The organism is Vibrio sp. TBV020 (genome assembly GCF_046056895.1).
Taxonomy (GTDB): Bacteria; Pseudomonadota; Gammaproteobacteria; order Enterobacterales; family Vibrionaceae; genus Vibrio.
In genome coordinates this window covers 519,043-575,763 of the sequence record NZ_JBEEAQ010000001.1, presented here as the reverse complement: position 1 = coordinate 575,763, position 56,721 = coordinate 519,043, and the positions used below count along the sequence as shown (strand labels likewise).

Below are 56,721 nucleotides of genomic sequence, written 5' to 3'. Positions count from 1 at the left end.
CGAGATTTGAAATATTGGTTTGTATGTGACAGATTGAGTCATAAGAAAACTAAAATTGACTTGATCTGTAAATGAAGAAAGTAAGATTCATGCGGGCTATTGGAATTTACAATATCCACCAAAATGCTCGGAAGAAATATCGACTGGGAGAAGGTGAGTTAGGCATTCCAGAAGAGGTATTTCAGAATCCGATGACATTGATACCTATCTCTGAGGTTAACCATTGGTATCAGAGGTTAGAGCAGTGCACACAGAATCCAGATATTGTTTTAGACTCTATGATTGGCCAAGACATATCAAGGATAGGAGCGCTCAGTCATTGGTTGTTATCGGGCTTCGATTTTGCGTCTACAATCCGTCGTTTGAACTATGGACTAAATAGCCTTCAGAATGGTGCGTTTTTATCGGCAGCAATCAGTGGCCCCATTATTAAATGGAGCTACAAAAACCCCCGATTTAGCGCCGAATGTAAAGTTCACGACAGCGTTCGTATGGCGGTCATCTTAGTCAAAGTTATGCGACTTTACTTGGGTCAAGATTTTGCTCCAATGCGAATTCGACTCTCTGGCACAAGAAAGAATGTAGAGAAATATCGCGCGTTCTTTGGCTGCGATATTGATTGGAGCCATTCATGTACTGAGATTTGGTTTCACTCAGAACTCCGATTAGCGACAAAACAGCAAGGAAGCATCAAGAAAGGCCGTTTGGCGATGAATTTCTCTGATTTGGATGAGCTATTGAATATGCCCGATCCAGAGGATGAAGTGAAAGTCATTTATGAGGTTTTAAACTATAGCCGCTTTTACGGGCTACCAACGTTGGAGCACGTTAGCAGTTTGTTGGGAATGTCGACACAACAGTTGCAACGAGCCCTTAGAAAGCTAGGCATGAACTTCTCCACCGTATGCGGTTACGTGATGAGTAATATCGCCGTCTCAATGCTCAGTTCGGGTGTTGGCGTTGATGAAGTTGCGCGTCGTTTAGGCTATCAAAATACGGCGAGCTTCAACCGAATGTTCAAAAAGAATAGAGGCTTAACGCCCAACCAATACATGCAACATTTTAGTTTGGATGAGCATTAGCCAGTGTCTGCAAAGCGTTTAGTTGTGATGGTGCCAACGTTGAGGGTATGCGGCGCTGTAATCTGGAGTTGAAGAGTGGGTTGAATCCTCCTCAGCAACTAGCGGACCAACGACAGTACGAAAAGGTAAATAACCTGCAAAAACTGTTTGCTGCATATCACCTAAGTCATCATTCACCGGGCCTTTACTTACTTTAACTGACGCTTCGGTTAAGGGGATTTCAAGTAGCATGGTTGCATCGAGCTCTTTTTGGTTGCTCAAACGTACCTGATCTGTTCTTCCCGGCGCTATCTGTTCGATAAAGTGATTGAGCAGGCGGTCTTTTTCAGTACTGTCCTCGACTGAAGTAAAGTGGCCCAGTACAACGGCGCTGCGATAGTGTGCGCTATGATGGAAAGCGCTTCTTGCAAGCACCCAACCGTCAAATAGTGTGAAAGTAAGGCAAGTGTTGTTCCCTTTTCTTAGGTTTCTCATTAAACGACTGTTGTTCGCGCCGTGGATATATACTTTGTCTTCTACACGCCATGCCAACATGGGAATAATAAATGGCTGCTCACTGTCGTAGATAGCAATATGCGCAATCAACGACTCATCAATAACATCGTAAAGCGCTTGATCGTCAGTGACCGCTTTGTGTGCGCCTTTTTTAATTTCTGTTCTTCGAGTGGTAGATAACATAGCGACTCCCTTATAAGCGTTTGATTTATTTCTAAGGTACTCTTAAATTGGTTCTGTATTTAGAGCCAGTTTTAGATAATGGATGGATCCACTTATGGCATTGATTGATATTGGTGATTTACAATTGAATGGTGAGAGTCGTACCAAACAAGATGCATTGTTTGACGCCATTAGGGACAAGATCGTAAGTCAATTGTGGGGCAAAGGATTAAAGCTCCCGTCGACACGTAAGTTAGCTCAAGAGTTAAGTTTAAGCAGAAATACGGTGATTCATGCATATGAGCAACTGCATGCCGAGGGATATCTGGAGAGTAGGGTTGGTTCGGGCTACTTTGTTGCATTAGAGTTGCCCGATCAATTTGTTGCTACCGATCACCAAGCTGAAATGCCCAATCAACCAATTCAAGTAAAAGATCATAGCCGTGCATTTTCCCCGGGTGTACCTGATCTTAGTGAATTCCCAACTCAGAAATGGCAACGCTTGTTAACACGTCATATGGGGCGTATTAGTTTGCTCGGTGGGCAAGACATACAAGGGGATGAGAGCCTACGCGCGGCACTGGCGAGTTACTTAGCAACCAGCCGTTCAGTTGTCTGCGACCCGGAGCGAATAGTGATAACTTCTGGTGCTCAGCAAGCTCTAACAATTGCGGCGTTGCTGACTTCAAAAAGAGATCGTCGATTACTCATGGAGCAACCTGGGTACGCGCAAATGGCTAAAGTCCTCAAACTCTTTAATTTTTCGTTATCTCCAGCTCCAGTTCGTCCTGTACAAGGTCTTGATCTGGATGCAGTTGAACGCAGTGATGCCGAAGCGATTTATGTAACGCCAAGCAATCAGTACCCCCTAGGTACTACACTTGATATTAATCAGCGTTTACGGTTAATCGAGTGGGTGAAAACCCGTGGCGGTTGGATTATCGAAGACGACTATGACAGTGAGTTTCAGTTCGCTCATCGCCCATATCCAAGTTTACAGGGGTTGGCTGCCAAAACAGGCCACGACCAACATGTCATTTATGTCGGATCCTTGAGTAAGGTGATGTTTAATGGTTTACGCTTGGGTTATTTAGTTTTACCTCAATCTATGGTGGCTGATGCGTTGACGTTTAAAGATGCATTAAGTGGTGATTCTCCTACCCATACTCAGGTAGCGCTGGCAGATTTTATCGCTGAAGGTGATTTGGTTCGGCATATCCGAAAGATGCGTCGGTTATACAAACAAAAGCATCAGCTAATGATCACAATGATTGAACGTTATTTCTCTGGCTCTGTAGAGGTAATAAGTCAAGCCGCAGGACTGCACGTAACGTTAAGGTGGTATGGGTTTATCTCAGAGGAAGAGTGGGCGGAGCGAGCTAACGCTTGCGGTATCGTGATTCGCCCCTTCAACTACTATGAGCAGTTCGACAGAGCAGAGCCACGTAGTTGGTCTGGTGCCATACTGGGTTTTGGTAATGTTCCTTTAGATGAGATTGAACCTAACATCCGCACACTTGCTGAGTTCTTCAATTCATGATGTTATTGATAAAGGTGTAATTTACTAAGGAAGGGAATTCTATGTGCCGATGGTTAGCCTACCAAGGGGAATCTATTTATTTGGATAAACTCGTCTATGAACCCGAGCACTCTCTGGTTCATCAGAGCTTAGAGGCGCGTAAAGCGGTTACTAGAGTGAACGCCGATGGTTTTGGTCTTGGTTGGTACACAGAGCGAGATACACCTGGGCAATTTCACGAGGTGCTTCCCGCATGGGGAGATGAAAACCTTCGTTCACTTACTCATCATATTCGCTCTCATCGTTTTATGGCGCACGTTCGTTCGTCTACAGGTACCCAAGTTTCTCGTTCAAATTGCCACCCCTTTATTAGTGAAAACTGGATGTTTCTCCATAATGGTCAGATTGGCGGGTTTGAACAGGTCAAGTTTGAACTAGAACGTCAACTATGTGAATCGCTGTTTTTGAAACGGATGGGAACGACAGACAGTGAACTGATCTTTCTGCTGATGTTGCAAAATGGATTGAAAGATAGCCCAGTTAAGGCAATTAAAATGACTCTGTCGATGATTGCTAAGGTGATGGAAAGTAAGCAGATTGAAGAGCCGTTAAAAGCGTCAATCTGTATATCAGATGGGAATCAATTTTGGGTCGTTCGCTATAGCTCTGCTGAAGAAGCGCCAACGGTTTTTATTAAACAAGATGGCGCAAACATTGTGTTGGCTTCAGAACCATTGGAAAAGAGCTCACAGTGGAAAAAGGTTAGCGCGCAGAACATCCTTGCCATCCATCTAGACAAGATAACGTCATACGTTATTTGATGCTTTTATCGCTCTCCACTTTTGCCAAGGTAGGTTTAATAGTGCAAACACACCCACTGCGTAAAGCATCGACCAACCTAAGCAAATAAAGACAACCGTACATAACACCAGTGAAACAGCTGCCAGTTGGCGACTCACACCCGATAGCAACTTATAAGCGGCAAGCATGGCGAGAAGGTAGATAAGCACAAAGATACCATTGGCCAATTTTAAAAAGAACTCAAGATCCAGCCCGGAGAGCTCTCCAACAACGCAGGATACGAGTACAACCGCACCGACAGCTAACGTGGCATGTGCAGGAACCCCACGAATTGATAAACGAGCCAACGAACTATTGGGGCTGTATTCTCTGGCTTGAGCCCACAACATGCGAGACAGACTTTGAGTGTATAGGTTTACGCTGGCAAAACAGGCAGCAAAGCCAATAACACTAATAAGAGTTTTAAATTCTGGCCCGAATAGCTGCTGGGCAATCCAAGGTATAGAGGCACTGTCAAACATAGGTGTGCCATAAGCTTGCATCTTTAAAATAATGACCGAACAGACCCAATAAGTTGCGCCTGCGACGAAACAGCCAACAATGATAGCGATTGGAAAGTCTCGCTGAGGGTTTTTAAATTCTTCCCCCATATGCGCGAAGGCTTCGATACCGACAAAGCACCAAAACATCACACCAAGAGCTAGACCAATCGGAAGAATACTGTCAGAGGTGACTTCTGGCAGAATCAAGTCATTGGTACTGAAGTCTCCTTGCCACCAAAATGCCGCGATTAAAGCAAAAATAGCTAATGCGATAACGGTTTGAAGTCGTCCAGACGACTTTGCTCCTGCCAAATTCACCCCTATTAGCAAAGCAACGGTTAGAAGTTGAGCAAATAAAGATGAGTTCAGACTACTAGGTAATAACTGTTGTAGGAAACCAGCCGCGAGGGCGATCGCAGCGGGTACACCAACTGGAATGACACTCAAAAATAGCCATGCGACACTTTTCTCTAACTTGATGTTGAAGGCTTTCCGGACGAAGTAGGCGGTTCCTCCGGCGCTTGGAAATCGCTTGCCAAGTTGTGCAAATGTTAGAGCAATAGGGCAGATGGCTATAAAGAGTACGATCCATGCCCACAGAGAAAATTGACCTGCAATACCAGCGGCAATGGCCGGAACCATGAATAACCCAGTGCCTAATAGCGTTGTTGATAATTGACCAATGCCAGACAGCAATGTGATTTCTTGTTTTAGCTTGCTCATAATGCTCTCCTTGCATGATTTGATTCAACCCATGAATGCATAGAATTAGGTTAACGTAAGCGGCTTAGTTGTGCATTAGTCAATTCGTCGCAGATTGCCGTCACATTGTCGGAAGCTGTCTATATTTCTGTCATTTTGTCTGCTTTCATCTACGTAAGTTTTATGTCACATTGCCACAACCAGCGGAAATAAGTTGGAGGAAAAGGAAGCAATTTATGGATAAATTTGACGCTCAAATCGTCTCGATATTAAAAACTAACGCCCGAGAAAGCGTCAGTGATATTGCACGGCAGGTAAACTTATCGCGTTCAGCGGTGACGGCTCGGATTCAAAAGCTTGAGCAAGAGAACATTATTCTTGGCTATCACGCCGACGTTGCATTTGCTAACCCGAAAGACCTAATCAAAGCCTATTTAGCGTTGAAATTTGATATGTCGAGCTCGACACACTACTGTGAAGCTTATGCCGATAAAATCTATCAGATTGATGGGGTTAAGTGGTGTCATGCCATTAGTGGTGAAACCGACATGATGTTGTATGTTGAGGTCGAAACGATGACCCGTTTGAATGCGATTCGAGATGAATTACAGCAAATCCCAGAGCTACGCCATCTTATGACTCACACCGTATTAACTGAATTCTTCAACACGATGCAAAATGCTAAGTAATCTCAATCTAAATCTACTTCGCTCCCTTCATGTGCTGCTTGAAGAGTGCCATGTAAGTAATGCCGCTCATAGGCTGCACATTACTCAGTCTGCGGTGAGCCGTCAGCTTTCTCAATTGCGTGAGATTTGTGGAGACCCTCTACTAGTAAGAGATGGCAACCAACTAGTCCCGACACCACGAGCACTAGCGATGCAAGATAAGCTTCGAGAGTTGTTAGAAGAGTTTGATGTACTTTTGTCTGATAAACCGTTTGATCCAAAAATATGGCAGCAAGAGTTCATCTTGTCTTCCAGTGATTACGTAGCTCAATACATCGTTCCTGATGTTGTTTCTATCGTGGTTGAGCAGGCGCCGAATGTGAACATCGCTTATCGTTTATGGCAGCCTGATTACCTTAATGAGTTTGATCAAACAGGCATTCACCTTGCTTCAACAATGCTGGACCACAAGCCTTCACATTTAAGTAGCGTTAAAATTGGCCAAGATAAATCTGTTTGCGTAATGAGAAAAGGCCACCCTCTACAGAGCAAAACTGAGTTGAGTTGTGAAGATTTGATCGCCTTTCCTCATTTAAAGGTGACTGGTGGCGGGGATAAAGACTCGAAGGCTGATATTGCGCTGCAACAATTAGGGTATCAAAGACGCATCGCGCTTAAGGTTCCTTTCTTTTCAGCCGCCATCAATGCACTAAGAAGCAGTGACTACTTAATGGTTGTTCCTGAACATATTGCGCGAAACCTATCCCATGAGTCTGAGCTTGAGTATTGTTCATTACCTTTTGATACCGAGGCTCACCAATATTGGCTTATGTGGCACCCGAAGTATGACAATGATAAAGCGCACCAATGGATGCGTGAGAAAGTGTTGCATGCAATGCAAGTGTCACCGTATTCGATTGGTATGAACTGAGATCATTCCTATTATGATTAACTTTGATTTCAAATCATTACTTAGCTGATTTAACGTGACTGATATGGGCTAAGCCAATTCGGTGGGCCTGATTTTGCGAATAAAGGATCTGACATATGACACTCACGGTTTGGTTATCACTCTTCACTATCTGTATTCTTGGTGCGATGTCACCGGGTCCAAGCTTGGCAATGGTCGCTAAGCATAGTTTGGCTGGTGGCCGCCTAAATGGGTTAGCAGCGGCATGGGCGCATGCTATAGGTATTGGTATTTACGCGTTTATCACTCTGATTGGTCTAGCGGTTGTGCTTCAACAGTCGCCACTGCTATTCAAAACCATTAGCTATGCTGGCGCTGCCTATCTTGCTTACTTGGGCTACAACGCATTACGTTCAAAAGGCGGGGTTGCTGCAAGGTTAGAGTCAGGAGAACAAACGAGTATTTGGCAATCTGCAAAAGAAGGCTTTTTGATTTCTTTGCTCAGCCCTAAGATTGCTCTGTTCTTTATTGCTTTGTTCAGTCAATTTGTCGCAGTGGGTGACAGCGTTATGGCGAAAAGCTTGATCGTTATGACTCCTTTGGTTGTTGATGGCCTTTGGTACACCCTGATTACTTTTTTACTTTCGACTCCTCGATTAATTGATAAAATCCGTTCAAAAGCACAACTTATTGATAGATTGTCTGGCGCAGTACTCATTTTGCTTGCTATACGAGTGGTACTGACGGTGTAGCCTTTAGGCAAATATAAGGAAAAAATAATGATAAGACTGGCTGTTATTGGCACAAACTGGATTACTGATCAGTTTATTGATGCGGCACTCAAAAGCGGTGAATACGAACTTGCTGCGGTTTACTCTCGAACGCTAGAAAGTGCTGAGCAGTTTGCGCAGAAGTACCCATCGCCAGCTCTGTTTGATGATCTAGATGAACTGGCACAGTCTCCGATTATTGATGCTGTCTATATCGCGAGTCCTAATATTCTACATGGCCCGCAAGCAATTCAAATGATGGAAGCGGGTAAGCATGTGATCGTAGAAAAGCCAATGGCGTCCAATTTTGCTTTGGCGCAGCAAATGTTTGAGGTAGCGAAAGAGAACAATGTCATCCTTTTCGAGGCATTTATGTCACCTCATTTACCCAATTTCAAGCGACTGAAACAAGCAATATCTGAGATTGGGACAATTCGTAAAGCGCTGATTACCTACTGTCAGTATTCGTCTCGTTATCCTAAGTATTTAGCCGGTGAGAATCCCAATACGTTTAATCCAGCTTTTGCCAATGGTTCGATCATGGATATTGGTTTTTATTGTTTAAGCTCAGCAGTTGAACTATTTGGTGAACCAAAATCGGTCAAAGCAGAAGCTCAACTGTTGGAGTCTGGAGTTGATGGTAGCGGTAGTGTGATTTTGACGTATGATGGCTTTGAAGTTGTATTGCAGCATTCAAAGACGAGTGACTCATACTTACCGAGTGAAATTCAAGGTGAAGAAGGCGCACTGCTTGTCGAAATGATCTCTATCGCTAAAAAACTTACTAAGTTTACTCGTGGAAGCGATATTGGTATTGATCTCAGCACTAAGCAAGATGCCAATCCTATGTATTATGAGGCATTGGAATTTGCTGACCAATTTAAGAAAAAAATGAGCAATGAAAGTTGCACGCAGCGCTCACTGATTGTGGCAAAATTGCTAGAGGAAATTCGTCGTCAGACTGGCGTTACGTTTCCAACTGATAACAAATGCTCAACTAAGTAAAAGAGAGAAGCAGATGCAAGCAGAAGTAAAATGGATTGAAGATTTTAAGTTCCTAGGTCAATCCCAATCAGGTCACTCTATTGTGATGGATGGCAATGGTGGCGCAACCGCTCCAAGCCCAATGGAAATGGTTCTGATGGCTGCGGGTGGTTGTAGTTCAGTAGATGTGGTTGATGGTTTGAAAGAAGCGGGACAGGCAGTTACTGCTTGTAATGCGAAATTGACGACAGAACGTCGTGAAACGGCACCACGTATTTTTACTCAAGTGAATATTCACTTTGAAGTGTCTGGTGATAGCTTAGACCCTGAAGTAGTAGCAAAAGTGGCTGCAGACTCATTAGAGAAATACTGTTCAGTGTGCCTAATGCTGGGTAAAGGTGTCGAGATGACACACAGTTGGGAAATTATCTGATCTTCTCGCTGACTGCATGAGCCGAGCACTCTGCTCGGCTTTTTTATTGAGTTCGGAACAAAATGAATAGTAGCCATAAATTTACCATAGCAGGCGTGGTCGCGATTCTCCTTTGGAGTAGTGTGATGGGTCTTGCTCGCGCAGTAACTGAAATGTTAGGTCCCATTGGTGGAGCCGCTTCGATCTATACGGTGGCTTCGCTGTTTTTAGTGCTTGTTATGGGGCTGCCCAAATTACGTCTATATTCATGGCGTTATGTTGTATTAGGCGGCGGTTTATTTGTCGCTTATGAGATATGTCTAGCGCTTGCCTTGGCGATGGCGAATTCTCGTCAACAAGCGATCGAAATGCTGGTCATCAACTACTTATGGCCTGCACTAACGGTTCTGCTTGCTGTGTTGACCAGTGGTAAGAAAACTAGCCTTTGGGTATATCCAAGTATTGCATTAGCTTTCTTCGGTGTTGCTTGGAGCATAACCGGAGAACAAGGGCTATCAGTGGCGCAAATTGCAGCGAATGTAGCAACAAACCCTGTTACCTATGCAATGGCGTTTATCGGGGCATTTTTATGGGCGATTTATTGCAACCTGACCAAGCGAATCTCAAATGGCCAAAATGCGATCACTCTGTTTTTTATCATGACGGCGATTACGTTATGGATAAAGTACGCACTGAGCGCTGAAACAGGGATGACGCTTAATCTTGAATCAGGAAGCTTACTGCTGATAGCTGGGATCGCTATGGGTAGTGGCTACGCACTTTGGAACTTTGCGATAATAGGGGGGAACATGGTTTTACTGGCGACTCTCTCTTATTTTACTCCAGTATTGTCGACCATCATCTCTTCAGTAATTTTGGGTTTGGTATTAACTCAAAGCTTCATTCAAGGTGTTGTGATGGTTACTATTGGTTCGCTAATGTGCTGGTGGGTGACCCGAGAGAAAACGAGCGGATCCAAAGATTAAATCTACCAACGAATCTCAATAGGTGTACCGACTTTAACGAGCTTCAATAGCTCATCCATCTCTTGGTTGGTAATCGCAATACAGCCATCAGTCCAGTCAAAGCTTTGTATGTATTTGGCTGGACGTGTCTCTCCATTTTTTAGTCCATGAATTTTAATATTTCCGCCAGGATCTAGATTAAGCTTATCGGCATACGCCAGATCTTTAGAATTGGGGTAACTGATGTGAATAGAACGGTAGAACTCTGAACTATCCATTACAAAATCCAAATAGTAACGTCCTTCAGGTGTACGTTGATCCCCTTCGTGAACCTTGTGGCCTTTCGGCCGTTTACCTAGCGCTATCCTAAACTCTTTGATGACTTGATCATTATCGATGAGATACATGCGTCGTTTAGATTTGTCGACTTCAATCCGATCAACGGTTGCCCATGCAGGTAGGCAAAGGAAAAGGCCAAAAAGGCATAGCCATCGAATCAAAGTTTTCTTCCTTACATTTATTGTTGGAGCTTAATCATATCTTGTTCGGTTCTCGCGCTAATTATTATAGCGGCTGTTAGCCTGATGCAAAATATGGAAACAACATCATACAAAATGTAGCGGGTATCATATCTGGACACATTGGTCAGAGTGATTTGCGAGTGACTTAACAAGCGATCGCAAATACGTTTGATTGCATACTTCTAGCTGTTACTTTTTTAATCGATTTAAAAGAATAATTAGGTTCAGGCTAGGGTTATGTTTTCAAGGATGTTACTCAAAGATATTCTCTCAGCCAGAAATCAACGCTTTCTGGCTAACGCTCTATTTCAGTATTTAGATGAATTACTGGAACCGGAGAGTATTGGTATTTCAATGGAGCCTAAGGGTGGGGTAGAGCCTAACTTTGTCTTTACGCATGGGCAACCTGCACCGCTAACCGACTACCCAGCGACGTTCTGGACTTGGGTATCTCAATTTGATACCTCGGATGGTTTGATCCCTTTAGTTTTGAATACCTGTCAGTGGGCTTACACTGAGATCATGGCCGAAGATAGCTATGTTTTTATGCTTGATAACCATCCCGAGCGACGTGCTTACCTAATTATTGAAAATGCCAATGCGGCGAAGATCAGTGAACTTAATCGACAAAACCAACTTGATGCCATGCAGATTATTGCATCGCGTTGGCAATGTGTTCGTGCTGAAACTGAAGCTGCCAAAGAGTTTAAACAACGCGATATTAAAGAAGCCAAATACCTTGATGTGATTAAGCAGCGAGAGCTATTCATTGAGAATATGAAGCTAGTCCAAGAGGTGTCAGTTGAAATATCGAACCCCCAAAACCTTGATGAACTGTATCGAATCGCCGTCGAAGTCATCCGAGAGAAGCTTGGGTTTGATCGTGCTGTGTTTATGTTACTTGATATCAAAAAGCGTTGTTTCAGTGGCACGTATGGGACTGACGAACAGGGGAAAACCGTCAGCGAGCATCATACGCAGTACGATCTTCATCAATTGGAAGAAACCTATATAGATGCACTTTTTGAAGGAAAAGAGAATTTAATTGTCGTAGAAGAAGCGCCGTTGTATACCGCTGGTGATGTGGTGGGGCAAGGCTGGAATGGTATGCTTATTTTGCGCGATGGGGATGAGATTATTGGTTGGATCGCGATGGATAACTACATCAATCGAACACCAATTACATCCTATCAACGTCAAATGCTTGAATCATTCGGTTCGCTATTGTCTCAGATCTATATTCGTAAACGCCAAGAACAAAATGTGCGAATGTTGCACGCCAGTATGGTAGAGCTTTCTCGCTGTATGACGGTGAGTGAAGTATGTAAGTCTGCAGTGACTTTTGCCATCAACCGCCTCGGGATCGACCGTTTTGCAGTATTCCTAACCGATGAAGCGTGTACATATATGCAAGGTACTTGGGGAACAGATATTCAAGGTAATGTGGTCGATGAATCTTATTACCGTTCTGAAACTGTTGACCGTTCAATTGTGAATGCAGCCCGCGTAAACCCAAATGATGTTGTTTTTGAAGAGTCGGTACCGATTTACCACGACTTTCATATTGTTGGTTTTGGCTGGACGGCTATGACGATGCTCGTAAGCAACAGTGGAGAGCCTATCGCCTTTATTGCTGCTGATAACTTAATAAAACGATCTCCGCTGACTCAGCAGCTACGTGAGGTTATTAAAATGTTTGCCTCCAACTTAACCGAAGTCTTGCTTAGAACACGTGCGCAGGAAGCTGTTCATGAGCTCAATAACAATCTAGAGAAAGAAGTTAAAGCAAGAACAAGAGAGCTGCAAAGTGCCAACGAACAGCTCGAAACAATGTCAAAATTAGACCCTCTTACTCGGCTTGGTAATCGACGAATGCTTGAGGCGTTGCTAGAAGATATTTGTCTTGATAACAGTCAGTGTTCAGAGTGCTATGGATTGATCATTGTTGATATTGACTACTTTGGTTTGTACAACAATCACTATGGGCATATGCAAGGTGACGTTGTATTGATGCGTATAGGCAGTATCTTGCAACAGCATACCAAAGGTGACAATGAGGTATTTTGTCGTATTGGTGGAGAAGAATTTGCTCTTCTTGTCACGAGTAAAAATGCAGAAAATATTGCGCAGCTTGCAGAGAGTATTCGAAGCAGTATCGAGCGTGAGAATATTCCTCATGAACAGAGCTCAATTAAAGAGACGTTGACAGTATCTGTTGGCTATTCAGCAATAGAAGTGAAACAGAGCGAGTTTAATTTCGATAAGCTTTATAGCGCAGCGGATAAATCATTGTATGAAGCAAAAGACAGTGGGAGAAATCGAGTCATCGGCACTGCTCTTATGTTAGTTGAAGCCTAAAATAGAAAAGCCTTGTGGTATCGCTATCACAAGGCTTTTGCTACGGTATTTAACGATTTAGAGTGGCGGTAATTGATTTTCAACTTTCTTTGCGCCGTTCCTCATCTTTCCCGCCTTTTTTATTAGCTTGATGAGATTTGTAGACTTCCATTGACTGCTTTCATTGCCGTATTGACTCTGGTTCATGATGGTAAGTTCACCCTCGATACTTGCAACAGTGTTTGGTTCTATGCCTTTATTGTTCGTTAACCACTGTTTAATTAGGTAGTTGGCTTTGACCTTATCATCGTGTTTCAGTGCTTGAATGATCTGGTCCACTTCACTGCTCTGCTCGACCTTAACGGGAGCAGTTGGTTTGACCTGACGAGTACGAATAAGCATCACTGTTGTGATGAGCCATAATATCGCAAATAAACCTGTGAGGTATGGCCATACTCCGCGTTCGTAGACTGTCACCGTTTCAGTTGTTGTACTAGGCACCGTTGGCATGGAGAGTGGTTCACTGCTTATTAGATTGCCTGCTGCCACCTCTAGTTTTATTCCATTTAGAGTCGCTGTTTGTGCCGTTTTATTGGTTGTGTCCCACCAGTTAAGCGCGATGTCATTGAGTTCAATACTTCCTTGCTCTTGAGCAATCAAAACTTGTTTGATCGTCATTCTAGTTTTGCCGTTTCCTAGCTCTTGAAATTGCGGTTTTTCTTGGTAAACGCGAATGCTTGGCGCGTAGTTCACTTCTAGGTTCGGAATATGCTCAGAAGACAGTCCTTCGATATCTAATGTAATCTCACGAGTGAGTGATTCCCCGACCGTTGTTTTATAGCTTGGTGTCGTAATTGAGTTGCCAGCGGAGTCACCCCAACGTTGAGCCAAGCTTAAGCTAGCTGCCGGTAACCAAGTGCCTTGATACTGGCTCGGGATTGGTGAAACATGAATGCTAAACTCTTGTGCCGGAGTATCTGCTGAGACTAGTTTGGTAGTACCTGTGCGGTTATCTCCATAGACAACACTGCCTTTAAACCCGATACCTTTTAGCGTGTAATCACCGGCAGTGTTTGCCGTTACGCGGTAATTTTGGTCTACGACTGTCACCTCGACACCATCTAAAACACTTTGATACTGATTTGGCTCCCCAAGTGCTTCAAGCGACAAGCCTGATTGACTGTCATCAATCACTCTTGGGGGAGTAATGTTGGGGTTTTGTAATCGACGAGGGTCTGCTTTCACAATGAGGCGAGTGGTCAGTGTTGCGCTCTCTTTCGGGAAAAGCTCCGATTTGGTTAGTTTGCTCTGTAGCTCAACAAGATCGCTGACTTTCGGTTGGTCACTATCTGCCGAAACCTGAATTGAGATAGGAGCAGATGAGGCACCATCAACAGAAAACGCAGGAATTGAGGTCATTCCAAGGCGTTGAGCGGCGAGTGAAATATTCCATTCACTTCGAGTGGTGCGGTCACCATTGATGATATTAATAGATGAGCCGAAGCTTGGACGGCCAACATAAAAATCTTGATTGAGTACCGAGAAATCGATGGCGTCAGAAGAGACCTTTTTATCAACCACGACTCTGAGTTGAAATACTTCATTTTTTACCACCTTGTTTTTGCTAACCGTTACTTGAATATTGGTGGCAAGTGCAGCTGAGCTTGCTAGGGCAAATAGTAGTGCACATAGGCTGGTTAAAAAGAGTGTTGCGTGTTTCTTCATTACCATTTCTTACCTGTATCTTGTGGAGGTTGCTTCTGCTGAGCTTGCAAAATCATTTGTGCCCGTAGAAGACGGCTAGGGTCTCTGGCATTTTCGACTTGCTGAAGCTTCCTTAACTCTGGGTCGATAGACTGTTGATTGTCTTGAGCTGGTTGTGATGTTAGCGTTTCAGCGTTCTCGCCGTTTGGCTCATTTGTCTCTTCATTTTTCTTAGCATCGGTGGTTTCTGTCTGCTCTTGAGTGTCAGACTCTTGCTTTGAGTGCTCTTCAGCTTCTTTCGATTGTTGTTCGGAAGAGGACTGCTGCTGATCGCTGTCAGAATTTTTGTTTTGCTGTGAGTCATTAGACTGATTAGTTGAGCTATCATTTTCTTGAGAGTCTTGAGAGTCTTGAGAGTCTTGAGAGTCTTGAGAGTCTTGAGAGTTGCTACTACTTTGCTCTTGGTTAGACTCACCTTGCTGTTGCTGTTGCTGTTGCTGTTGCTGTTGCTGTTGCTGTTGCTGTTGCTGTTGCTGTTGCTGTTGTGCCTTTCTTACCACGTCCAAATTGTGCTTTGCATCTGTGTGTTTCGGATCTTGATCTAGGATCGATTGATAGATCTCAGCCGCTTCTTCTAGCTGCCCATTTTGTGCGTAAGCATTGGCCAAGTTATAGCGAGCATCGAGGCTTTCCGAATCTTTTAGGGTTTCAATCGCGTTGGCATAGTTTTGGTTTTGATATTGAGAGATGCCTTTCCACTGTTTGTCAGTAAACTTCTCTGCGGCTTCAGCGAACTTCCCTTGTTCAAACAACTGCATCGCTTGCTGGTCACTGTTTCTCCAAGCATTCGCGTAAGCAGGTTTAGGCGCTAACATTGGGATGCTAACCAATAGCATGCTTAAAATTAAGCCACGTCTAAACAGGAATAAAGCGGGAATGATCAACAAAGGCAACAGCCAGAAGCCTTGGTTGACTCTATCAGAGACCTGCTGACTCGTATTTTGTGTACTGGTTTCATCCACGTTGGTTGTTATTTGGGTTATACGCTCAACATCACTGTTGGTGACTTGAATTGGTACAAATTGACCGTTCAAGCTTGAAGCGAGTGCACGCATGTTATTGAAGTTAGACTTTGCTACCACAGGTCGGCCGTTGTCATTGGTCATCAAGGTTCCGTCAGAGAGTTGAATTGGGGCTCCTGAGCGTGAACCAACACCAAGAATGGTTAGACGCCAATCGGTTCCTTTGAGTAAAGCTTCTACGTCGTTGCGTTCTCTATCATCAAGATCGTCTGTCATTAAAACAATATCACCGGCAGCTAAGCCGGTATTTGTCATCATCTCTATAGCGAGTGCTACCCCTTTGCTAGCATCAGCGCCAGGGTAGGGCATGAGCTCCGGGGAAAGGTTAGGGAGTAAGTTAGAAATAGTTTGGCTATCGCTGGTCATGGGGCTGATTTGGTAGGCATCCCCTGCATAAGCCACCAAACCAGTCGTCCCTTCTTTCCAGTTGGCTAGTAAATCGATCGCTTTGTAACGAGCTTGAGTCAATCGATTAGGTTTGATGTCGTTTGCATACATAGACATCGACATGTCTATCACAAGCACTCTGGCACTGCTGTTTGTATAGCTAGGTCGCTCTTGCGCCTTAAAGCTTGGGCCAGCAAGTGCGATGATTGCAATCAAGCCACTGATAGCCATTATTAGTAGTTGATGAGAATAGCGTTTCTCTAGTTGTACACCCATTACTTTGGCGAGGTGAGGAGCGATTAACGTGTTTGAGCTCTCACGGGTTTTCAGCCAGAGGAATAAGGCCGTCCAAGGAATAGCAAAAAGAAGCCAATAGGGAGAGAGGAACACAAAATCAGACATAATTCCTCCGTACGATCAGTAAGAGAGTGAAACACAGCATGGATAGACTGAGTGGCAATGTGAACCATTCAGTTTGAGGTCGCCATGTTTGAGTTGCTTGGCTAATTGGTTCAAGGCTGTTGATGGTGTCGTAGATGGTGGCTAATTCGTCAGCATTGCGAGCTCGGAAATATTGACCGCCAGTTAACTCAGCAATCTGCTGGAGAGTTTTCTCGTCAAGATCCTTTGCGGTATTGACTTTGCGGGTCATGAAGAACTCTTTGACCATCATTTCTCCAGCCCCAACGCCAATCGTGTAAATTGTTGCGTTGTACTTTTTCGCAATCTTAGCGGCTTCGAGTGGTTCTAGTACGCCAGATGTGTTGCTACCGTCACTGAGTAGCACCATGACCCGTTGAGGTGCATCACTATCGATAAAAGTTTTTGTAGCAAGGCCAATCCCTTCACCAATCGCTGTCTTATCACCAATCAGGCGTAATACTAGGGAGTTAACCTGTTCTGAAATTGTGTTACGGTCGAGCGTTAGCGGCGTTTGAAGATATGCATGGTCCGCAAACAGTACTAAGCCTAGGCGATCCCCTTCGCGCTGTTTAGCAAAGTCGCTCACGACATTTTTAACCGCAGTCAATCGGTCAATATAGTCATCTCCATCTCGCATATCCTCTTGGCTCATCGAATAGGATAAATCGAGCACTAACATTAAATCTCGGTGTTTGGGTTGTGTTGTGACAGGATCGCCATACCAAACTGGGCGAGCGAGGGCGGTAACCAGAGTCAACCATACGACTGCGACTAAGACTTTAACTATTGTGTTAGATGGAGTAACGCTTGCGCCTGAACTTGGTAAATAAGGCAAACGTACAGGTGCAGCCTGCTTGATAGGAGAGGTTAAAAAGTAGATGAGCAAAGGAAGTGGAAGTAATAAAAACATCCACCACCATACGAAGCTGATATTAGCCACGAGAGATCATTCCTTTTTTCGGTGGCAAAGCTTGCTCTACCCATTCACTGCAATGTTGGATTAAAAGGTCAGAACCTGGAACGGTTTCTTTACTGTAGAGTGCTTGCTGCCAAGTATCGTAGTTGTCGCTAAATCGAGGCGTTGTAAGTTGACTATCTAAAAATGTGTACCACTCTTTTCCCGTTAACTGGGCTATTTGTTCTCTAGGGAAATAACAGAGTGCCGCTTGCCTTACAAGTTCGATGGCTTCTGATGGCTTGTTGCCATTGGCCAATAATCTGAGAGCTGTTTTCTTTGGAGCTAATCGTTTTTTACGCCAACGGACGAATAAGTACAAAGTAAGAGTTGTTACCAATAGGCCTGCAATGAGTGCCCACCAACCCCAAGAAAGTGGCAACCAAGATGGAGGCTCCGGTAAATGCATTGGGTTGAGAGGAAGTGGCGAAGTTTGAGTCTCATTACTCATGTTTATAATCCATGTAACTGTTGAACTAGGGCTTGATCACTAGAGAGTGATGAAAAACTAATGCCCATTTTTTGGGTAACTTGTATTAAGTGCTGTTGCTGCTGGGCAAAAGCTTGCTCTATACCTAGACGTGTTTTAGTGGACGAAAAGTCTAACCAACGGGTTTCGTCGTTATTGGACACTTGTTCCGTGCCACGAAAGCCAGTTTGACCACGTTCTAAGGGATCAATAATTTGTACCATTCGAACTCGATTATGCTGGCAGAGGCGGCTGAGTTTAGGCTCATGCTGTGGTGTTAGGCGAGAAAAATCACTCAATAAAATGATCTCGCTCCCTTTTGGGCATAAACGAGACAGTGCTTGAAGGCCATTACTCATGTCGTGTGCAGTATGAGGCTGCTGACCGACGAGCCGCTGGTGGCAGTTAACCATAGTTTGAATTAGCGCCAAAGCCCCTCGATTTCTTGAGTTAGGTTTTAACTCAATAAGCTCTTGCCCAGTATCAATGACCGCACCAATACGGTCTTGCTGCGTGACGCTTAACCAAGCGATTAAACTCGCCATATGAGCCATTTGGACAGACTTAAGAAGCAATTGAGAACCAAATGCCATGCTTGGGGAAAAGTCTAAATAGATGATGACCGGCTTTTCGCGTTCTTCCGAAAAGAGCTTGGTGTGTGGCTTTCCTGTTCGAGCGGTAACTCGCCAATCAATAGAGCGAATGTCGTCTCCAGCTTGATATTGTCGAACTTCATTGAAATCCATACCACGCCCCAATTGACGACTTTGGTGCTGACCTAGCATTTGTGACCACAAACTTTTGGCAGGGGGCAACCACTTTACACTTTGCTGTTTGTAGTAAAGCAGTTCATCTAAACAGAGGTTAACCCCGTCACTATAAGGCGGCAGTAATTGTTCCATTTGATTGACCCTAAGCACTGCCTACAAGAGAAAGTAACTTGTTAATAACCTGGTTAGGGTGTATCCCTTCAGCTTGAGCTTGATAACTAAGAAGCAAACGGTGTCTTAGCACTGGGAATGCCATCGCCTGAACATCTTCTGGAGAAACGTAATCTCTGCCATTGAGCCATGCATGAGCACGAGCGCAGCGGTCAAGCGCTATAGTTGCACGAGGACTAACACCCATTTCTAGCCATTGTGACAAGGTATCATCATATTGACTTGGCTCACGAGTGGCGATGATCAAGCGGATAATATATTGCTCAATAGAATCCGCCATATGGACATTGAGTACCGACTGACGAGCCGCAAAGATCTCTGCTTGCGTCAATGTTGGTGGGGTCACCGCATTGTCGCCCTTTGCCTCACCACGGTTCAGGCGCAAAATCTCTAGCTCACTTTGTGCATTAGGGTAAGTGACATCAAGGTGAATGAGAAAGCGGTCTAACTGTGCTTCTGGTAGAGGGTAAGTACCTTCTTGCTCAATAGGGTTCTGAGTCGCCATGACCAAAAACAGTTCTGGTAGCGCATAGGTATTGCGACCTGCGGTAATCTGTTTTTCGGCCATTGCTTCTAGCATTGCTGCCTGTACTTTCGCAGGAGCACGGTTAATTTCATCAGCTAAGACCAATGAATTAAATATAGGCCCAGATTGAAAGGTGAATTCTCCGGTTTCAGGTCGAAAGATATCTGTTCCCGTTAAATCTGCTGGCAATAAGTCTGGGGTGAATTGAATTCGGTGAAAATCCCCTTGAATGCAATCGGCCAACGACTTTACAGCACGTGTTTTCGCAAGCCCTGGTGGCCCTTCAACCAAAATATGACCGTCTGCAAGCAGGGCAATAAGCAGTTGGTTCACCAATTCACTTTGGCCAATAACTTGGTTATTTAAGTATTCGCGCAGGTGATGAAGAGCGTCTGAATTCATGATCGTGTTTCTCCCTATTTTTCACTTAGTATCTGGTGAGCGTAAAAAGTTCCGCGTTTGAACTAAGTGGGAAACTGCTTGATTAAAAAATCGGCAGAAAAGAAATGAGGCTGATTAATAAATTATTTGGATTCAATTGTTTATGAAGTTGGATTGAAAAATCAAGTGACAAATACTAAAGCAGCGAAATCTTATTTTTCGAATAATCAAATTTTGCCGTCATATTTAGTAAAGAAATGTTTCAAGATTCCGATATACTGTATTCGCTGGACGGTCGATAAGAAGGACGACACAACTTCCCCCTGTGTCAGTGACCAACACATCCTTTACTTAAATTCTATGCTTGGAAAGGCAGCTTAAATGAAACTAAATTCAATCAGCATAAAACAGAAAGTGGTTGCTGGTATTACTTTTGCGGTACTTGCTTCAACGATCATTGTGGGCGTAATGGCTCAACGACAAGCTCGAGAAGTCTTAGAACATCGTCTTATTGATATCGAACTTCCTTTGATGCTGGAACAAATTAATAGCCAGATCGACCGTGATGTTAGCCAACTTTTATCTGCAGCTCACCAGCTTGCAAACAACGAATTTATTAAACAAACGGTAGATACGACAGAGATCGACCCTGAGACAGAGCGTCGCCTGATCAAAGAACTCAACAACGTGCGCAGCCAGTACCATCTCAATGATGCTTCAGTTGCTAATCGTAACACTGCATATTACTGGAACCAGAACGGCTTTCTTAGACAGCTAAACCAACAGCAAGATGGTTGGTTCTTTGGCTTTACACAATCGGGCAAGGAAACGTCAGTCAGTATTTTCCAAGAAGCGAATGGCGACGTGAAAATGTTTGCTAACTATCAACTGACGCATGGTTTAACCATGGCTGGCCTATCAAAATCGATGGATGATATGGTTTCGCTATTAAATAGCTTCCGAATTCAAGATACAGGTTTTGTGTTTCTAGCAGATGCGCAAGGTGATATTCAGATTCACCGTGATTCTGGTAAATCGAAGTCATCGCTTGCACGCCTGTATGGCGCAGAGTCAGCGGAGTTACTCAATAAATCTGGCTTTAATTTGATCCAAGCGGATTACGAAGGACAGCAGGTATTTGTAGCGAGTACTTATATTCCTACTATGAACTGGTTTGTTGTTGGCGTAGTCCCTGTAGACGAAGTATTCGCTGACTTGAATGCTGTTGCGAAACAGATGCTAGTAACGACCGTCGTAGTCGCGGGGCTATTTATCCTGATGGGTATTTTCCTAGCAAATAGTATTGCTCGCCCGATTCGTGCTATTTCGGCTCGTTTCAGTGACCTTGGTAAAGGCGATGGCGATTTGTCTCAGCGTATCGAAGTCAAAGGTAACGATGAAATAGGCCAACTATCTGAAGGGTTTAATGGCTTTATTGAAAAGATTCATCAATCAATGAAAGAAGTGGCGGCAACCAGTAGTGCGCTTCAGTCAGCGGCTGACGGTGTATCTCATAAAGCCCATACCACTCATGACAATAGTCAAATACAACGTGACCAGACTATTCAAGTAGTTACGGCTATTAACCAAATGGGTGCAACCATTAGTGAAATCGCAAGTAACGCAGCGACAGCAGCAGAAACAGCCGCGGAAGCATCAGACAATACTCAAGTGGGTCAAAATGTAGTCAACCAAGCGAAAGACGCGATCAGTCGTTTAGCAATGGATGTTGAGAATACCGGTAAGGTAGTTGAGCAGCTAGCTTCTACGACTCAAGATATTGGCTCTATTCTTGGTGTAATCAGAGACATTTCAGATCAGACCAATCTACTGGCATTGAATGCAGCTATTGAAGCTGCCCGTGCGGGTGAACAAGGTCGAGGTTTTGCTGTTGTTGCCGATGAAGTTCGTAACCTGGCAAGTCGCACTGCGGACTCGACTGAAGAGATCCAAAAAATGATTAACCAGCTGCAAAGTGACGCGAAAGATGCAGTAACGGCAATGGAAGCGGGCAAAGCAGTGACGAGTGAAGGTGTCTCTTCTTCTGATGAAGCTGTGCAAGTTCTGATTAGCATATCAGAACGTATTCATGATATTTCAGATCGAAACACTCAAGTCGCGACAGCAACTGAAGAACAGTCGACAGTGGTTCATACCATTAACCAGAATATTGAAGAAATCAATGCGGTTAATGAGGTGACGACGGGTACAGCAGAAGAACTCGCCGCTGCAAGCGCTGAGTTGAAAGAATTGTCTGTTCGTCTAGATCGAATGGTAGGTAGCTTTAAGCTATAGCTTGGCGTGACTGGAATAACTGAGGTTAAATCGGTAAACTTAGCCTCAGTTATTATTTAAAAGGTAAGTGGGATCATGAGTGATTTCGAAAAAGAGCTAGAGCAAATGTCACAAGAAATGGGCGATGAGCCTGAAGTGGCACTACCATCTCTAGAAGAGCAGCAAGCAATCGCAGCAGAGCTGAAAAAGCTTGAAGCGGAAGGCAAACTGACTCCTGAAGTTCTAGAGCAATATTTTGGCAAGTTCTACGCGAAAACAGACACACCTGTTCACTAATCCGCGTTGATTAAATTGAATAAGCCGCCAATGGCGGCTTTTTGTTATTTGGAAATAAATAATGTTTATCGTTTATCGATTGATCAAGCTAGCTCTGATCTGTGCTTTGTTTTTCACTGTTTATGATGTGATCGCATTTGGTGAAATAACCTGGGTTAGTCGCCTTTTAGCTCAGTTTTAACTCACTGAATAAGAAAAGTGTGCTCTCGGGACTAGAGATAACTCTTTGTAAAGACTAGGCTAATAATATCAACCTAATTACATAGAGACAGATAATGGAACAGAAGCTCTATTACTGGCTACACCGAGTTTATATGTGGTGCCTAAAGGTCGCCGCTAAAGTATTACCTATCTCTAAGCCAACACTTTTCCTTGGTAAAGATGCGCTTAAGCAGCTTTGCCATAGTGTGTCCATTATGGACATCAATAAAGTCCTAATAGTGACAGATAGTGGCCTTGTGAAACTCGGATTAGCTAAAAAGCTAATTTTTGAGTTTGAACGTGTAGGTGTTCACTGCGAAATCTATGAAGGAGTCGAGCCCGACCCAACCTATCGTCATGTGGAAGATGGTTTATCTCTTTACCGCCGACACCAGTGCCAAGCCGTCGTCGCCTTGGGCGGAGGGTCCTCAATTGATTGCGCCAAAGTGATTGCGGCGTGTGCCACCAATGATAAACCTGTTCGTCGCTTGGTTGGCTTGCTTAAAGTATGGAAAGCACCGGCACCTATTTTTGTTATCCCAACTACCGCGGGGACAGGCTCTGAAGTGACGGTAGCAGCTGTTGTTTCGGATCCTATCACTCACCAAAAAACACCGATAATGGATCCTAAACTTGTTCCGATTGCGGCAGCATTGGACCCGAGTTTAATGCTCGCGTTACCTGCACATATAACGGCGCAGACTGGCATGGATGCGCTAACCCATGCCATTGAAGCTTATCTGTCAGAGAATGCTACTCAAGAAACGGATCGCTATGCGTTAGCTGCGTTCAGTCTCATCGATGATAATTTAGAGAAAGCCGTCAAGTTTGGTCAGAATGCTCTCGCTAGGCAAAACATGGCTTTGGCTTCCTACTACGCGGGTCTTGCCTTTACTAAAGCGAGCCTTGGTTACGTTCATGCCATTGCGCATACTTTGGGAGCGAAGTATGGAACACCGCATGGATTGGCGAATGCAGTGGTATTGCCTCATGTTTTGGAGTTTTCTAAGTCTGAGGCGCAAGAAAGAATGGCGAAATTGGCCGATACATTGCAACTAACTAATAGTCATGTTTCAGACTCTATCAAAGCTCAGGCTTTTATTGACTACATTAAGCAGCTACAAAAAAGTCTCGGTTTACCGTCTCATTTTGATCATATTTTGCAAGAGCATATTACGGAGCTCGCTAAACAATCGCTTCATGAGGCGAGATGGAATTACCCAGTGCCGAAATATATGCAGCAAGAAGAGTGTGAACGGTTACTTTTAGCGGTATCGATAGACAAATAAAAAGCCCTCAAGCGGACGCTTAAGGGCTCATTGATTACTTATGGAAGAGGCTTACTTCACTTTCCATGCAATCGTCTCACCAGCGCGGATAGGAACGACAATGTCATTGCCAAATGGCATTGTTTCCGCGACAGGCCACTCTTCTTTCTCAAGCGTCACTGTGTCTGAGTTACGTGGCACACCGTAAAAGTCTGGGCCGTTATGGCTTGCAAACCCTTCTAAGTTTTCTAGCTTGCCTTCTTGTTCAAACACTTCAGTGTAAAGCTCTAGTGCTGCGTGCGCTGTGTATGAACCTGCACAACCACAAGCCGCTTCTTTCATACCTTTTGCATGTGGCGCTGAATCTGTTCCCAAGAAGAACTTTTTGCTGCCGCTCGTTGCTGCTTCAATCAGTGCTTGTTGATGAGTGTTACGTTTCAAAATTGGAAGGCAGTAAAAGTGAGGCTTAATGCCGCCAACCAGCATGTGGTTACGGTTGTACAATAAGTGGTGAGCGGTAATCGTTGCTGCTACGTTTTCGTTTGCATTCTTTACGAAGTTTGCTGCGTCCGCTGTCGTGATGTGTTCAAGAACAATCTTTAAGTTAGGGAAATCATTCACGATCGGTGCTAACACTGTTTCTAGGAATTGCTTCTCACGGTCGAAGATGTCGACATTGTGATGAGTTACTTCACCGTGAACTAGCAGTAGCATGCCCACTTCTTGCATTGTTTCAAGAACGTGGTAAATGTTCTTTGCACAAGTAACACCTGAATCTGAGTTAGTCGTTGCGCCTGCTGGGTAAAGCTTTGCAGCAACAACTGCACCTGATTCTTTTGCTCGACGAATTTCGTCAGAGGTCGTGTTATCTGTCAGGTACAATGCCATTAGTGGCTCAAATTGCTCACTTGGCTTTTCTGCCATGATACGCTCGCGGTAAGCGAGAGCCATTTCAGTGTTAGTAACAGGTGGGATGGTATTTGGCATAATTAGCGCGCGTCCGTTGTAGCGGCTAATGTCTCGCACGGTATCCTTTAGCACTTCGCCATCGCGTAGGTGAACATGCCAGTCGTCAGGACGTGTGATCGTAAGTGTTGTCATTTTTGCTCCCACCATAATTTAGGTTGTCTGATTGGAGCCCAAACGCTGCGAAAACTGTGAAAGCAAACGCTTACGCTTAGGCGACAGGATGATAGAGCAATCTGCTCAGTATTTCATCCTCTTTTTTAGTGGGAGCAATTGGTTGTCTAATTGATAGGCAATAGAGCGCTTACTTTAGCGTTAGCCAAAGAGCGTGAATTGAACCTGGTAGGAAGAAGAAAATAGTCAAAACCAAATTAATCAGAAAGTCTTTACCCATGCCCTTATCAACAAAAACGGCAAGCGGTGGGATAAAAATACACAGTAAAATCATTACTAACTTATTCATACAAACTCCTTGTTGTTAGTGTCCAAATCATAATAATTTCAATTAGTTTTATTATGTCCACGCAATGTTAAAAGTCCAGCAAAGAGTCGAATGGTGGTATGCTATCTTGTAAATAAGAGTGTTTTTGCTAAAAAATTGATTCTTCTAAGCTAAATACACTATCAAATAGCCGATTTAACAAATCAATTAAGACACATTAACCAGGTTGGGTATAATGCATTGCATAATAACTCTAGCTTAGGATTAGCGATGTCAGCTCCAGTTCTCTCTCAAATTAACGTATTTCCTGTTAAATCTGTCGGTGGCCTTTCCCTTTCTACGTCTTGGGTAGAAAAGCAAGGGTTGATGTTTGACCGACGTTTTATGCTTGCACTTTCCGATGGTTCGATGGTGACTGCGCGAAAGTACCCTGAGATGGTCAAAGTGAAGTCTAGTCTAAGCCACGATGGGCTTATCTTTACCGCTGATGGGCATGAAGCACTTAGAATCCGCTATAGTGATTTCAAGATGCAAGAAGCTCCAGCTCAAGTGTGGAAAGATAACTTTGTGGCCTATACCACAACAGATCACGCTGACGATTGGTTCAGTCAAGTACTGGGTCAACGTGTTGAGCTGCTTTTCACTGGTGAACAATCGAACCGTGTGCGTGAGAAGTTGGGCCACAACGTGAGTTTTGCTGACGGATATCCGATGTTGGTCATTAGTGAAGCATCACTTGAAGAACTCAATCGACGCAGTCCTGAAATACACTCTATGGATCAGTTTCGTACCAACTTTGTTGTTTCAGGAACCGAACCTTTTGCTGAAGATAGCTGGAAACGTATTCGAATTGGTGAAGTGGAGTTTGAGGCGGTTAAACCATGCGAGCGCTGTATTCTGACGACCGTTGATGTTGATAAAGGTGCATTTCGTAGTAGCAAAGAACCACTGAATACATTATCGCAGTTTAGAGCTAATGAGCGTGGTGGTGTCTTCTTTGGCCAAAACCTTGTGGCTCTCAATGAAGGGGTAATTACTCAGCATGACTCCGTTGAAGTTCTAGAGTACAAAGAAAAAGAGTTCTACCCTGACAATAGCAAGCAAACTTTGACGATGACCTGTGTAGAAAGAGAAGAGATTGCTCGTGATTTTGTGACATTCTGGCTAGAGCCACCTCATGGTGACGTTCCCCCTTACCAGCCAGGCCAACACTTACCAATCACGGTGTCGGTTGATGGAGAGTCTGTTGGACGTCGCTATACTTTGTCATCAAGTCCTTCTCGACCAGGTAGATTGGCGATCTCTGTCAAGCGTATTGATGGAGGACGCGTCTCAAATTGGTTAGTAGATAACCTGAATATTGGTGATGAATTGATTTGCGATCAGCCGGACGGTAGCTTTCACTTAGGTGATAAACACGACCAACCGCTATTACTTTTGTCAGCCGGCAGTGGTGTGACACCTATGCTGTCGATGCTTCGTTACTTAGCCGATCATGACCAGATCAACGATGTCGTGTTTTATCATCAATGCCGAAGTGTTGAAGATATTCCGTGCAAAGAAGAGCTCGATTCATTACGTGCTAAGCATGCAGGACTAACGGTACTTATTTCGCTGTCTCAAGCCCCTATGGATTGGTTTGGACTAAAAGGTCGTTTAACCTTGTCGCACCTTAAACAGATCAAAGAGGTTGAAAAGCGTCAGGTGTTTGTTTGTGGTCCAGACGGTTTTATGCAAAAAGCGAAGAATCTTCTGCAGAAGAAAGGTCTGCCAGACGAGCATTATCACCAAGAGGCTTTTGGAGTGACTCAAGGTTCAGGGAAACCATTTAAAGAGTTAACGCTCAGCGTAAACGGCCATGTATTTGTTGGCGACAACCAAAAAACACTGTTGGAACAGGCCGAAGAAGCCGGCGCTCCAATTGCGAATAGCTGCCGTGCTGGACTATGCGGCGCGTGTAAGGTAACGGTAGAGTCTGGAAAAGTTCATCAACCAGATGTCCCTGCACTGCAAGAGCATGAACGAAATATGGGACAAGTACTTGCCTGTTGCAGCACGCCTGAAACGGATGTAGAAGTCGTTAGCTAGATGAGAATAGATAAAAAGCCCATTTGATGGGCTTTTTTGTATCTACTGTTCAGTGATGTAGCACTCAAAGAGGTTTTACTTTCTTGTACGTAGTGACTGCTTTCTTGGGCTGCTTCAACTGAGACAGAATCACTCCAGAAATCACCAGTAAACCACCGATCACATGATAGTTGTGAACGGCTTCACCCAACATAGATGCTGCAAGCGTAATAGCGACTACCGGCATTAAGTTCATAAACATCGCGCTTGAGTCAGCACCGATAAGATCAATGGCTTTTACCCACATCCAAGGTGCAGCGATTGAAGCGGCCAAACCAGCATAAGCAATTAGAGGCAACGCTTCTTTACTCGGTAGCAATTGTGAACTTGTTAGCCAAAGTGGCGTGAGCATAATTAGAGCTAGCGCACCTTGCATGTAAACCATCGTCCAGTTTGAAAGAGGCATTTTCCAGCGTTTCAAAAGTACACAGTATGCACCATAGCAGATAGACGCAATCACCATGATTCCGTCACCAGGTGTCACGTCTTGATGAAGGAAAAATGCGACATCTCCCTTCCCGAGCATAAAGGCTAGGCCTGACAGGGCAAGTACAGCGCCAACAATACTCAATGCAGAGATCGGTTTTCCTAGCAATGGCACACTCATAAAGATTGCGATAAGCGGCACAAGCGAAGTGATCATAGCCATATTGGAAGCGCTAGTGGTTAGGCCGGCATAGTATGAGAGTGACTGATTGAGCACCATGCCGAGCATTGCCAAAAAAGCCAACTTGGCTAAATAGGGACGGATAGTGGCCCAGCGTTTGATGACTTTAGGTAAACAGAATGGTGTTAGGATCAAGATGGCAAGAAACCAGCGATAAAAGCTCATCGCACTGGGTTCAATCGTATCTGCTGCCATCTTATTTACGATCGCATTGCCGCCCCATATGAAAACGGTAAAGAGAGGAAGTAGATAGACCATGTGAACACCATCGCAATATTATCGGTAGAACATAGTCTGACAGGTCGATATAATTATACATATCGTTATAAAGACACAATGAGTCATAGGAAGACAAGTTTGAGAAAATCGGTAAAGCATCTTCATCCCTCCTTATCAATTGATAAAGCACCATCAGATGTATTTATGAATTTTGAGGCATTCCTGTCTAATACTGAGACTCGAATGCACAGTCATCCATGGGGGCAGGTGCAATTGATCAGCGGCGGTATTCTAGAGATGGAAGCAGAGGGTACGCGTTTTCTCGCTCCACCGCATTTAGCTATTTGGGTGCCGGCAGGTGTTATGCACACCAGTTTCAACCGCAAACCGCTCTCCTATTGCTCGCTCAATATTGCACAGGCTTTGACTCAGCACTTCCCAGACTATACCAGCCTTATCAAGGTGACTCCGATTGTGTCAGCGATCGTGGATGATTTTCGCCAAAGGCAGATTAATGTTGGGGAAAGTGAGCAAGACAAAAGGTTGGTTCAGGTATTACTCGATCAGTTGGCGACTAGGGATACTCAACACCATTTCCTACCATCTACAGACAATAAGTACCTTGCAAAGATACTGGCAGCAGTTGAGGAAAATCCGATTGATAACACGAGTTTGTCTCAATGGGCTGAACGTGTTCATACAACCGAGCGAACATTGGCACGCCATTGCCAAGCAGAATTAGGTATGAGCTTTACAGAGTGGCGACTAAGAGTGCGTTATCTCTACTCGATGGATCTGTTAAGAAAGGGGCATTCGGTGAAAGAGGTCGCACTGACTCTTGGGTACAATCAGGCCAGCCCGTTCATCGCGATGTTTAAGAAATACTCCGGACAGACCCCGGAGCAATATAAAGGTCGATTGCTTTAGGAGCTTCAATCGATAGTCATTCTTATCTAAAGTTGTGGGTACCCTACGACATGTTAGGGTACCCAATAATCCAATTACTTGATAATTGGTAGTTGTAGATAAGAGCTATACTCGCCGCCAGTGCTTAAGATAATGTCTCCTTCAGTCACTGTCTTAGCATGTTTCGCTTTCTTCGAGTTAATGTCGTTTTGCGAGATAACCAAGCTCAACGTTTCGCCAGCTTTAAACTTTACACTTGTTGGCGATAGCGCTACATCTAACTTAACCACTTCACCTTGCTTTAGATATTGTGGGTTGTTGAATGTGTATTCAGGCAGCGTATCGGTTGAAAACTCACTGTCTAGTTCACGTTGAGAGGCTCTCAGCATACCAAATGTAAAACCACCATCATCTGAACCAAAGATTGGGAAGTTTATTTTATTACCATTTGCATCCAGTTTTTCTGCTTCAACAAAGATATCTAAGTCATTACCTTGTGTGGTTTGAACAAATAATTGTGTTTTAACCTGACCCGTAACTTCTGTGTCTTGAGTAAATGTGTAATTGAATCGAACAGGTTGATCATCGCTGATAAGCACTTGCTGACTTTTACTCGTGCTGGCTGCGGTCAGTTTGTCTGCATTAACATAAAACTTTTGATACTGAGTATTAGGTAAAGGGAAAGATTCTGCGTACTTTTCTTCACCTAGATAGTAGGAGTCCATAAGCTCGTAGCGAAGCTGAGGGGTTTCTTCCCAGCCATTGTCTTGCCCTTTAAGGTAGTGGTCAGCAAACTCTAACATTCGATTTTGAGCTCCCCATGTATAGTATTGCTCCCACTTCTTGCGGCCAGTGATCTCAAGCCATTTATCTTCGGATGCAATTCGTTCAAATGCTTTGACTGTTCCTGATAAATGGAGTCCGTTATCACTCCATGCCGCACCGATATAGGTTGGAACGGTGATCTTTGAAAGGTCCGCTACTTGCTGCGCGTAGGTATCATTGTAGATCGGATTATTTTGTTGATAGTTCACGGCATCTGGGAGTGGAGCGCTCGCGTTACCGGTGATGATCTTTCCATACCAATAACTAAAGAAGTTCGTTTCTTGAATTCCACCAGTGTGCATCATGTCGCGATAGATATTAGACATACCATGCCAAGGCATAATTGCTTTAAGGTGAGGTGGATTCATGGCTGCTACTTTCCATTGGTTCATAGCAAGATATGAAACACCAGAAGTCGAGACTGCACCGTTACTCCATTCTTGCGTTCCAGCCCATTCAATGACGTCGTAGTAGTCTTTTGCTTCTTGGTTTGTAAATAGAGAGAACTGACCTTCACTGTTGTTCATGCCAGTAGTGTCAACAACAAGCAGAGCATAACCATTAGGAACCCAGAATTTAGGGTCTAACGCTTCATATGCTGCATATTCCGAAGCGTCGATGATGCCGTCCTCTGGTCCATAGTGTGGCTCTTTGTCTTTGCCATAAGGGGTCATAGTAACGATGACTGGGTATTCACCTTCTGCTGTGGGCTTAAATAGGTTTCCTTTTAGTGTATAGCCCGCACTCGTTTTTATCTCTACATCCTTGGTCATATCTACACCAGCGTAGATCTCCTCTGCAAAAGTCACTGGTGCAATGACGCAAGCCACAAGCGCTGATAAAATAGCTTTTTTCATTTGTTTTTCTCCAAATATTTAATTGTCACCCTTGGTTGACATTAACCATAATGGCAAATATGTGGAAAAAATGTCAACTTAGGGTGACAATTTGAAAGTTAATTTGGATAAAGCCAATATCAAAGGGCTAGTGAGCGACCTCTATTTCATGATGGAAGGGGATATGAGGGAGGCTTTGAACGAAACCGAGTTCGCAAACATCAGGCCCGCTGATGGTAAGGTGTTTATGATGGTTTCACGCCAAGTTATCAGCTTGAGCGAGTATGCGAAAATGGCAGGAATTTCTCGGCAGTCTATCCATAAATCTCTGTCACGTTTGGTAGAGTTTGGCGTTATAGAGCTCGTCCCTGCGCCAAACAGTAAACGCGATAAAGTGCCAATGGTGACAGAGAAAGGCCAAGAACTTCACTCGATCTTGTTTGATATTTTGAATGATATTGAGCAAAAGCAGATTGAGAAAGTGGGCAAAGAGCGCTTCGAAGCGTTTAAAGCGACCTTATTAGAATTAACGGTTCGGTAAACAGTCGTTAAGTCAGTAACATCAATGACTCCAATGCTGACGGAGTCATTGTATGTCTGGTAAAGCGATTAGCCGTGTTTTAGAACATAATCTAGACCACCCACAATCGCTGCGACTTGAGCATCATTACACTCTTCGTCGGTCACTTTTGGGCTATCTGGATACACTTCTGTAGTCGTACCGAATTGGCAAGTTGTCACACCACCACATAGACCAAGTTTAACCATTGGGTAATTGATCACGCCATGCTGTACCACCTTTGAACCAATGATCTCGCCTTTATCATCAGCAGGAGCAATGTGCGTTACCTTAGAGACTGACTCAATGACCGCTGCTTGAAAATCAGATTGCGGGTTTTCTGTGTCGCCAACGGTGTAGAAACCATCTGGAATCATGCCTTCGATGTATTCAATGCCATCACGAGCGGCTAGAGCAGGGCGGAACTCAGTTTCATCGGTATCGGTAGTTTCATGCAGATCGATATGCACTAAAACTTCTCTGCCAAGTGACGAAACCAATTTCATCAGGTTCGCTGACTCTTCGGCTGGTGAGTCTTGGTAGAAAGAACGGTTTGGATCAAGTGCAAGTGGATTCCAACGGTTGATCGTTTCATATCCCCAAGGGCTGACACATGGTGCGATGATGATATTGAAGTGCTCAGTGTATCGCTCCATTTCGTTAGCCGCGAATTTTAGTGCGCCATGAACGCCGCTGGTCTCGTAACCATGAACACCGCCGGTAACCAGTACGATTGGCTTAGCAGCGTCCCAGTTGTTTGATTTTATGCATAGCAAAGGGTAGCGCTGTTCGTCATAAGAAAGGGCGCCATACTGTTCTACAGTAAACTTTTCACTAAGTGCTCTAATTTTAGGAACGACTTCTTGTTGGTATTCACGTTTGATGGTGGTTTGCTCACGCCAAGCAACTCGCTCAGCGTCGCCCCATTTTTCACCAGGAGTGCCGATTGGATAAGTGTAAGTACTGCGCATTACCTTGCCTTTGTTATTATGTGAAAGTTGTAAGTTAAAGTAGTTGTGTAGATAAACGTCGAACAGCATAAAGTGCTCGATACTGACAGGCAAATATTATCAGGCAGAACGGATAAGATTAACTGAGCTCTGACATCACACCTGCGCGTAGTTACAGGTGTAATGGTGAAATGATGCACCGCTTCAATGAAAAACGTGAGTAGACAAATGAGGCCTATTCACCAGATTGGATGATTTGCTCAATAGCAGAAACAAGAAGGTCTGTAGTTTGCGCTCCAGAAATAAGATGTTTTCTGTTTATGATGATGGCTGGAACAGCATTTATGCCAGCTTCAAGCCATTGTTGTTCAGTGGTCGCAACGGCTTCAGCCCATGATTCATCATTGATGACACTTTTTACGGTTTCTGCGTCAAGTCCGACAGATTCAGCGCAGGCGATGAGTACGTCAGGATCGGCAATATTTCTACCTTCAGAGAAATAAGCCTGGAATAGTATGAGTTCTAGGTCGAATTGCTTGCCTTCACTCTGCGCCCACATTAACAGTTGGTGCGCTTTGCGAGTGTTATAGATGCGCATTTCATCGTTGAACTGGAAATTGAATCCTACTTCTTGGCCAAGAGACGTTAGGGTTTCACGAGCTGAAATACTTGCTTCGTCGGTTGTACCGTACTTCTCTTTCAGGTGCTCTCGAAGATTTTGTCCTTCAGGGGGCATCGCAGGGTTGAGTTCAAAAGGATGCCATTGGATATCTGCTTCTACACTGTCTTCTAGTGTTGCGAGTGCAGTTTCAAGGCGTTTATAGCCAATGATGCACCATGGGCAAACGACATCAGAAACAATATCGATACGAACTTTATTCATTACTGGCTCCTCGTATGGCAAGCATTAAGTATAAATGTGCCAAGTCGAGAATTTTACTAAATCGATCACCTTTTCGATATTTATGTCTGCAAAAAGGTGATGCAGTGATTAATTTGAGTTCTAAACCGTAAATTTGTTCAAGATGGCATCTTGTTCTCGAATGTTTTCGGTTTGAGCTTGCATCGCTATGTTGGCGTTGTCCGCAGCATCTGATACTTGGGTTGAGAGATCTTTTATCTTCACCGTATTACTGTTGATTTCTTCTGCCACTAAGCTTTGCTCTTCAGCCGCTGATGCAATTTGAATGTTCATGTCACTGATTCGCTGAATCGCGTCTCGAATGCTTTCTAATGCTATGTTCGCTTCTTGAGCTCTCTCTACTGCGTTTTCAGCAGTGCCTTTACTCATGCTCATTGCATTAGCGACCGAACTTGCGCCTGCTTGCAATTGTTCGATCATATTACGTATTTCAGTCGTTGACTCTTGAGTTCGTTGGGCAAGTGTACGTACTTCGTCTGCAACCACGGCGAAACCACGTCCTGAATCACCGGCACGCGCAGCCTCAATCGCCGCATTGAGTGCTAATAGGTTGGTTTGATCGGCGATATCGTTAATTACTTTTAAAATGGTTTCAATGTTGTCCGTTGCTGATTCTAAAACCTTCACTTCTTCAACGGCTTCATCAATCTTCTGAGACAGATTATCAATGGCGCTGGTGGTTTCGCCGACAACAGATGTTCCAAGACTGGTGGCTTCGTCAGCTTCTCTTGCTGCTGCCGCTGCTCCTTGAGCATTATTCGCGACATCACCGGATGTGGTTGCCATTTCGTGCATTGCTGTTGCCAGTTGTTCAAGTTCATGAAGTTGCTCTTGCATAGCGGAAGCTGATTCTTGAAGTCCATGTGACGTCATTTCTGAACCGCGTAAAATTTCAGAGCCAATTGCCTTTGACTGGGTGATTTGCTGTTGAAGTGATTGGGTGAATTGGTTAAACCCTGATGCAAGTATCGAGAACTCTTTGTCTGTGTCGGTGTTTAAGCGCTGGGTGAGGTCCCCTTGACCGGAAGCGACATCCTGTATGGCATCGCTGAGAGCGTCGAGCGGTTTCATTAAGGTTCGGATGAGGAGCAAAAGTACAACAATACTGATCAGTAATGCGATGATAGAGTAAATAATTGAGCTATTACGAAGATCGGCAAGAGATTGGTACGCGATACTTTCATCAAGGACAACACCGATGTACCAATCCTCTCCTGGTACTTTAGAAAAATCTAAGGTGTATTCTTGTCCGTCGATATTTGTTTGTTGGGGTTGATCTTGAATCGGAGCATAACCTAAAAACTCACTCATCGGCTTACCGTTAAACTCAGTGGTCGGGTGGGCGATAGTCGTACCGTCACCAGCAACAATAAACACATAACCAGCATTAAATAGTTGAACTTTGTTCACGACCTCTGCCAATGCAGCCAAACTTACATCATAGAAAATTGCGCCGATAAACTGGCCATTGTCTCGAACAGGGGTCGCAATCGATACCAGTATTTCCCCTGTTGCTGAATCTGCATATGGGGCAGTAATTACGAGTTTTCCTGAGTTCTTCGCGTCTTTATACCAAGGGCGAACGCGAGGGTCCCAAGTAGGTCCTGGATTCCAAGAGGGATCATTATTGATATTGGAACCGTCTTTCTCAAACCCTAATCCAACAAGAAGAAAGGTGTTTTTCACTACAGGGCGGGTAATGACGGAAGTGATAGCATCAGGAGAAAGGTCTACCTCAAGCATGCTAGTCGCATAAGAAGCAATAGCCTTGCGGCTGTTTATCTCTGCAGCCGTTGTATCGCGAACACCATCAACAATTTCAGTGACGCTAGAAGTCACTTGGTTTCTGATTTCACTTTGGACGGTATAATATTGCTGAAGCGTTAAAAGTGTAACCGTGACTAAAAGCAAAACAGACGACGCGGCCACTATCTTATGGCTGAATTTCATCCCAGAGTCCTTTCTATAGATTGGGTTGTTATCTATAGATTTATAGTTATGAAATGAAGGTTCAGCCAGAAAATCTACAACTTTTCTATCAATTAGCGTCCTAAAACGGCTTTTTCTAAGCCTGCAAAAAGAGATTCATTGCCATCAAATAGCATTTCCACAACTGCTGGACGCTTTTTACCTGATTGCATCTGTTTGTTCGCCTCTCTCACTCTTAGTACAAGTTGCAACTCGGTTTCTAGAGGTGATTCATTGTCGAACCGCCATTGACTGATCTGCTTGCTTAACTTGCTCTCTTTCAATGTCGGGTTGATTTCGCTGAGCTCGTGCTTAAGTACCGTGAGTAAATCGACCTGTTTGTCTCTTTGTTCAGCATAGTCTTTTAAACGGTTTAGGAGCGCACTAACTAATTCGTTTGCTTTGACAAATCCTGCTTGCGTTGGCAATGGGAAAGAAACGCGAGACGACAATTCAATGGTGTCGACGATAGTATTCGGCGTATAAGTGAGAGACGTAAGCGTATCAAAAGGCAACCAAAACAGCTGATTTGGTTCGATTGCAAACTCATGCTTGCCTAGCTTTACCAACACCAAACCTTGTCGAACACAAATTAACTTATGTTTAAGAGATTTTCTGCGTGGAGTACAAATAAGAAAATCATTCTGTTCGGATTGGTAAGAAATCGCGTAGTGCATGTTGTCGCTCGTCAGTTTTGGGGCGCTAAGGTTAACGTTTCTTGATGAAAAAGCCAACTTTAGGCAATCAATGTGTCAAAAAGCGATAAATGCTCTGGTCTGACCTTGTTAAATCTGCGAGAACTATAGCTGCCAAGAGACGTTTCTATGCGTAGAATAGTCGCGCTTTCTATTTACTGACTAAAATAATGACGACAAATACAGACCCATTTATTGAAATTCGTCCTTACAATGACGAAGAGATTCCGGCGGCGATTGACCGTCTAGTTAATGATGAAGAATTCATTAGCGCAATTCTACAGCATCGTTTTTCTAACCATGCTGGTTGGTTTAAAGCGTTAATGTCACCTGTTGTAAAAGTCTACTTGAAGATGAAGTGGTCTAAACTGAACTCAGTTGAAACGATTCAATCAGAAGTGAAGAAATATCTAGACCAAACGTTGAAGTCGACAACAAACGGTGTGAGTTATAGTGGTCTGGATGAGCTTGATCCTAAGCAAGCGTACTTGTTTGTCTCTAACCACCGCGACATCGCAATGGATCCTGCGCTTGTGAACTATGGTTTGTACCAAAATGGTCATAAGACAGTTCGTATTGCGATTGGTGATAACTTATTAAAGAAACCATGTGCGACTGAGCTCATGAAGTTAAATAAAAGCTTCATTGTTAAGCGCTCTGCCAAAGGTCCTCGTGAAATGATGAAGGCGCTGGGTACATTATCTGGCTACATCAAACATTCGTTGGATACGGGTCATTCAATTTGGATTGCTCAGAAAGAAGGCCGTGCTAAAGATGGAAATGATTTCACTGATCCAGCAATCTTGAAAATGTTCCATGTTGAAGGTCGTAAACAGAAAGTCGCGTTTGCTGATTATGTGAAATCGTTAAGAATTGTTCCTGTATCTATCTCTTACGAGAATGATCCATGTGATATTGCGAAAGCTTTGGAACTTCATGCGAAAGAGTCTGTAGGCAGCTACGAAAAAGGCGAATTTGAAGATATTGAAAGCATTATTCAGGGCATCATTGGTGACAAAGGACGTGTTCATGTGGCATTTGGTGATGTGATTGAGCAAGACTTTGAAACACCAGAAGCGTTAGCAGAAGAAATTGACCGTCAAGTTCATGCGAACTACAAGTTGTTCCCAATTAATGAATTGGCCGCGGGTAATGAACAAGTTGAAGATCAAGTCAAAGCTAAACTAGCGGAAAAACTTAACCTGTTACCGGAAGGTGCTCAGCCATATTTGGTGGCAAGCTACGCTAACCCAGTTAAAAATCAACCTGCGTAGTAGATTGAATTAATATAGATGAAGCCTCACTAATATAGTGAGGCTTCTTTGTATCTAGCTGAGTAATCCACTTTGGCTTTTAGTTTTTCATTCTGAAATACGCTAAGGTGCAACAGCACCACCCAAAGTGAGGTTAGTTGGCCACTTTGAAATGCGATTCCCTCCCAGAAAGATGTTGCCTTTCACTGTCATAGTGTCGGGGAACTCTGTCAACTTTGACCCACCTATATACAGATTACCGTCGACGGTGAGGCCCTCAGGAAGAGTCTCAAGTGGCGTGCGAATCAAGCTTAGATCGCCTTTGACTCGAAAACGGGGCGGAAGAGACTGTAAGGGAGTATCAGTGAAGTTGATATAGCCGCCTACTTTAATCCCAGGAGGCCATTTCTTAATGTTTGAACCTAATAGATTCGCGAATCCTCTTATATTGACTCCTTTAGCAATGCGCTCTAATTGGCTGTTGGATGCGTCAAGGCTACCTTGAATATCAATCCCAGCAGGAAGGCTTTTAATTGACGTTTTTGCCATATTCAAATTGCCTTTAATGGCTAAGCCACCAGGAAGCTCAGTATAGGGTTTATTGCGTAGGTCGAGATTACCATAGTTATCGAGGTGATTGAGAATTCGAAACTGGTCGAGCGGAACAGCTACTGCGGCCACACTAGAACAAATCAATAAGGCTAAAGAAAATGTGCGAAGCATAAAGTTAAGTCACTAAGGAGATTCGTAATCAATATGAGTTCTAAGAGACATAAGGTCAAATGTTCTAAACGATAGGTACAAAAAAACGGGCTCAAGTGCCCGTTTTGCAATGCATTAAGAGTGCAATTTAGCGTGTTAAAGAGCGCGTTTTTAGTTCAAAGATTAACTTTTCTGCGCTGACTTCAAATTGGAAACGTGCCGTCAGTTCTGATGAAGCTTCTTCAATAGGTGTCACTTCGTATTTTACGTTAGCGCACACTTGCTTAGCGAGCTCGATGTATTTAGCTAGCTCTGACTCTAGTAATGCTTGACCCGCAGCATAGATGGTTACTTCAGCAACATCATCACCTTCTTTGATGATAAAGCCTATTTCACCTGCGCAACCACATGCTTCGCATACTTGTTCTTGTTCGGCGGTCATCTCAATATCCTCTTACAAATAATGGGGCCATTTTACCGAGAAATTTGAAGCTTATCCATAAAAACGAGCGCATCTGGTTTCATTGAAAAATCAGTATGCTATGTTGACGTCTGGTTGGAAAGTGACCGCTAAATTGCGAATTACTCCTATTTGCGTGTGACGAAGATCAATAAATTACGAAAATTCATGTCATTATCTCGTCAGAATGCTATTCAGTTAGTTGTAAGGACTACTGATTTGTAAGATTATCGGTCCTTCATAATTATATAAAGAACCATATGATGCCTTAGGGTTCTATAAACTGTGCAAATAATTGCAGTTATGGAAATTTAGTTTACGCCACAATTAGATGGTCCGTACGGTTTAATTGTGTTACTGTCTTTGCGTTGAGATTGATAATTTATATCACTTATACAATGCGTCGACAGACAAGGAAGCTAGTTATTAAGGCGTCGATAATAAACTCATGAAGAGTTAGACGGATTTACAGAGAGAAGAGCCTGAACATGCCAAAGCGTAGTAAAGAAGATACCGAAATTACAATTCAGAAAATCATGGATGCAGTTGTAGACCAACTATTGCGTCTAGGTTATGACAAAATGTCTTACACGACATTGAGTCAGCAGACTGGTGTATCTAGAACGGGCATTAGTCACCATTTTCCTAAGAAAACGGATTTTACTGCTGCACTAGACGGACGTATTTTCAAGATGTTCGTAGAGCACGTAGAATTTAACAAAGGCTTGGAAGAATTTTCTTCTAGTTGGGTTGCAGCGCTAGACAGCGATGAGTTCCTAGCAATCCTACGTTTGCTATTCCACCATATCGTTACGTCTCAGAGCACACACGAGTTCGCAAGCAACGGCATTGATCGTCTATATAAGATGACAGAAAGCCAGTTTGGTGAAGGTAGTGCTAAAGAGTTAGAGTGGTTGATTGGTAAATCAATCATTCGTATGGCCCAATAAAAACAATAAAAAAACCTTCTTCGGAAGGTTTTTTTATGTCTGCAGTAAGTCGCTTCTCTCTTTTAAAACCTTGATATTAGACTCGACTCGTCCGACTAGGTGTCTGTTGCAGTATCTGATACGCTTACTATCTGTTAGACTGAATGTATTAGCTTCATAAATAGATGTAGGTGTAGGAATGTCATTTCCCGTTCTTATATGTGATGACTCCGCTTTAGCAAGAAAGCAGATGGCGCGTTCGTTGCCTGCTTCATTAAACGCTGACATCACTTTTGCTGTCCACGGATTAGACGCGCTAGAGCAGTTATCTTCCAATAGCTTCAAGTTGATGTTCCTCGATCTTACTATGCCTGAGCTAGATGGTTTTGGTACCTTAGAAGAGATTGGTAAGCGTCAACTTGATATTCCTGTTGTAGTTGTGTCCGGTGATATTCAGCCTAAAGCAAAAGAGCGCGTTATGGCGCTTGGTGCGAAAGCGTTTATCCAAAAACCCATCGATAAGAATGCGCTCAATGCGGTTCTAAAAGAGCTTGTTGAGCCTGCTAGCCGTCCACAAATTATTACTCCTGTTTCGGTTGAACTGCCTATTCTTCGTCGTCGCGACATATACATGGAAGTCGCGAATGTTTCGATCGGTCGTGCCGCAGATGCACTGGCAAGACACTTTGATGTGTTTGTTCACCTACCTTTACCCAACGTTAATATCTTTGAGGTAAGTGAACTTCATATGGCGCTAAGAGATCTGGCCGAAAACGATCAAGTCTCGGGTGTTTGCCAAGGTTTTAGTGGTGAAGGTATTGCAGGTGAAGCGCTGGTTCTATTAAGTGATTCGAGTGTTTCTGACCTTAAAAAACTGATGAAAGTCCCTGCTGATAGCGAAGAGCTAGAGGAGTTAGAACTTTTAATGGATGTTTCGAACATTCTAGTTGGCTCATTCCTCAATGGTTTAGGGGAACAATCAGAAGTTCGATTCTTTCAAAGCTCTCCAGTGTTGTTAGGTCAGCACATCTCTATTGATTCGGTTATTCAATCGACGAGTGGTTCATTCCAAAAAACCATGACGTTTGAAGTGAGTTATAACATTGACGGCACGAGCATACGCTGTGATTTGCTGTTTATGTTTGTCGATGAATCTCTACCGCTACTCGATAATAAACTTTCGTACCTAATGGAGGACTTTTAATGTTGAATCTTCCTGCTGAATTTGAGCAATTCCACTGGATGGTGGATATGGTACAAAACGTCGATCTTGGGCTTGTTGTTATCGATAGAGACTACAAGGTTCAAGTATGGAATGGCTTCATGACTCACCACAGTGGTGTGCAGTCTCATGATGCGATTGGTAAATCTTTATTTGAGCTGTTCCCTGAGATCCCACAAGATTGGTTTAAACTCAAAACCAAGCCAGTGTATGACTTAGGCTGTAGAAGTTTTATTACGTGGCAGCAGCGTCCATACCTTTTTAAATGTCGAAATGTTCGTCCTGTTACTCAACAAGCGGACTTTATGTATCAAAATATCACCTTGAACCCAATGCGCACTCCTACCGGTGAGATTCGCTCTTTGTTCTTATCGATACAAGATGCAACCGCTGAAGCGCTGGTTTCTAAACAGCAATAAATTGTAATCAACGCCAAGGTAATCCTTGGTGTTGTTGTATATGCTGTAAACAAACCTCAAAACAGTATGCCCAAATGGATAGACTCCCTTCTCGTTTATATACCGCTCAACAGGTCAAACATGGTGAATCGCTAGCGGCTCAAAAAGCCGGTGTTGAAATGTATGTTTTGATGCAACGTGCAGGCCAAGCTACTTACAATCACATCCAACATCGATATCCAGATGCAAAGCGACTCTCTGTTTTATGCGGTTGTGGCAACAATGGCGGCGATGGCTTTGTAGTGGCCAGGTTAGCTCAAAACGATGGAGTAGACGTAAAGCTATACTTGTGTGGAGATGAAACTAAGATCTCCGGTGATGCGCAGACAGCGAAACAAGAGTGGTTAAACTGCGGTGGTGAGATAAAGTCAATTGAGCACTTTGAGCCTGAGCAATCGAGCCTTATTGTTGATGCCTTACTTGGCACAGGCCTGAGTGGTGAAGTCCGTACTTCGCTTCAATCTATTATTGAACAAATAAATGATACCGATACCAAAGTTGTTTCCATCGATATTCCATCAGGGTTATGCAGCGATACGGGAACGATTTTAGGGCAGGCAATCAAAGCGGACTCTACGATTACCTTTATCGGTGTCAAACAAGGGCTTTTGACAGGACAAGCGCGAAACGTCGTGGGAGAACTGCACTTTTCTGGATTAGGGGTTGAAGAGGAGTTTAACCAACTTATAGCTCACTCAGTACTGACTTTAAGTGTCGAATCGACGATAGGTTTGCTACCAAGACGTAAAGCAACGGCTCACAAGGGAAACCATGGACGCTTACTCTGCCTTGGTGGCAACGAGGGTTATTCAGGAGCCATTCGTTTGTGTGCTACAGCGGCGGCGCGATCGGGTGCAGGCTTAATTCGCGTACTTTGTCATGAAAATTCCATTCTTCCTCTACAAATAGGCTGCCCAGAAGTCATGACACGTTCGGTAAGGGAAGGGGACTCGCTACTGCATGAGGCCTTGGCGACAACAGACGCCATCGCATTAGGTCCTGGCTTGGGAATAGACGCATGGGCTCACGAACTGTATCACGCGTGTAAACAATCTCCGAAATCAAAAGTGGTCGATGCGGACGCATTGAATATTCTTGCTAATTCACCATATATAGATCATCAACGAATCATCACACCACATCCGGGTGAAGCTGCTAGATTGCTTGACTGTCAGGTAGTCGATGTAGAGAAAAACCGATTCCAAGCGGTGACTGAACTGCAAAGTAAATATGGTGGAGTAGTGGTGCTCAAAGGAGCGGGTACGCTTATCTGCGATGGTCATGATATTAACGTCTGCAATGCAGGCAACCCGGGAATGGCCACTGGCGGAATGGGCGATGTGTTAACTGGAATCATTGGTGCATTGTTAGCTCAGGGGCTTACATTAAATGATGCAGCCAAAGTCGGAGTGCTGGTACATAGTGTTGCCGCTGATAACTTAGCACAGCGACATGGTCAAATCGGTCTACTTGCGAGTGATGTGATATCTGAAGTTAGAGAGGTAATTCACCACTGGGGACGGTCAGAGTAATGCTTAAAAAATAAACTTTTTTTCGTCGCTTCTGTGACTTTGATTGTTATTTCGCATTATTTCGTTACAATGCTCGTTCTTTCCTGAATTGTGCATCCGTATTTGCGCAGAAAAGGACACGAACTCTCGTCTTTAATCTTTGAATTCTCATTAAAGACTCGTTTTAAATTGCATGTGTTGCTTGGTGTGCAACACCACTGTAAAGGATATTTTAATGCCTATTATTACTCTTCCTGACGGCAGTCAGCGTCAGTTCGACAACCCAGTTTCTACTCTTGAAGTTGCTCAATCTATCGGTCCAGGTCTTGCGAAAGCAACCATCGCAGGTCGTGTAGATGGCGAACGTGTTGATGCGTGTGATCTTATTGAACAAGACGCAAGCCTTGAAATCATCACAGTAAAAGATGAAGTAGACGGTCTAGAAATCGTTCGCCACTCTTGTGCTCACTTGCTAGGTCATGCGATCAAGCAGTTATTCCCTGAAGCAAAAATGGCGATTGGTCCAACTATCGATAACGGTTTCTACTACGATATCGATTTAGAGCATTCTCTAACGCAAGAAGATCTAGAAAAGATCGAAAAGCGTATGAAAGAGTTGGCTAAGACCAAATACCAAGTTATCAAGAAAAAGGTAAGCTGGCAGGAAGCACGCGATGCGTTTGAAGCTCGCGGTGAAACATACAAGATGGAAATCTTGGACGAAAACGTATCTCGTGATGATCGTCCAGGCTTGTACCATCATGAAGAATACATCGATATGTGTCGTGGCCCTCACGTACCACATATGGGATTCTGTCAGCACTTTACGCTACTTAACGTAGCAGGTGCATACTGGCGTGGTAACAGTGACAACAAGATGCTACAACGTATCTACGGCACTGCATTCCACGACAAAAAAGCGCTTAAAGCACACCTAACTCGCCTAGAAGAAGCGGCGAAGCGTGACCACCGTAAAATTGGTAAGCAGTTAGACCTATTCCACATGCAGCAAGAAGCACCAGGTATGGTATTCTGGCACCATAATGGTTGGTCTATCTTCCGTGACCTAGAAGTATTCGTACGTGAAAAACTGACAGAGTACGGCTACCAAGAAGTGAAAGGTCCACTAATTATGGATCGCGTTCTTTGGGAACGTTCAGGTCACTGGGACAAGTACGCTGAAGCGATGTTCACGACTTCTTCAGAGAACCGTGACTACGCGCTTAAGCCAATGAACTGTCCAGGTCACGTACAGATCTTTAACCAAGGTCTTAAGTCGTACCGTGATCTACCATTGCGTATGGCTGAGTTTGGTTCATGTCACCGTAATGAGCCATCAGGTGCTCTACACGGTATTATGCGTGTTCGTGGCTTCACTCAGGATGATGCACACATTTTCTGTACTGAAAGCCAGATTCAAGATGAAGTGACTAGCTGCATCAAGATGGTGTACGATACATACCAAACATTTGGTTTCGACAACATCGTTGTTAAGCTGTCTACTCGCCCTGAAAAGCGTGTTGGTTCAGATGAGATCTGGGATCAATCTGAAGAAGCGCTTAAACAGTCTCTTGAAGCAATGGATATTCCATACGAAATTCAAGAAGGCGAAGGTGCTTTCTACGGTCCGAAGATTGAATTTACTCTTCATGACTGTTTAGATCGTGCATGGCAATGTGGTACAGTACAGCTTGACTTCAACTTACCAGGCCGTCTAGGTGCAACTTACGTTGATGAAAATAACGAGCGTCAAACGCCAGTTATGATTCACCGTGCGATTTTAGGTTCACTAGAACGATTCATTGGTATTTTGATTGAAGAATACTATGGCTTCTTCCCAACTTGGTTATCGCCAGAACAGGCTGTAATCATGAACATTACTGATAAACAATCAGATTATGTTCAGGAAGTGGCACAAAAACTACAAAAATGTGGAATTAGAGCTAAAGCGGACTTGAGAAATGAGAAGATTGGCTTTAAAATCCGCGAACACACTTTGAAGCGTGTACCGTTTATGCTTGTTTGTGGCGACCAAGAAATGGAAGCTGGCGAAATTGCAGTACGTACTCGTAAAGGCAAAGATCTCGGCAAGTTTAAAGTGGATGACTTTATTTCATACATCCAAGACGAGATTTCAAGCCGTAAGCTCAATCTGGAGGAATAAACTATTAAAGGCGGAAGACGCGGCCAAGTACCGGCCAAACAAAATGCTCATCGTTTAAACGGTGAAATTCGTGGCGTTCGTGAAGTTCGTTTAACTGGCGCTGATGGCGAATCAGTTGGCGTTGTTTCTATTCAAGAAGCAGTTGCTGCAGCTGAAGAAGCGGGTATGGATCTAGTAGAAATCAGTCCAAACGCTGAGCCACCAGTATGTCGTGTAATGGACTACGGTAAATTCCTCTTTGAGAAGAGCAAGTCTGCTAAAGAGCAGAAGAAGAAGCAAAAGCAGGTTCAGATTAAGGAAGTAAAATTCCGTCCTGGAACTGATATTGGAGACTATCAGGTAAAACTACGCAACCTGACGCGTTTCCTTGAAGAAGGCAACAAAGTGAAGGTAACAATTCGCTTCCGTGGCCGAGAAATGGCACACCAAGAGATCGGTGTTGACGTTCTAAATCGTCTTAAGGAAGACACTGTTGAATTAGCAGTAGTGGAATCTTTCCCTAAGAAGATCGAAGGTCGTCAGATGATCATGGTTCTTGCCCCTAAAAAGAAGTAATTAACGGCTTTGCAAGTAAGAAAACTCAGCTGCCGTAAGGTGGCTGGGTTTTGTTCGCCCTAATTACTATTGTTTAATACAACTCAACAATGCGGAGTTATTCATCATGCCTAAGATGAAAACCAACAAAGGTGCTGCTAAGCGTTTTAAGAAAACTGCTGGTGGTATTAAGTTTAAGCACGCTACTAAACGTCACATCCTGACTAAGCGTACTACTAAGAACAAGCGTCAGCTTCGTCCAAATGCAATCCTTCCTAAGTGTGAAGTGGCTGCAGTTGCTCGTATGCTACCATACGCATAATTCTTTTTAGTTTATCAATCGTTTAGTTTAGGAGAAGCATAATGCCTCGCGTAAAACGTGGTGTACAAGCTCGTGCACGTCATAAGAAAGTTCTAAAACAAGCTAAAGGTTACTACGGTGCACGTTCACGTGTTTACCGCGTAGCTTTCCAAGCAGTTACTAAAGCTGGTCAATACGCTTACCGTGACCGTCGCAACAAGAAACGTCAATTCCGTCAACTATGGATTGCACGTATCAACGCTGCATCTCGTCAGAATGGTCTATCTTACAGCCGTTTCATCAACGGTCTTAAGAAAGCATCTATCGAGATCGACCGTAAGATCCTTGCTGACATCGCGGTATTCGACAAAGCTGCATTCGCAGTTCTAGTTGAAAAAGCGAAAGCTGCTCTTTAATTAGAGTTAGTGATTAGGATTAAGGAAAGGAGAGCTTAGCCTCTCCTTTTTTATATCTAAAAATTGGCTCTATAAGCTCGATAGCGGGCTTTGAACGCCACTTGCCCCTCTTTCTAGGACATGAGTGTAAATTTGTGTAGTACGTACATCACTGTGCCCTAGCTGCTCTTGTACTGTTCTTATATCTGCCCCTGACTCTAATAAATGTGTAGCAAAACTATGTCGTAGGGTATGGCATGTCACTTGTTTATTGATACCCGCTTCTTTGGCGGTTCGCTTGACTGCACGTTGTAGCGCGACAGCGTTAATGTGATGCCGGCGAACGAGGTTCGTTTCCGGATCGATCGATAGTTTGTTCGAAGGGAATAAGTAGTGCCAGTTAAACTCGAGCTCAGCTCCGTTATACTTCTTTTGTAGGGAGTGATTAAGCCAAACGCCCGCGTAGCCTGGTGTGTTCATATCCTTCTTGTAATACCGGAGAGCTAGTGCTTGTTGCTCTTTAAGCATTGGAATCAACTCTTTTGCGAGAGTGACCACTCGATTCTTTCCACCTTTTCCTTGCCAGATGCGAACGGCTGAATAGTCGTAGTCAATATCGTGTACTCGAAGACGAACAGCCTCCATTACTCGAAGTCCAGAGCCATAGAGCAACATAATATGGAGCTTATATTTTGGATCAATATGCTTAAGAAACTGTCGAGTCTCGTGTTTGGTTAGTACGACTGGAAGCTTGCGGTCGAGCAATGATTTTTGAAACTTCATATCGGTTTCTAATGGGGTTCTAAAGTAATCCCTATACAGAAATTTAATCGCGTTTAGAGCCAATGCCTGTGTTTTGGCGGCGACTTTATCATTGATTGCGAGATGAGTTAGAAAGGCTTCAACACTCTTCTCATCGAGCTTCGCTGGGTGGGACATATCATGGAAAGCAATATACCGACTTATCCAATTTAAATAAGCATCGATAGTTTTAGTCGCGTAATGTCGTGTTCGCATGTGTTCTTTAATGCTTAAGATAAATTGACCTTTCACTGTTCTCACCTGGTTTCATTTGTTGTTGGCAGGCCACATTGTTGTGATAGGGAGAACAATTCAAGCGTCTCGTTGCTGTTACTTTGCGAGACTTTAATACCTAGCACTAAGTGTCATTCTTGATAGCTTATGATTGCATTTTTATATGTGAGGTATATCAATGATGGTTAATGTTATAGGGCTGACTTAAGTGGTAACATTTTACAAAATAATATTGTTTTTCAGATAATTGCTTAATACCTTTCGAAGCAATAGTCACCATGATAAGGATTTTGAACGTGAAAAAACTGCTAGCGTTAGTTGTATCGGCGATAATTGTATACAGTCCATGGGTCGCCGCCGAATCAAAAAGAGAATCAGTTGCTGAGCTAATGGACGCGATGGATATTGAGGAACAAATGGTTGGCGGCTTTGAGGCCATGTTACCTGTCATTCATCAACTTTCAGCCAAGCTTCAGCTTAACCCGTCTGAAACTGAAGAGCTAAAGGATATCTACAGAGACTGGTTTAACAATGACTTTGATAAATTTTATATCAGTACCCAAATAGCTGATCTCTATGCAGAGACCTTTACTCATGATGAGATAAAAGCCATTACCAAATTCTATCAGACACCAGCAGGTCAGAAGTTGGTAGAGAAATCGCCGGAACTTGCGAAGCTGGGAGCGCGTTTTGGTATGGAAGAGGCTCAGCGTAAACAGAAAGAACTGCTTGAGAAATTAGGTCCTTTCATTGAGAAACACTCACCACAGCAGTAGCCAGTTAGTAAAGGTGTACGAAAGTCATATGAATGAAAGAAACGAGCAGTATTTACGCCAATATCTGAAAACCCTCACACCAGCGAAAGCGAAAAGCTATCATTCTTTTAGCGCAGACTATTTTTGTGCTGATGAATACAACGCAAACCTCTGCGCAGAGCTTATTTTACGGGGGGAAAAGCAGGCTTCCTGCAGTATGGAATATTGGTACAGCCACAAAGGTGAGGTCATGCCAGCCGTTGGGCATTTACAGGTCGTAAATAACTGGGCTGGAGACCCTGTCTGCATTATCGAACTTACGGAAGTGACTACAGCGAGATTTAAAGATGTTGATGCTGAGTTTGCAGCAGCAGAGGGAGAAGGTGACAGAAGTTTAAAATGGTGGCGAGATGCTCACTGGAACTTCTTCTCTCGGGAATGTGAAGAGTTAAATATTGAACCAAGCGAAGAGATGTTTTTAGTTTTAGAACGATTTAAGGTTGTCTACTCATAGGTTAAGCAAAAAGTCACTTTACAGTTAAGGAGGACGAGGTGAATCAGGCAAAATGGTTAGTGTACGCAGGGGGCGTTTTCTTCTTAATTTACGGTGTGTTATTCACTTTTTACCCTATTGAAGTCGCGACTTTTATATCAGGGAGTTCACCTGACACACCTTCTGGAGTGACTGACATGCGTGCAACTTACGGTGGTATGTCGTTTGCGGCAGGTTCAATCATGATAATCTTAGGCTCTAAAGCAGAGTCGCTATCGTTAGGCCTCAAGGTGGTTGCTATTACGTTGCTTTACATGGCAGCAACGCGACTTTATGGAATGTTAAATGATGGAAGCCCTAATATATGGATGTATCTATATTTCATCGGAGAAGTCGTGTTTGGCGCTTTCGCATTGTGGCTTAATCACCGTCAGTCACGTTAAGCAGGGCTCACTGAAGAATGAAATAAAAAGGCTCGATGATTAATCATCGAGCCTTTAAAGTTTTAACTTGCGATATTCATGGTTAGATTTAGATCTAACGACAATTTGGATAGCTTGTCTTTTAGTACTTTGCGTGTTTTTTCTAGCTCCGCAACCTGAACTTGCTTACCTTTAGCGTGAACGTCTAACTTCACTCTAAGCTCTCGGCCTACCTTTGTCACCCCAACGACTTCTAGGTTTTGCGAAACTTGCTTGTCTAATGCGGAGACTTCAGCATCTACAGTGTCGCAAATTTTCTCACTAGGTTTCATCATCAGAAGCTCTCGCAGTGCGTCTCTTAACATCTCAAAAGGGACTTTGATGAAATAGAACGACATCAGAATCATCATCATTGGATCAGCGTAGACTGCGTAGCTTGATAGTGGTGACAAAGTTAATAACCAAGCGGCAATGAAGCCTAAGGTAACCGCGACACTAAGTAATGTATCCATTTGCCACTGTTTCGCTTCAGCCTCAATCAAGCCAGATGAAAAACGTTTAGATTTGTTGGCAATATGCCACCACGCGTAACCACAACCTAAGACGTTAACAACACCGAACAGAGTCGCAATACTTGCGTCGACTTCACGACCGCCAGTAAACAATGCAGAGATAGCAGAGTAAAGCGAGTAGGCGACGATAGCTAAAATAACGCTGCCCTTAATGGCAATGACGATCGGCTCTAGTACTGATTTTCCGAAAGGGAACTGGCGTTTTGAAGGTTGCTCGATAAAGCGAGATACGGCCAGTGACAATAAAGTTAACAGTAAGCTAACTAGGGAGTAGACACCATCAAAAACGATGACAAGTGAACCAACAAGCAAACCGAGTACCAAACCACCGCCCGCAAAGCCTGATGCTAACAGTGCTGAGAAGGTGAGTATTCGTTTTTCATTTAAGCTTGTCCTGGCACACATAAAGGTATCTCTTGCATAAACACCTTTATAGTTTTCTCATAATCAGAGAATTAAACAAACACTATCTGGTTACAACATTTGGTTAAAAAGCGCTCTATATAAGATAGTCTTTATTATTCAATGAGATAGATTGATTTTTTGGTGTCAATAAAACTGACGCTGAGTGATGTTTGCTCTATCTTCTTTCCTTAACTTTAGAAATCAAATAGATACTCATTGAGCTTATCAGCAAGCCACGACATTCCAGGGTGTTCTGCCATACCAGCAGCAGTGAACATGCAATAGTCTTCTTGCGTCAAACCATAAGTGTGTTTTATCACGGCGAGCTCTTGGCCTCGAAGTAAATGTCGAATTAGAGGCTCTGGTAATACGCCCCAAGCGTCCTCTTCTAAGATTGTATTTAGCATGTAATCAAAACTAGAAAATCCAATATGTCGCAGCGAGAAAGGTTGCAGCTCAGGGTTATCCTTTTCATTCAAATAGACCATAACCGCTTGCATCGCATTGCGCAGTTCGTCGTCTGATACACGTCTTAGGCGCGCAAGCGGGTTGCTTGAGCGGCAGACGGACATAAGGCGGATCTTGCCTAATGGTTGATATGTGATCAAAGGATCATCAATTCGTTCGTAGTCGACACCAAAGGCAAAGTCTACTTGAGAAGTGGCGACTAAGTTGGCTAAGTCACCACTGGACGCAAGTACAATGTTAAATGCAGTAGCCGGGAATCTGTTATTTAGACGGTGCGATAGGTCTTGCCATAGTTCATCTGGCAGGGAGTCATCACGAGCGATCCAGACTTCGGCGTTAAATTCGCCAGAGACTTGAGCACACGTTTGTCGAATACGGGAAGCTGTAACTAACAGGTTTTGGCTGTCTTTATAGATTGCTTTTCCCGCTTCAGAAAGGACCAAATTATTCCCGCTACGGATAAACAGCTCGACATCGAGGTCTTTCTCTAATGCTTTGATCGACATGCTTAATTTCGTGCGGTTGCATTCAAGCTGTCGTGCAGCTTCTGACACAGAGCCAGTATCTGCGATGGTGCAAAAAGCTTCGATTTGAGAAAGGTTCATCGGATACTCAATTTGGTTACGTTGAAATCGATCTTATATCAAAGTTAGTGGATTGTCTGTTTTCACAACTGAAATGCTATGAATTTCATGCAGTTTTGGTACTCTTGGCCTGTGCCTAATGAATGTAGTTACAGGGAGATCATGATGGCTAACACTTGGGACGACGTCGCAGCAAACTGGGACTCGGAAGTTTCGACCAATACCTATGCTGACAAAGCGTTTGAATCGCTGAAAAGTGTTGTCGATCTGAAAGGGCTGCATGTCCTTGACTTTGGTTGCGGGACAGGCTTATTGAGTCAACGAATGTCGCCAGAGGTGAAGGATATTGTCGCACTAGATAGTTCTGAAGCGATGATTGAGCAACTGGACAATAAAGAGCTCGCTAATGTTGAGCCAGTAGTGGATATGCTAAGCCGCGGCCTTGTGGCAATGCACCCAGCATTCAGAAGCCAGTTCGACTTGGTGGTTGCGTCTTCAGTATGTAGTTTCTTGCCAAACTATTCCGATATTGCTGACATTGTTTATAGCCTCATTGATGATGGCAGTTACTTTGTCCATTGGGATTGGTTATCTGATAAAGATGAAGTAGGGGGCATGACAATTGGTCACGTGCAACAAATACTCACCAGCGTTGGTTTCGAAGAGGTTGTGGTAACGACGCCATTTGAAGTTGATACTCCGAACGGTGCATTAAAAGTGTTGATGGCAGTTGCCAAAAAATAAAATCGTTTGAATTGATGTTAAAAGCCCGAATGCATTGTTCGGGCTTTTTCGTTTAATGTTTTCAGTGAAGTTAATTTTGGTATTGAGCGACTTCGTCTAAAACCCAAGGGTTTGCAATCGCCCCTTTGTTCTGAACTTCGATTCCATGCAGCATTTGTTTTACTGCAAGTTCGACAAGTTTGCCCGATTTGGTCTTAGGGATCTCGCTGAGAGGGTAGATCTCCGCAGGTACGTGTCTTGGTGAGCACTGCGCACGTAGAGTTTGTTTGATTTGGCTTTTGAGGTCTTCATTGAGTTCATGAGTAGACTCAAGCTGGACAAACAGGACCACTTTCTCGTCACCATCGACTCTGCGCGCGACAGCAATAGAGTCTTGTATTGCATTTAGCTGATTCACTTGCTGGTAGATTTCAGCAGTGCCTATACGAACCCCTCCTGGGTTTAACGTTGCGTCACTGCGGCCATAAAAGACCATTCCTCCGGATGAGGTTACTTCGACGTCATCTCCATGGTGCCAGGTGTTGTCATATTTACTCCAGTAGGCATTGTGGTATCTCTCTCCATCGTCATGCCAAAAACCGAGAGGCTGATTGGGAAAACTGTTTAAGCAGACGAGTTCGCCTCGCTCTGATGTGATTGACTGGCCAGACTCGTTGTATACCGCGACATCCATGCCTAGGGCTGCTCCTTGGCACTCTCCTCGATAAACTGGTGAAATAGGGTTGCCTAAGACAAAGCAACCGCAAATATCGGTTCCACCAGAAATAGATGCTAGGTGAAGATCCACTTTGATATTGTCGTAAACAAAATCAAATTGTTGAGGATAGAGTACAGAGCCCGTAGAGCAAAGGGTTCGTAGCGATGAAAGATCGTAGCTCTCGCAAGGCTTACAGGCACTTTTTTGTAATGCTTCTAGATACTTGGCTGATGTTCCAAATAATGACACATCTGCCTCTTCAGCGAGTTGCCATAAGACATTAGGATTCGGATACATAGGGCTGCCATCAAAAATCACTAGCGTGGCACCACTAGCTAAAGTCGAGACATGCCAGTTCCACATCATCCAACCACATGTGGTGTAGTAGAACACGCGATCTTTCGGCTGAATGTCACAATGTAGTTGATGCTCTTTTAGATGATTAAGAACCGTTCCTCCAACTGAATGAACGATACATTTTGGTTTTCCGGTTGTACCTGAAGAGTAAAGTACAAACAGCGGGTCGTTAAAACTAATGCGTTGGTAACGGATACCGCGAGGTAAAAAGCTCGCTAAGATCGCCTCCCAATCAGAAAATGACTCTCGGCTGTAGTCATTCATGGCAGTATCTTCTTTCAAATATTCAATCTGGCAGGTATTCGTGATACTTGGCAAAGACTCAACGAGTTGTCTGTTTTTATCCTCAAGATGGAAGCTTTTACCGTTAAATTCGTAGCCGTTACAACAAAATAAAATCTTAGGTTGAACTTGTCCAAAGCGTTCAATAACGCTCTCAACGCCAAAATCCGGAGAAGTTGAGGTCCAAATTGCACCTAAACTAGTGGTCGCTAGCATCGCAATAACGGTCTCGGTCATATGTGGTAAGTAGCCTGCAACAACATCGCCTTTATCAACGCCATTATGTTTTAACCACTGTTGAAGGATGGAAACTTGATCACACAGTTCTTGCCAAGTCAGTTTGCGGCTTTCACCACGTTCGTTCTTAAACCAAATCGCGATGTCATCAGGAGCTTGAAAAGCATAGGCGAGTAAATTCTCGGCGTAGTTGAGTTGTGACTGAGGGAACCAGATTGTGTCTCTGCTTGGGCTAAAGGTCCCCCATTTTGCAAGTCCTTCGCCTAAAATACAGTCTCCTTTGTAACCAATAACGTCACAGAATTGCCAAACTTCGAGCCAAAAGTCTTTCTTATTTTCAACGGACCAGTGTTGTAAATCAGCATAGCTACTAACGCTATCGCCCTGAAAGTTAACATGTTTGATGAACTGATTTAAGTTGGAAGATTCGATCCTATCTTGGCTTGGAACCCAAACAGGTGAAGGCAACTGCGCATCTAAATGAGACATGACATCCTCGTCTTTATGTACTCCGTAATTGGATTAAGCTTTGATGAAATTCTAATCAATGTCAAACATCTACCCATTCATCAGATTGCTGAAAAATAAGAAAAAAGCTGTCAAATGTAAAATAATTGTTACACACAAACAGTGGTGTTGAGTTGGTTGGTTAAATTGTCACCGGGCACGCATGGCGATAGGCTTAATGTAACGGATTTGTTAACGGAGCTAGGCATGGCACAATATCACTCTAAACCTGTAAATGAGCAGGGGATCGTAGATTGGAGTCCTGAAGAAGACGCAATATGGCGCGATTTGGTTTCACGTCAGCTCAAACTGGTTGAGCAAAGAGCCTGTAAAGAATATTTAGCTGGTCTAAAGTTACTGAATTTACCAATGGATCGTGCGCCACAATTGGTTGATATTAATCGTGTTTTAGAGAGTGCTACGGGTTGGAAGGTTGAGCCTGTCCCTGCATTGATCAACTTTGATCGATTCTTTACGTTATTGGCAGACAAAAAGTTTCCTGTTGCGACTTTCTTACGCACAAGAGAGGAATTTGACTACTTGCAAGAGCCAGATTTTTTCCATGAAATATTTGGTCATTGTGCGATGTTAACCAACCCTGAGTTTGCTGAATTTACTCAGACTTATGGTGCACTTGGCTGTGAAGCTAGCGATAAAGAACGGGTGTACTTAGCGCGTCTTTACTGGTTTACGGTGGAGTTTGGTTTAGTAAAAGAAGGCAATAACACGAAAATTTATGGTGGCGGTATTCTATCTTCACCAGGTGAGACTCTTTACGCACTGGATGATGATAAAGCACAGCGACTTGATTTCGATATTCATACTGTACTGAGAACACCATATCGAATTGATATCATGCAACCAGAATATTTTGTTCTGGAAGGTATTGAGCAACTTTATAAGCTCAGCAAAATGGATTTAATGTTCCATGTAAAACAGGCAATGAAGGCCGGTCTATTACCCCCATTATTTGAACCAAAGGAAGTGACACATGCTTAATGAATTACGTTGTGAAGCGTGCACAAGTAGTGCAGTAGCGTTGGGTGCAGAAGAAAGGCGATTACTACTCACTGAGTTAAATGATTGGCAAATGGTTGAACGTGACGGCATCCCACAGCTTGAAAAAGTGTACAAGTTTAAAAACTATAAGCTAGCGTGGGCGTTTGCAAACCAAGTGTCTGAACTTGCCGAAGAAGAGTTTCACCATCCATCAATATTATTGGAGTGGGGTAAAGTAACGGTGACGTGGTGGAGTCACTCAATTAAAGGGCTTCATCAGAATGACTTTATCTGCGCGGCAAAGTGTGACCAGATTTAACTAAGTAACAAAAATCCACAAAAAAGCCTGAGTTTACTCAGGCTTTTTCAATCAATGTTCTATCAATTAGAATGAAGAAAGGTAGCGTTGCTCACGGATGATCTCGCCATTTTCGTCTTTCACTTCGAATGTGAATGAACGGCCGTTATCAAATAAGTTAGCTGCGAAAAATGTCCCTTTTGAGCCGGTAATATACGTCTTAGTTCCATTACCGACTACTTTTACTGGGACACCGCTAACAGGCTCTCCAGCTTTTAGAACAGTAACGTCTGCATGGTTTCGGTCTGCTTTCACTCGGATTGAGTAATCGCTTGCTGGCATCGCAAAAGCAACGGTTGATGTTAGGGCAGTAAGTGCGATTGCTTTAAGTAATGTTTTCATAATGAATTCCTCTCAAATCTGGCTTTATGTCATTTTTATGAACTGCGTCTTTGCGCTTGAGATAAATAATATGTGTGATTGTCATCACGTAAAACAATATAAATTAGTTATAGATGTTCGAAATTTTCGAACTTACTTATGCGGTGATTCTAGCCTTATCGTCCAACACACTTTCCAAGCGACAAACAGTAAGAGGTTTAGACTTTAGGTAACCTTGTATGTAATTACACTTATGCTGGGTGAGGACCGCCAGTTGCTCTGGCGACTCTACCCCTTCCGCAACTACTTCTAAGTCTATGATATGGGCCATATTAATGATTGCTTGGCACAGACTGTCTGCATTACTTTTCCCCATCGCAATCCGGTTAACAAAGCTCCTGTCGACTTTGAGGATGTCGACAGGATAGTCATTGAGGACAGATAGGGAAGAATAGCCAGTACCGAAGTCATCCAAATAAAGAACCACGCCGAGATCTTTTATGCGTTGTAATTGATATGCACTACATTCATCACTAAGGAGCATCGACTCTGTAATTTCGAGGCCGATTAAATGGGGTGGGAAGTCGCACTCTTTTAACAGGCCACATAAGGTGTGGTAGATGTGTTCAGATTCGAACTGCTTAGCGGAGACATTGATATTTATTCGTGGCACGGATTCTGCCGGACGAGTATGCCAGAGTCGTTGTAATGTTTTACAGCACTCTTTAGCTACCCAGTCACCAATTTTTACGATGAGGCCAGTTTCTTCTGCAATAGGTATAAAATCGACGGGCGATATTGGTCCAAAGTCTGGGTGTACCCATCGAAGCAGTGATTCGAAACCAACCACGCGATCCTCTGCGGTGGAATAAATAGGTTGGTAAACCAAAGACAACTGTTTTAAAGCAAGGGCATTGGTGAGCTCTTGTTCGAGAGTAAATCGCTTTTTCGCTTGGTTAAACATTTGTTCATGGAAGAAGACGACTTTTTCATGGGTAGATGTTTTCGCCTTGTACATAGCGGTGTCGGCTTCTCGTAAGATACTTGCGAGAGTCTGCTTCGGGTCCGTGACAACAGAAATACCAATACTGGTCCCGATGTGGCAAGACTGACCATCAATCGTATATGGCTGGCTTAGTACTTTCGAGTATCGCTGACAAATATGAGTTAACGCTTCTTTAGATGTTAAGCCCGGGAGGCAAATAACAAACTCATCTCCACCAAAGCGAAAGCTCATATCATTGCTACGACAATGTTGAGTTAATCGAGACGCTACTTTTTGTAGCAACTTATCGCCATGTAGGTGACCCATAGAGTCATTGATTACTTTAAAGCGATCTAAGTCGATAAATAAGATAGAAAAGCCTCGGCTTTCTCCTTTTGATAAGAGCGAGAGTTGTTTATCCACCTCTGAACTTAGTGCAGTACGGTTACTGAGGTTGGTTAAATTATCTTTCACAGCTTGCAATGCTAACGATCGTGTCTTTTCTTCGATGACTTGATCAGACACTTTCAGTCGAGTTGCATAAAAATTGGCTGCAACGGTGGCCGATACAGTCAGTAATAAGATCAGAAGGACTGACGTTGAACCGTAGAGCGCGGTGCTGCCTGTTCGGTCCATTTTTGAGATCGATAATTGCCATTGGGCGTTAAATAGCGGGATCCGAACTGTGCGACTTGCTGAAACGATCCGAGC

At 43.7% G+C, this 56,721-nt stretch carries 56 protein-coding genes (1 of these 56 only partly in view); 31 read left to right on the top strand and 25 right to left on the bottom strand.

Annotated elements, in window-relative coordinates; genetic code table 11:
• Nucleotides 1-89: 89 nt before the first annotated feature.
• Nucleotides 90-1,082, top strand: a complete 993-nt coding sequence (locus AAFX28_RS02420) for a helix-turn-helix domain-containing protein (protein WP_408685295.1) — start codon at nt 90-92, stop codon at nt 1,080-1,082.
• Between the two features lie 18 nt (nt 1,083-1,100).
• Here AAFX28_RS02420 and AAFX28_RS02415 read toward each other — a convergent pair whose 3' ends face one another.
• Nucleotides 1,101-1,760 (bottom strand): pyridoxamine 5'-phosphate oxidase family protein, encoded by a 660-nt coding sequence (locus AAFX28_RS02415; RefSeq protein ID WP_408685294.1) that lies wholly within the window; start codon nt 1,758-1,760, stop codon nt 1,101-1,103.
• Nucleotides 1,761-1,854: 94 nt separating this feature from the next.
• Between AAFX28_RS02415 and AAFX28_RS02410 the strand changes: the two genes are divergently transcribed.
• Complete coding sequence (locus tag AAFX28_RS02410; protein ID WP_408685292.1) at nt 1,855-3,279, top strand: PLP-dependent aminotransferase family protein; 1,425 nt, start codon at nt 1,855-1,857, stop codon at nt 3,277-3,279.
• A gap of 41 nt (nt 3,280-3,320) precedes the next feature.
• The gene (locus AAFX28_RS02405; protein ID WP_408685290.1) at nt 3,321-4,079 is read left to right on the top strand and encodes a class II glutamine amidotransferase; all 759 of its coding nucleotides are present in this window, start codon (nt 3,321-3,323) and stop codon (nt 4,077-4,079) included.
• Here the strand turns inward: AAFX28_RS02405 and yjeH are convergent.
• Nucleotides 4,065-5,324 (bottom strand): L-methionine/branched-chain amino acid transporter, encoded by a 1,260-nt coding sequence (gene yjeH / locus AAFX28_RS02400; protein WP_408685288.1) that lies wholly within the window; start codon nt 5,322-5,324, stop codon nt 4,065-4,067. The two genes, AAFX28_RS02405 and yjeH, sit on opposite strands and share 15 nt — an antisense overlap.
• A 215-nt stretch (nt 5,325-5,539) precedes the next feature.
• On the opposite strand from yjeH, the gene AAFX28_RS02395 reads away from it, so the two are divergent.
• From AAFX28_RS02395 to yddG, 6 genes are all read left to right on the top strand, one after another.
• On the top strand, nt 5,540-5,992 hold the full coding sequence (locus tag AAFX28_RS02395) for an Lrp/AsnC family transcriptional regulator (RefSeq protein WP_408685286.1): 453 nt from the start codon (nt 5,540-5,542) through the stop codon (nt 5,990-5,992).
• The gene (locus tag AAFX28_RS02390) at nt 5,982-6,902 is read left to right on the top strand and encodes a LysR family transcriptional regulator (RefSeq protein WP_408685284.1); all 921 of its coding nucleotides are present in this window, start codon (nt 5,982-5,984) and stop codon (nt 6,900-6,902) included. Before AAFX28_RS02395 ends, AAFX28_RS02390 begins: the two co-directional genes overlap by 11 nt.
• A gap of 116 nt (nt 6,903-7,018) precedes the next feature.
• Nucleotides 7,019-7,633 carry a LysE family translocator gene (locus AAFX28_RS02385; RefSeq protein WP_408685282.1) on the top strand — a complete coding sequence of 205 codons (615 nt, stop codon included), beginning with the start codon at nt 7,019-7,021 and terminating at the stop codon, nt 7,631-7,633.
• 27 nt (nt 7,634-7,660) lie between these two features.
• Nucleotides 7,661-8,656 (top strand): Gfo/Idh/MocA family protein, encoded by a 996-nt coding sequence (locus AAFX28_RS02380; RefSeq protein WP_408685281.1) that lies wholly within the window; start codon nt 7,661-7,663, stop codon nt 8,654-8,656.
• A 13-nt stretch (nt 8,657-8,669) separates the two neighbouring features.
• On the top strand, nt 8,670-9,068 hold the full coding sequence (locus tag AAFX28_RS02375) for an OsmC family protein (RefSeq protein WP_408685280.1): 399 nt from the start codon (nt 8,670-8,672) through the stop codon (nt 9,066-9,068).
• Nucleotides 9,069-9,130: 62 nt separating this feature from the next.
• Nucleotides 9,131-10,033, top strand: coding sequence for an aromatic amino acid DMT transporter YddG (gene yddG, locus AAFX28_RS02370; protein WP_408685278.1), 903 nt, complete (start codon nt 9,131-9,133; stop codon nt 10,031-10,033).
• Nucleotides 10,034-10,035: 2 nt separating this feature from the next.
• Here the strand turns inward: yddG and AAFX28_RS02365 are convergent, their stop codons facing one another.
• The gene (locus tag AAFX28_RS02365; RefSeq protein WP_408685276.1) at nt 10,036-10,512 is read right to left on the bottom strand and encodes a murein L,D-transpeptidase family protein; all 477 of its coding nucleotides are present in this window, start codon (nt 10,510-10,512) and stop codon (nt 10,036-10,038) included.
• A gap of 258 nt (nt 10,513-10,770) precedes the next feature.
• On the opposite strand from AAFX28_RS02365, the gene AAFX28_RS02360 reads away from it, so the two are divergent.
• The gene (locus tag AAFX28_RS02360) at nt 10,771-12,891 is read left to right on the top strand and encodes a diguanylate cyclase (protein ID WP_408685275.1); all 2,121 of its coding nucleotides are present in this window, start codon (nt 10,771-10,773) and stop codon (nt 12,889-12,891) included.
• A 57-nt stretch (nt 12,892-12,948) separates the two neighbouring features.
• Here the strand turns inward: AAFX28_RS02360 and AAFX28_RS02355 are convergent, their stop codons facing one another.
• Genes AAFX28_RS02355 through AAFX28_RS02330 form a run of 6 tightly spaced genes read right to left on the bottom strand, consistent with a single transcriptional unit; the run spans nt 12,949 to nt 19,759 of the window.
• Nucleotides 12,949-14,595 (bottom strand): BatD family protein, encoded by a 1,647-nt coding sequence (locus AAFX28_RS02355; protein ID WP_408685273.1) that lies wholly within the window; start codon nt 14,593-14,595, stop codon nt 12,949-12,951.
• Nucleotides 14,595-16,445 (bottom strand): vWA domain-containing protein, encoded by a 1,851-nt coding sequence (locus tag AAFX28_RS02350; protein WP_408685271.1) that lies wholly within the window; start codon nt 16,443-16,445, stop codon nt 14,595-14,597. Before AAFX28_RS02350 ends, AAFX28_RS02355 begins: the two co-directional genes overlap by 1 nt.
• Complete coding sequence (locus AAFX28_RS02345; RefSeq protein ID WP_408685269.1) at nt 16,438-17,406, bottom strand: vWA domain-containing protein; 969 nt, start codon at nt 17,404-17,406, stop codon at nt 16,438-16,440. The genes AAFX28_RS02350 and AAFX28_RS02345 overlap by 8 nt, the downstream gene beginning before the upstream one ends.
• Nucleotides 17,399-17,872, bottom strand: a complete 474-nt coding sequence (locus tag AAFX28_RS02340) for a DUF4381 domain-containing protein (RefSeq protein ID WP_408685268.1) — start codon at nt 17,870-17,872, stop codon at nt 17,399-17,401. Before AAFX28_RS02340 ends, AAFX28_RS02345 begins: the two co-directional genes overlap by 8 nt.
• 2 nt (nt 17,873-17,874) lie before the next feature.
• Nucleotides 17,875-18,792: a DUF58 domain-containing protein gene (locus tag AAFX28_RS02335; RefSeq protein WP_408685266.1), complete on the bottom strand. Its 918-nt coding sequence runs from the start codon at nt 18,790-18,792 to the stop codon at nt 17,875-17,877.
• Between the two features lie 10 nt (nt 18,793-18,802).
• Nucleotides 18,803-19,759 carry an AAA family ATPase gene (locus AAFX28_RS02330; protein ID WP_408685264.1) on the bottom strand — a complete coding sequence of 319 codons (957 nt, stop codon included), beginning with the start codon at nt 19,757-19,759 and terminating at the stop codon, nt 18,803-18,805.
• Nucleotides 19,760-20,119: 360 nt separating this feature from the next.
• Between AAFX28_RS02330 and AAFX28_RS02325 the strand changes: the two genes are divergently transcribed.
• The 3 genes from AAFX28_RS02325 (at nt 20,120) to AAFX28_RS02315 (ending at nt 23,799) form a co-directional block, all read left to right on the top strand.
• On the top strand, nt 20,120-22,033 hold the full coding sequence (locus AAFX28_RS02325) for a methyl-accepting chemotaxis protein (RefSeq protein WP_408685262.1): 1,914 nt from the start codon (nt 20,120-20,122) through the stop codon (nt 22,031-22,033).
• 75 nt (nt 22,034-22,108) lie between these two features.
• Entirely contained in the window at nt 22,109-22,309 is a 201-nt protein-coding gene (locus AAFX28_RS02320; protein ID WP_408685260.1) for a restriction endonuclease subunit S, read from the top strand.
• A gap of 275 nt (nt 22,310-22,584) precedes the next feature.
• The gene (locus tag AAFX28_RS02315; protein ID WP_408685259.1) at nt 22,585-23,799 is read left to right on the top strand and encodes an iron-containing alcohol dehydrogenase; all 1,215 of its coding nucleotides are present in this window, start codon (nt 22,585-22,587) and stop codon (nt 23,797-23,799) included.
• 51 nt (nt 23,800-23,850) lie between these two features.
• Here AAFX28_RS02315 and pyrC read toward each other — a convergent pair whose 3' ends face one another.
• Both pyrC and AAFX28_RS02305 read right to left on the bottom strand, forming a co-directional pair.
• Nucleotides 23,851-24,879 carry a dihydroorotase gene (gene pyrC, locus AAFX28_RS02310; protein WP_408685257.1) on the bottom strand — a complete coding sequence of 343 codons (1,029 nt, stop codon included), beginning with the start codon at nt 24,877-24,879 and terminating at the stop codon, nt 23,851-23,853.
• Between the two features lie 169 nt (nt 24,880-25,048).
• Entirely contained in the window at nt 25,049-25,207 is a 159-nt protein-coding gene (locus AAFX28_RS02305) for a YqaE/Pmp3 family membrane protein (RefSeq protein WP_408685255.1), read from the bottom strand.
• Nucleotides 25,208-25,456: 249 nt separating this feature from the next.
• On the opposite strand from AAFX28_RS02305, the gene AAFX28_RS02300 reads away from it, so the two are divergent.
• Nucleotides 25,457-27,274 carry an MOSC N-terminal beta barrel domain-containing protein gene (locus AAFX28_RS02300; protein ID WP_408685253.1) on the top strand — a complete coding sequence of 606 codons (1,818 nt, stop codon included), beginning with the start codon at nt 25,457-25,459 and terminating at the stop codon, nt 27,272-27,274.
• A gap of 64 nt (nt 27,275-27,338) precedes the next feature.
• Here the strand turns inward: AAFX28_RS02300 and AAFX28_RS02295 are convergent, their stop codons facing one another.
• Nucleotides 27,339-28,238 carry a DMT family transporter gene (locus tag AAFX28_RS02295; protein ID WP_408685251.1) on the bottom strand — a complete coding sequence of 300 codons (900 nt, stop codon included), beginning with the start codon at nt 28,236-28,238 and terminating at the stop codon, nt 27,339-27,341.
• 78 nt (nt 28,239-28,316) lie between these two features.
• Here AAFX28_RS02295 and AAFX28_RS02290 point away from each other — a divergent pair, with 78 nt between their 5' ends.
• Nucleotides 28,317-29,126, top strand: a complete 810-nt coding sequence (locus tag AAFX28_RS02290; protein WP_408685249.1) for an AraC family transcriptional regulator — start codon at nt 28,317-28,319, stop codon at nt 29,124-29,126.
• 74 nt (nt 29,127-29,200) lie between these two features.
• Here the strand turns inward: AAFX28_RS02290 and AAFX28_RS02285 are convergent, their stop codons facing one another.
• Nucleotides 29,201-30,787 carry a CocE/NonD family hydrolase gene (locus tag AAFX28_RS02285; protein WP_408685248.1) on the bottom strand — a complete coding sequence of 529 codons (1,587 nt, stop codon included), beginning with the start codon at nt 30,785-30,787 and terminating at the stop codon, nt 29,201-29,203.
• Between the two features lie 91 nt (nt 30,788-30,878).
• Here AAFX28_RS02285 and AAFX28_RS02280 point away from each other — a divergent pair, with 91 nt between their 5' ends.
• Nucleotides 30,879-31,307, top strand: coding sequence for a hypothetical protein (locus AAFX28_RS02280; RefSeq protein WP_408685247.1), 429 nt, complete (start codon nt 30,879-30,881; stop codon nt 31,305-31,307).
• A gap of 68 nt (nt 31,308-31,375) precedes the next feature.
• Here AAFX28_RS02280 and AAFX28_RS02275 read toward each other — a convergent pair whose 3' ends face one another.
• The 4 genes from AAFX28_RS02275 to AAFX28_RS02260 form a co-directional block, all read right to left on the bottom strand.
• Nucleotides 31,376-32,296, bottom strand: coding sequence for a M14 family metallocarboxypeptidase (locus AAFX28_RS02275; RefSeq protein WP_408686800.1), 921 nt, complete (start codon nt 32,294-32,296; stop codon nt 31,376-31,378).
• Nucleotides 32,297-32,510: 214 nt separating this feature from the next.
• Nucleotides 32,511-33,158 (bottom strand): DsbA family oxidoreductase, encoded by a 648-nt coding sequence (locus AAFX28_RS02270; protein WP_408685246.1) that lies wholly within the window; start codon nt 33,156-33,158, stop codon nt 32,511-32,513.
• 120 nt (nt 33,159-33,278) lie between these two features.
• On the bottom strand, nt 33,279-35,147 hold the full coding sequence (locus AAFX28_RS02265; RefSeq protein ID WP_408685245.1) for a methyl-accepting chemotaxis protein: 1,869 nt from the start codon (nt 35,145-35,147) through the stop codon (nt 33,279-33,281).
• Nucleotides 35,148-35,239: 92 nt separating this feature from the next.
• Nucleotides 35,240-35,842: an AraC family transcriptional regulator gene (locus tag AAFX28_RS02260; protein WP_408685243.1), complete on the bottom strand. Its 603-nt coding sequence runs from the start codon at nt 35,840-35,842 to the stop codon at nt 35,240-35,242.
• A gap of 188 nt (nt 35,843-36,030) precedes the next feature.
• Between AAFX28_RS02260 and AAFX28_RS02255 the strand changes: the two genes are divergently transcribed.
• Complete coding sequence (locus AAFX28_RS02255; protein WP_408685242.1) at nt 36,031-37,134, top strand: 1-acyl-sn-glycerol-3-phosphate acyltransferase; 1,104 nt, start codon at nt 36,031-36,033, stop codon at nt 37,132-37,134.
• 102 nt (nt 37,135-37,236) lie between these two features.
• Here the strand turns inward: AAFX28_RS02255 and AAFX28_RS02250 are convergent, their stop codons facing one another.
• Nucleotides 37,237-37,836, bottom strand: a complete 600-nt coding sequence (locus AAFX28_RS02250; protein WP_408685240.1) for a hypothetical protein — start codon at nt 37,834-37,836, stop codon at nt 37,237-37,239.
• 127 nt (nt 37,837-37,963) lie between these two features.
• Nucleotides 37,964-38,257: a YfcZ/YiiS family protein gene (locus AAFX28_RS02245; protein WP_408685239.1), complete on the bottom strand. Its 294-nt coding sequence runs from the start codon at nt 38,255-38,257 to the stop codon at nt 37,964-37,966.
• Nucleotides 38,258-38,763: 506 nt separating this feature from the next.
• Here AAFX28_RS02245 and AAFX28_RS02240 point away from each other — a divergent pair.
• The 8 genes from AAFX28_RS02240 (at nt 38,764) to rplT (ending at nt 45,810) form a co-directional block, all read left to right on the top strand.
• Entirely contained in the window at nt 38,764-39,225 is a 462-nt protein-coding gene (locus AAFX28_RS02240; RefSeq protein WP_408685238.1) for a TetR/AcrR family transcriptional regulator, read from the top strand.
• A 178-nt stretch (nt 39,226-39,403) separates the two neighbouring features.
• On the top strand, nt 39,404-40,408 hold the full coding sequence (locus AAFX28_RS02235; protein ID WP_408685236.1) for a response regulator: 1,005 nt from the start codon (nt 39,404-39,406) through the stop codon (nt 40,406-40,408).
• The gene (locus AAFX28_RS02230) at nt 40,408-40,845 is read left to right on the top strand and encodes a PAS domain-containing protein (protein WP_408685234.1); all 438 of its coding nucleotides are present in this window, start codon (nt 40,408-40,410) and stop codon (nt 40,843-40,845) included. The genes AAFX28_RS02235 and AAFX28_RS02230 overlap by 1 nt, the downstream gene beginning before the upstream one ends.
• A 74-nt stretch (nt 40,846-40,919) precedes the next feature.
• Nucleotides 40,920-42,416: an NAD(P)H-hydrate dehydratase gene (locus tag AAFX28_RS02225; protein ID WP_408685233.1), complete on the top strand. Its 1,497-nt coding sequence runs from the start codon at nt 40,920-40,922 to the stop codon at nt 42,414-42,416.
• 214 nt (nt 42,417-42,630) lie between these two features.
• Nucleotides 42,631-44,559 carry a threonine--tRNA ligase gene (thrS, locus tag AAFX28_RS02220; protein WP_408685231.1) on the top strand — a complete coding sequence of 643 codons (1,929 nt, stop codon included), beginning with the start codon at nt 42,631-42,633 and terminating at the stop codon, nt 44,557-44,559.
• A gap of 3 nt (nt 44,560-44,562) precedes the next feature.
• Nucleotides 44,563-45,114, top strand: coding sequence for a translation initiation factor IF-3 (gene infC / locus AAFX28_RS02215; RefSeq protein WP_126572354.1), 552 nt, complete (start codon nt 44,563-44,565; stop codon nt 45,112-45,114).
• A 106-nt stretch (nt 45,115-45,220) separates the two neighbouring features.
• A complete protein-coding gene (gene rpmI, locus AAFX28_RS02210; protein WP_004411425.1) occupies nt 45,221-45,415 on the top strand; it encodes a 50S ribosomal protein L35 in 195 nt (64 codons plus the stop codon).
• Between the two features lie 41 nt (nt 45,416-45,456).
• On the top strand, nt 45,457-45,810 hold the full coding sequence (gene rplT, locus AAFX28_RS02205; RefSeq protein ID WP_004401084.1) for a 50S ribosomal protein L20: 354 nt from the start codon (nt 45,457-45,459) through the stop codon (nt 45,808-45,810).
• 69 nt (nt 45,811-45,879) lie between these two features.
• Here the strand turns inward: rplT and AAFX28_RS02200 are convergent, their stop codons facing one another.
• Nucleotides 45,880-46,842, bottom strand: coding sequence for an integron integrase (locus tag AAFX28_RS02200; RefSeq protein ID WP_408685229.1), 963 nt, complete (start codon nt 46,840-46,842; stop codon nt 45,880-45,882).
• Between the two features lie 278 nt (nt 46,843-47,120).
• Between AAFX28_RS02200 and AAFX28_RS02195 the strand changes: the two genes are divergently transcribed.
• Genes AAFX28_RS02195 through AAFX28_RS02185 form a run of 3 tightly spaced genes read left to right on the top strand, consistent with a single transcriptional unit; the run spans nt 47,121 to nt 48,515 of the window.
• The gene (locus tag AAFX28_RS02195) at nt 47,121-47,600 is read left to right on the top strand and encodes a DUF2059 domain-containing protein (RefSeq protein WP_408685227.1); all 480 of its coding nucleotides are present in this window, start codon (nt 47,121-47,123) and stop codon (nt 47,598-47,600) included.
• 28 nt (nt 47,601-47,628) lie between these two features.
• Nucleotides 47,629-48,093, top strand: coding sequence for an ASCH domain-containing protein (locus tag AAFX28_RS02190; RefSeq protein WP_408685226.1), 465 nt, complete (start codon nt 47,629-47,631; stop codon nt 48,091-48,093).
• 38 nt (nt 48,094-48,131) lie between these two features.
• Nucleotides 48,132-48,515 carry a DUF4345 domain-containing protein gene (locus AAFX28_RS02185; protein WP_408685225.1) on the top strand — a complete coding sequence of 128 codons (384 nt, stop codon included), beginning with the start codon at nt 48,132-48,134 and terminating at the stop codon, nt 48,513-48,515.
• A gap of 62 nt (nt 48,516-48,577) precedes the next feature.
• On the opposite strand, the gene AAFX28_RS02180 is transcribed toward AAFX28_RS02185, so the two are convergent.
• Together AAFX28_RS02180 and AAFX28_RS02175 are read right to left on the bottom strand one after the other, a co-directional pair.
• Nucleotides 48,578-49,471: a cation diffusion facilitator family transporter gene (locus tag AAFX28_RS02180; RefSeq protein ID WP_408685223.1), complete on the bottom strand. Its 894-nt coding sequence runs from the start codon at nt 49,469-49,471 to the stop codon at nt 48,578-48,580.
• 194 nt (nt 49,472-49,665) lie between these two features.
• Entirely contained in the window at nt 49,666-50,544 is an 879-nt protein-coding gene (locus AAFX28_RS02175; RefSeq protein ID WP_408685221.1) for a LysR family transcriptional regulator, read from the bottom strand.
• 144 nt (nt 50,545-50,688) lie between these two features.
• Between AAFX28_RS02175 and AAFX28_RS02170 the strand changes: the two genes are divergently transcribed.
• A complete protein-coding gene (locus tag AAFX28_RS02170; protein WP_408686799.1) occupies nt 50,689-51,267 on the top strand; it encodes a class I SAM-dependent DNA methyltransferase in 579 nt (192 codons plus the stop codon).
• A gap of 70 nt (nt 51,268-51,337) precedes the next feature.
• On the opposite strand, the gene AAFX28_RS02165 is transcribed toward AAFX28_RS02170, so the two are convergent.
• On the bottom strand, nt 51,338-53,329 hold the full coding sequence (locus AAFX28_RS02165) for an acetoacetate--CoA ligase (RefSeq protein ID WP_408685220.1): 1,992 nt from the start codon (nt 53,327-53,329) through the stop codon (nt 51,338-51,340).
• Between the two features lie 225 nt (nt 53,330-53,554).
• Between AAFX28_RS02165 and phhA the strand changes: the two genes are divergently transcribed.
• Both phhA and AAFX28_RS02155 read left to right on the top strand, forming a co-directional pair.
• Nucleotides 53,555-54,346, top strand: coding sequence for a phenylalanine 4-monooxygenase (gene phhA, locus AAFX28_RS02160; RefSeq protein ID WP_408685218.1), 792 nt, complete (start codon nt 53,555-53,557; stop codon nt 54,344-54,346).
• Nucleotides 54,339-54,665: a 4a-hydroxytetrahydrobiopterin dehydratase gene (locus tag AAFX28_RS02155; protein ID WP_408685216.1), complete on the top strand. Its 327-nt coding sequence runs from the start codon at nt 54,339-54,341 to the stop codon at nt 54,663-54,665. Before phhA ends, AAFX28_RS02155 begins: the two co-directional genes overlap by 8 nt.
• Nucleotides 54,666-54,731: 66 nt before the next feature.
• Here the strand turns inward: AAFX28_RS02155 and AAFX28_RS02150 are convergent, their stop codons facing one another.
• Together AAFX28_RS02150 and AAFX28_RS02145 are read right to left on the bottom strand one after the other, a co-directional pair.
• Nucleotides 54,732-55,046: a hypothetical protein gene (locus AAFX28_RS02150; protein ID WP_408685214.1), complete on the bottom strand. Its 315-nt coding sequence runs from the start codon at nt 55,044-55,046 to the stop codon at nt 54,732-54,734.
• Between the two features lie 136 nt (nt 55,047-55,182).
• Nucleotides 55,183-56,721: the 3' portion of a putative bifunctional diguanylate cyclase/phosphodiesterase gene (locus AAFX28_RS02145; protein ID WP_408685213.1), read on the bottom strand. 789 nt of this gene lie beyond the right edge of the window; only the last 1,539 of its 2,328 coding nucleotides appear in the window; its start codon lies beyond the right edge, outside the window — the gene reads right to left on this strand; its stop codon occupies nt 55,183-55,185.

What these genes read in the sequence shown, in the direction of transcription:
- AAFX28_RS02340 (WP_408685268.1), bottom strand. Translation starts at nt 17,872, where the DNA reads ATGAGTAATGAGACTCAAACTTCGCCACTTCCTCTCAACCCAATGCAT.
- AAFX28_RS02175 (WP_408685221.1), bottom strand. Translation starts at nt 50,544, where the DNA reads ATGAACCTTTCTCAAATCGAAGCTTTTTGCACCATCGCAGATACTGGC.
- AAFX28_RS02235 (WP_408685236.1), top strand. Translation starts at nt 39,404, where the DNA reads ATGTCATTTCCCGTTCTTATATGTGATGACTCCGCTTTAGCAAGAAAG.
- AAFX28_RS02355 (WP_408685273.1), bottom strand. Translation starts at nt 14,595, where the DNA reads ATGAAGAAACACGCAACACTCTTTTTAACCAGCCTATGTGCACTACTA.
- AAFX28_RS02225 (WP_408685233.1), top strand. Translation starts at nt 40,920, where the DNA reads ATGGATAGACTCCCTTCTCGTTTATATACCGCTCAACAGGTCAAACAT.
- AAFX28_RS02315 (WP_408685259.1), top strand. Translation starts at nt 22,585, where the DNA reads ATGGAACAGAAGCTCTATTACTGGCTACACCGAGTTTATATGTGGTGC.
- AAFX28_RS02240 (WP_408685238.1), top strand. Translation starts at nt 38,764, where the DNA reads ATGCCAAAGCGTAGTAAAGAAGATACCGAAATTACAATTCAGAAAATC.
- AAFX28_RS02305 (WP_408685255.1), bottom strand. Translation starts at nt 25,207, where the DNA reads ATGAATAAGTTAGTAATGATTTTACTGTGTATTTTTATCCCACCGCTT.
- AAFX28_RS02180 (WP_408685223.1), bottom strand. Translation starts at nt 49,471, where the DNA reads ATGTGTGCCAGGACAAGCTTAAATGAAAAACGAATACTCACCTTCTCA.
- AAFX28_RS02350 (WP_408685271.1), bottom strand. Translation starts at nt 16,445, where the DNA reads ATGTCTGATTTTGTGTTCCTCTCTCCCTATTGGCTTCTTTTTGCTATT.
- yddG (WP_408685278.1), top strand. Translation starts at nt 9,131, where the DNA reads ATGAATAGTAGCCATAAATTTACCATAGCAGGCGTGGTCGCGATTCTC.
- AAFX28_RS02395 (WP_408685286.1), top strand. Translation starts at nt 5,540, where the DNA reads ATGGATAAATTTGACGCTCAAATCGTCTCGATATTAAAAACTAACGCC.
- rpmI (WP_004411425.1), top strand. Translation starts at nt 45,221, where the DNA reads ATGCCTAAGATGAAAACCAACAAAGGTGCTGCTAAGCGTTTTAAGAAA.
- AAFX28_RS02290 (WP_408685249.1), top strand. Translation starts at nt 28,317, where the DNA reads ATGAGTCATAGGAAGACAAGTTTGAGAAAATCGGTAAAGCATCTTCAT.
- AAFX28_RS02285 (WP_408685248.1), bottom strand. Translation starts at nt 30,787, where the DNA reads ATGAAAAAAGCTATTTTATCAGCGCTTGTGGCTTGCGTCATTGCACCA.
- AAFX28_RS02150 (WP_408685214.1), bottom strand. Translation starts at nt 55,046, where the DNA reads ATGAAAACATTACTTAAAGCAATCGCACTTACTGCCCTAACATCAACC.
- AAFX28_RS02170 (WP_408686799.1), top strand. Translation starts at nt 50,689, where the DNA reads ATGGCTAACACTTGGGACGACGTCGCAGCAAACTGGGACTCGGAAGTT.
- AAFX28_RS02335 (WP_408685266.1), bottom strand. Translation starts at nt 18,792, where the DNA reads ATGGAACAATTACTGCCGCCTTATAGTGACGGGGTTAACCTCTGTTTA.
- AAFX28_RS02165 (WP_408685220.1), bottom strand. Translation starts at nt 53,329, where the DNA reads ATGTCTCATTTAGATGCGCAGTTGCCTTCACCTGTTTGGGTTCCAAGC.
- AAFX28_RS02270 (WP_408685246.1), bottom strand. Translation starts at nt 33,158, where the DNA reads ATGAATAAAGTTCGTATCGATATTGTTTCTGATGTCGTTTGCCCATGG.
- AAFX28_RS02375 (WP_408685280.1), top strand. Translation starts at nt 8,670, where the DNA reads ATGCAAGCAGAAGTAAAATGGATTGAAGATTTTAAGTTCCTAGGTCAA.
- AAFX28_RS02265 (WP_408685245.1), bottom strand. Translation starts at nt 35,147, where the DNA reads ATGAAATTCAGCCATAAGATAGTGGCCGCGTCGTCTGTTTTGCTTTTA.
- AAFX28_RS02385 (WP_408685282.1), top strand. Translation starts at nt 7,019, where the DNA reads ATGACACTCACGGTTTGGTTATCACTCTTCACTATCTGTATTCTTGGT.
- AAFX28_RS02320 (WP_408685260.1), top strand. Translation starts at nt 22,109, where the DNA reads ATGAGTGATTTCGAAAAAGAGCTAGAGCAAATGTCACAAGAAATGGGC.
- AAFX28_RS02300 (WP_408685253.1), top strand. Translation starts at nt 25,457, where the DNA reads ATGTCAGCTCCAGTTCTCTCTCAAATTAACGTATTTCCTGTTAAATCT.
- AAFX28_RS02190 (WP_408685226.1), top strand. Translation starts at nt 47,629, where the DNA reads ATGAATGAAAGAAACGAGCAGTATTTACGCCAATATCTGAAAACCCTC.
- AAFX28_RS02230 (WP_408685234.1), top strand. Translation starts at nt 40,408, where the DNA reads ATGTTGAATCTTCCTGCTGAATTTGAGCAATTCCACTGGATGGTGGAT.
- AAFX28_RS02410 (WP_408685292.1), top strand. Translation starts at nt 1,855, where the DNA reads ATGGCATTGATTGATATTGGTGATTTACAATTGAATGGTGAGAGTCGT.
- AAFX28_RS02390 (WP_408685284.1), top strand. Translation starts at nt 5,982, where the DNA reads ATGCTAAGTAATCTCAATCTAAATCTACTTCGCTCCCTTCATGTGCTG.
- AAFX28_RS02420 (WP_408685295.1), top strand. Translation starts at nt 90, where the DNA reads ATGCGGGCTATTGGAATTTACAATATCCACCAAAATGCTCGGAAGAAA.
- AAFX28_RS02330 (WP_408685264.1), bottom strand. Translation starts at nt 19,759, where the DNA reads ATGAATTCAGACGCTCTTCATCACCTGCGCGAATACTTAAATAACCAA.
- AAFX28_RS02380 (WP_408685281.1), top strand. Translation starts at nt 7,661, where the DNA reads ATGATAAGACTGGCTGTTATTGGCACAAACTGGATTACTGATCAGTTT.
- phhA (WP_408685218.1), top strand. Translation starts at nt 53,555, where the DNA reads ATGGCACAATATCACTCTAAACCTGTAAATGAGCAGGGGATCGTAGAT.
- pyrC (WP_408685257.1), bottom strand. Translation starts at nt 24,879, where the DNA reads ATGACAACACTTACGATCACACGTCCTGACGACTGGCATGTTCACCTA.
- AAFX28_RS02325 (WP_408685262.1), top strand. Translation starts at nt 20,120, where the DNA reads ATGAAACTAAATTCAATCAGCATAAAACAGAAAGTGGTTGCTGGTATT.
- AAFX28_RS02295 (WP_408685251.1), bottom strand. Translation starts at nt 28,238, where the DNA reads ATGGTCTATCTACTTCCTCTCTTTACCGTTTTCATATGGGGCGGCAAT.
- yjeH (WP_408685288.1), bottom strand. Translation starts at nt 5,324, where the DNA reads ATGAGCAAGCTAAAACAAGAAATCACATTGCTGTCTGGCATTGGTCAA.
- AAFX28_RS02415 (WP_408685294.1), bottom strand. Translation starts at nt 1,760, where the DNA reads ATGTTATCTACCACTCGAAGAACAGAAATTAAAAAAGGCGCACACAAA.
- AAFX28_RS02260 (WP_408685243.1), bottom strand. Translation starts at nt 35,842, where the DNA reads ATGCACTACGCGATTTCTTACCAATCCGAACAGAATGATTTTCTTATT.
- AAFX28_RS02245 (WP_408685239.1), bottom strand. Translation starts at nt 38,257, where the DNA reads ATGACCGCCGAACAAGAACAAGTATGCGAAGCATGTGGTTGCGCAGGT.
- rplT (WP_004401084.1), top strand. Translation starts at nt 45,457, where the DNA reads ATGCCTCGCGTAAAACGTGGTGTACAAGCTCGTGCACGTCATAAGAAA.
- AAFX28_RS02275 (WP_408686800.1), bottom strand. Translation starts at nt 32,296, where the DNA reads ATGCGCAGTACTTACACTTATCCAATCGGCACTCCTGGTGAAAAATGG.
- AAFX28_RS02405 (WP_408685290.1), top strand. Translation starts at nt 3,321, where the DNA reads ATGTGCCGATGGTTAGCCTACCAAGGGGAATCTATTTATTTGGATAAA.
- thrS (WP_408685231.1), top strand. Translation starts at nt 42,631, where the DNA reads ATGCCTATTATTACTCTTCCTGACGGCAGTCAGCGTCAGTTCGACAAC.
- AAFX28_RS02250 (WP_408685240.1), bottom strand. Translation starts at nt 37,836, where the DNA reads ATGCTTCGCACATTTTCTTTAGCCTTATTGATTTGTTCTAGTGTGGCC.
- AAFX28_RS02360 (WP_408685275.1), top strand. Translation starts at nt 10,771, where the DNA reads ATGTTTTCAAGGATGTTACTCAAAGATATTCTCTCAGCCAGAAATCAA.
- AAFX28_RS02255 (WP_408685242.1), top strand. Translation starts at nt 36,031, where the DNA reads ATGACGACAAATACAGACCCATTTATTGAAATTCGTCCTTACAATGAC.
- AAFX28_RS02155 (WP_408685216.1), top strand. Translation starts at nt 54,339, where the DNA reads ATGCTTAATGAATTACGTTGTGAAGCGTGCACAAGTAGTGCAGTAGCG.